The sequence below is a fragment of the Streptomyces sp. NPDC058674 genome (assembly GCF_042716505.1).
In the GTDB taxonomy this organism is placed as follows: domain Bacteria; phylum Actinomycetota; class Actinomycetes; order Streptomycetales; family Streptomycetaceae; genus Streptomyces.
The window spans coordinates 1-55,682 of record NZ_JBHXSC010000049.1; the positions used below are offsets into that span (position 1 = coordinate 1).

A 55,682-nucleotide genomic window follows, 5' to 3' on the forward strand; every position below is an offset into this window, starting at 1 on the left:
CAGCTCGTACGCCGCCTCGTCGAACTGGGCCGCGCCACCCGCGCGGAATCGGGCGTCAAGACCCGCCAGCCCCTGTCACGGGCACTGGTCGCAGCCGCGGGCTTCGACACCCTCTCCCCCGAGCTGCGCTCGCAGATCACCGAAGAGCTCAACGTCTCCTCCCTGGCCTCCCTCTCGGAGGTCGGCGGGTCCCTGGTGGACACCACCGCCAAGGCCAACTTCCGGGCGCTGGGCAAGCGCTTCGGCAAGGGAGTCCAGGACGTCGCGAAGGCCGTGGCCGCAGCCGACGCGGCCGCCCTGTCCCTGGCCCTGCGGTCGGGGACGGCCGAAGTCGAGGTCAACGGTGAACCGGTCACCCTCGGCCCCGAGGAGGTCATCATCACCGAAACCCCCCGCGAGGGCTGGTCGGTGGCCTCCGACTCCGGCGCGACGGTCGCCCTCGACCTGGAGATCACCCCCGAGCTGAAACTCGCCGGCCTGGCCCGCGACGCGATCCGCCTGATCCAGGAAGCCCGCAAGAACTCCGGCTTGGACGTCGCAGACCGCATCGCCCTGCGCTGGTCCGCCACCGACCCCGAAGTCGTCACCGCCCTGACCGACCACGCGGCCCTCATCGCGGACGAAGTCCTGTGCACGGACTTCGCCCCCGGCGAGGCGGACGGAACGTACGGCGACCCCTTCACGGACGAGCCCCTCACCCTGACCTTCCGCCTCCGCAAGGCATAGCCCGAACGAACAGGGCCCGTACCCCCACCTCCGGGGGTACGGGCCCTGTTCGTTCCATCGCCTCCCCGCCGCACACGCCGGCGAGGCTGTTGCCCGCGGCGTCATCGCAGACGGCGAGCGACACGTGGATGTGCCGGGAGGAGAAGCTGACCAGCCGGGGGATGGACGGGCCCAGGGGGAGCTGTCCCACCGTCCAACGGCCGTCCGCCGTGGACCTGGTCAGGGGCCACTGCTCGGGGTGGAAGGAGAGCCCGCTACCCGGGGACATCGCCTTGTAGACCGCTTCGCGCGCGCTGTGAAGCTCCAGGGCCGCGGGGTCGGCCTGGTCGGCGGGTTCTTCCACGTCTATCCCGCAGTGCGCCGCCACATCGGCGGACACGGCGATGGCCACGGCCCAGTGTGCCGAGTGGGAGATGCTGCCCGCCAGGCCCGGTGGCCAGATCGGAACGCCGCGAGGTGTCCTGGCGACCGGGTACCCGCTCAGTCCCAGTCCGGCCAGTGCGTCCGCCGCGGCGGCGCGGCCGGCGAGGTACTCCCGACGGCGGCGCGGTGAGACGCGGAACCCGCGGTCGAGATCCGGCACGTACGGCGGCGGGCCGGTGTCGACGATCCTTCGGACGCCCACACCGGCCCCCGGCAGGCCCGCCTCCCGGGCCAGCGCGAGCAGCCGGGAACGAAGCTCGCGTACGTTCACTAGCTCGACGGCAGGAGCCGGCCCGCGATGACCCTCACCACCGCGTCCACGTTCTGTTCGAGGTAGAAGTGGCCGCCAGGGAAGCGGTGGAACTCGGTCTGCTGTGTCGAGTTCATTCGCCACTGGTCGAGTTGGGAGTCGGAGAAGATGTCCTCGGTCCCGGAGCACACGATGATGCCCGCTTCCGTGACGGTCCGCCTCTGCTTGGAGAGGAACGACTCGGACACCGCGAAGTCGGCCCTCAGGAGGTCAGCGGTCCGCCGGCGGAGCTGGGGGTGCTCCAGGATCTGCGGCGAGAGGCCCCCGCCGGACTTCTCCGTGATGTCGAAGATCTCTTCGTCGGTGGTCAGCAGCGGCGACCCTTCGAAGGGAAGCACAGCCCCCTGGGGCCCCGCGTTCGCCGAAGCGAACAGCGTGGAGCAGCGGCTGCGACCCGTCGTCTCCTCCACCCTGGCGGCCAGGGCCAGTCCGACGTACGCGCCCAGGCTGTGACCGAAGATCGCGAACTCGCCCTCGACGGACGTGACGGCGTCCATCAGCGAGTCGACCGCTTCGTCCGCGGACGTAGCCGGGGCCTCTCGCCATCTGCGGCCGCGTCCCGGCAGCTCGACCGGGATCGGTTCGATCTCCGCGGGCAGTGCCTTGACCAGAGGATCGAAGAACCTGGCCGAACCACCCGCGTGGTGGAGCAGGATGAGTGGATACGCGGTCATGTCTCCCTGCCTTCTGCGTGCGGACCGAGGGTGGCGGGGGCGTCGCCCCCGCCACCGATCCCGTAACGGGCGTGTCAGCCCACCTGGTGGGGGACGAACTCGAAGCCGCGCTGGCTCTCCTTGGCCCTGCGGTTGTGTCCGTACTCGTCCTCACCGGCCACCAGTACGGTGCCGTAGTTGTCGAGGACGATGCCGCCGCCGTACTCGCTGACCTCATCGGTGCCGGGGTAGACCTGCACCTGGGTGGGGACGAAGCGTGCGGCGTAGCCCATCCGGTAGTCCTTCTTGGTACCGGTGTGCGGCAGCGAGGCGTGCATCAGCGTCGACCAGAAGATGACGCACTCACCGGGCTTCATCACGAGGGGGAACGCCTTGGACTCGTCCGGCTTCCAGTTGGGGTCCTTCTGGAGCTGGCGGTAGTCGTAGCCGAAGAACCCGCGCTTGATGCCGTCCTTCTCCGACTCGTTGAAGGCCTCGGCGTTGTAGTCCATGCCCTTCGACTCGTCGTAGTTCATGTACGTGTGAGTGCCGGGCATCAGCTGCAGGCAGCCGTTCTCCTTGGTGGAGTGCGTGAAGGCGGTCCATACCGTGATGGTTCCGCCGAACGCGGGCTGCCCGTCCTCCGAGGGCCAGACGATCTGCGGCGTGCCGCTGGCGTGCGCGAAGTTCGCCGCCTGGTGCCAGTCGGTGCCCTCGTCACCCTGGAACTTCGGGAAGAACTCGCTGCGCCAGCACAGGACGTTCGGGCCCAGGATGGAGGCGACGCGGTCGACGATCTCCTGCTTCATGATGTGCTCGGACAGGAGGTCGATGTCCAGGTGGCGGTCGTAGTTGGAAATGCTGCTCGCCTTGCCGGCGCCCTCGGGGTAGATCGCGTGGGAGCGGTCGCGCAGCTCGCGCTGGATGGTCTTCCAGCGCTCCTCCATCTCCTCCACCTCGTAGATCTTGATGGGGCCGAGGAAACCGTCCCGCTCGAACTGTGCGATCTCGTCCTCGGTCAGGGAGAAGGACGTCTTGTCAGTCGTGGTCATCGTTGTCATCCGATCTTTGCGGAGGCTTCAGCGGCACGTACTACGGAGGCGGCGACATCACCGAGGCTGCGCTCGAAGAGGAGCTGCATATCGGCTTCGACGTGGAAGCGCTCCTTGATGCGATCGTTCAGCTCAAGGGCGAGAGCGGAGTGACCGCCCAGGTCGAGGAAGTTGTCCTCGGCGGTCGCCGGCTCCTCGAGCAGCTCGGCGGACCATTCGAGGATCAGCCGCGAGGCCTCGTCGAGGGCGGTCTCGCTGCGGGTCGTCTCACTCATCTGTCACATCCGTTTCATTCCATGACCGGGCGACAGCGGCCCGGTCCACTTTTCCGTTGACGGTGCTCGGCAGCTCCGTCAGCCGCATGTATCGAGCGGGGTGCATGTAGGACGGCAGCAGATCCTTCATGTGCCTGCGGAGTTCGGCCGTCTCCAGGGGAGTCGCTTGATCCCGTGCCACGTACGCGCAGACGAGCCGCTCGTCGCCGGCCTTGAACCGGCGTGTCTGGACCACCGCGTCGAGCACGTTGTCGTGGCGGCGTACCGCGGCCTCGATGTCGCTCAGTTCGATGCGGTAGCCGCGGAGCTTGACCTGAAGGTCCGCGCGCCCTTCGTACACGAGATTTCCGTCGGGAAGCCGTTTCACCAGGTCCCCGGATCGGTAATACCGCTGCGTTTCGCCCGTGTCCGGGTTCGCGGACACGGGGTATTTGGCATCCGTGAGGTCCGGCCTGTTGAGATAGCCCTCGGTCACCTGGGGGCCGGCGAGCCACAGTTCGCCCGTGTCGCCGTCGGGTGCGTCCCTGCCTTCGTCGTCGACCACGCGCATGGTGAATCCGGGCAACGCGCTGCCGATGATCGAGATGTCCGAGACCAGGTCATTCTCGCCCACCTCGTGGAAGGTGGTGAAAACGGTGGTTTCCGTGATCCCGTAGCCATTCACCAGGCGAGGACTGCTCAGCCCGTACTGCTTGGCCCAGGGGACCAGCGTGGCCGGGGCCAGTTTCTCGCCGCCGAATATGACATAGCGCAGCTCGGGCAGGCCTCGGCCGGTGCGCAGGGAAACATCGGCCAGCGTCGCGAATGCCGTGGGGGTCTGATTCAGGACGGTAATGCCCTGATCGGCGATCACACCCAGGTACTTCTCGGGCGATCGAGCCGCCCAGTGCGGCAGGACCACGAGTTCGGCACCGGTGCTGAAGGCGCCCCAGATTTCCCAGACCGAGAAGTCGAAGGCGATCGAGTGGAAGAGCAGCCAACGGTCTTGGGCATTGAAGTCGAATACGGCCGGCGCGGCCTCGAACAGGGCGACCGCGTGACCGTGGCGCACCGGCACGCCCTTGGGCTTTCCGGTGGTGCCCGACGTGTAGATCACGTAGGCGGTGTCCTGTGCACCGGGCCCGCGTCCCGTGGGCCGCCGTGCGGGGTGGTGGACCAGCTCCTGGATCTCTTCCGTCGTGATCACAGCGGAGAGCGTGCCCTCGGGAATGCCGTCCCCGGGTTCGCCCGCGAGTACGGTCGCCCCGCTGTCGGCGAGGATGAAGTTCTTCCTGGTCGGCGGGTGTCGGACGTCCAGCGGAACGTAGGCGGCCCCGGCCTTCAGGATGCCGAGCATGGAGGCCACGGCCTCGGGTCCGGGGGGCATCCGAAGGGCGACCCGGTCGCCGGGGCGCACGCCGTTCTCTTGGAGCAGCCAACCGATCGTATCCGACCACTCTTCCAACTGGCGGTAGGAGAAACGCTGCTCTTCACAAGAGAGAGCAATACGCTCCGGATCGATGGCGATCGAACTGCGGAATAAATCCAGGAGGCCGTCATCGGTTGGATTGAAGAGTTCCATGCCCGCCACGAAAATACCCCCATCGTTCTGATGCAAGCGCGTCTCAAACTATGGGACGGGATACTGTCCAGCGCCTGTCGCGAATCGTGACATTGGCATAGTTGATCACGCCTTGACAAGGAGGTTGTGATCTAAGCCACTCGAGGTGGACGCGGTATGGGCGGGTGGGGTTGGCTCACATTGGACCATCCGCAAAACCACAGCTCAGGAAGGGAGTTGGCTCGAATGCATCGGCCGACACCTGCTCGGGACGGCACGCGCTGGAAGACGTATACCGCCCTCTTTGCCACCATCCTCTTACCCGTAGGCGTGGTGCTGGCGGCAGCGGCCTGGGTAAGGAATAAGCCATTCCGGGGTGGAGCGGAAGCCACTGGTGAGCCGCTTTTGGACACGGTGGGGCACTTCTTTCTGGGCGTTGCGGTGGTTCTCTGTGTGTCTCACATAATGGGATGGCTGGCGAGCAGACTGGGTCAGCCGAGAGTGACCGGGGAGATCGCGGCCGGAATTCTCTTGGGTCCGACCCTCTTCACCAAGGTTGCCCCTGATGTGGCCGGGTGGGTGTTTCCGGCCGAGATCCTCCCGCTGTTCAACGGCCTGGCCCAACTCGGCCTTGTACTGTTCATGTTCGGGGTGGGTCAAGAGCTCGCGTCCATGCAGCTGCGGGGTGCGGCACGCCGGGCGGTGATGATCAGTCAGGCGTCCCTGCTCGTCCCCTTCGCGGCCGGCGCGCTGGCGGCGCTGCCGCTCATGGACGAGTACATGGCCGACGGCGTACGCCCCCTGGCTTTCGTCCTGTTCATCGGCTGCGCGCTCAGCATCACGGCCTTCCCGGTTCTCGCGCGCATCCTCCACGACCTGCGGCTCTCGCGGACCCGGCCGGGTCAGCTGAGCCTCTTCGCCGCAGCCGTGGGCGACGGCGGCAGCTGGCTGGCCCTGTCGGTGATCCTGGCCCTGGCCCACGGGACGGCTCCCACGGCGGTACTGGGCAGCGCGCTCGCGGCGTTGGCGGTGGCCGCCGTCTTCCTCGGCCCGCTGCGCCGGCTCCTGGCCAAATGGCCCGATCACGCGAGCGAGCGGGGAAACACCCCGACCATCACCTTGTTCTTGGTGGTGCTGATAGGTCTCTCCGCGACCCTCACCGCCTCGCTCGGCATCCACCAGCTCATCGGCGCGCTTCTGGCCGGACTCGCCTGGCCGCACCACCACAAGCGGGCCATGGCCGCGGCCGCCCCGCTCGCCGCCACGGCCAAGAGCGTCCTGCTGCCGTTCTTCTTCCTGGGATTCGGCCTCAGCGTGGACCTGAGCTCCCTCCACCTCGACGGCGGCGCCGGCATAGCCCTGCTCGGCCTGCTGGCCGTCGCGACGGCCGGAAAGATCCTCGGGCCGAGTCTGTGTGCGTGGCTCACCGGGCTGCCCCGGGGAGAGGCGCTCACGCTGGGAGTGCTGCTCAACGCCCGTGGGCTGACGGAACTGGTCGTGCTCCAGATCGGTTACGAGGCGCACATCATCAACGAGGAGATGCTCGGTCTGCTGACCATCGTGGCGCTGGTCACCACGCTCATGACCACGCCCCTGCTGCGCGTCACCGGGGTCCGGCCCGATCCCCGGCTTCCACCGCCCTCCGTGAAGGAGGCCGCCCCTTCGCAGGCCGCATCCGCCGAGACCGTCACCGTCGGCTCCTGACGCCCGTGGGGTGGCGGGGCGACGGGCGCTGCCCGTGCCTCGCCCTGCCCCGCCACTTCACACGTCACAACACGGCGCGCTGGAACGTTCCCGGAGTGACCCCGTACGTGCGTTTGAACCAGCGATTGAAGTGCGCCTGGTCGGAGAACCCCGCGGACAGGGCGGCGTCCGCCGGCGGCATGCCGCCGGTCAGCAAACCCCGTGCCCGGCGGAGCCTCAGCATGCGCTGGTAGTCGCTGGGCGGCATTCCGTACTCCTGCCGGAAGGCGCGGTACACGGCGAAGCGACTACAGCCGGCCGCCTTGGCCAGGTCGTCCGCCGAGATCGGCTCGAGGAACGCCTCGCTCAGCAGGGCGCGTGCGCGGCGGGCGGCCTGTCGCTGTGCCAGCCCCGTCAGCGTCCTGCTGCGGGGAGCCCGGGTCGCCCCCCGCTCCGCCATCGCGAGGACGGCCGCGGTCAGCCGTTCCTCCCGGACCAGGTAGCCGGAGCGGCCGACGAGAGCGGCGTGCAGGCGCGTCAGGGCCCCCGTGAGCACGGGATCGGTCAGGACCGGCTTCATGAAGAGGGGCATGCCGCCGGTGCGCCCGTCCGAGGCGTCGGCGAGGATCTCGGAGACGACCGACGGGCCGATGTGCACGATGCGGTACTGGTAGCCCAACTCGACGGCCGCGCGGCCGTCGTGGACCTCGTCGGGGTTGAATGCCATGACCATGCCGGCGCCGCTCGTGTGGTCTGCTCCGCGACAGCGGAAACTCTGCGCACCGACGTCGGTGACGCCGAAGGAATACGCGTCGTGGCTGTGCAGGGAGTAGACGTGGTCGAAGAAGTGCGCCTGCATGGCTTCGATCGGGCGACTGCCGTCCCGCCAGTACTCGACCCAGCCGTTCGTCGTACCCATAAGCTCATTGTGACCTGCGCACGAGCGTTCAAGTCAGGTGGGGCGGACCCCTGGCAGAGTCCGAGGATGGACACAAAGAAGAGCTTCAACAGTCCTTATCTGTACCTGTTGGTGACCATGGTGCTCTGGGGGAGCGCCTTCTCCAGCAGCAAGGCCGTCGTGGAGCACGTGCCCCACTCCGTGGGCGCCCTCCTGCGCTTCGGCGGCGGCGCCATCGCCCTCCTGTTGGCCATGTGGATGTTCGCCGACCGCAAGAAGCCCGTCCCGGGGCCCGCCAAGTGGCGTGCGGCGGCGGCCGGCGTGGTGGGGGTCTTCGCCTACAACGGCTTCTTCTTCTGGGGCCTGTCCTTGGCCCCGTCCTTGGACGCCGGCATCCTCATCCCGGTCATGAGCCCGGTCCTGACCAGTACCTTCCTGCTCGTGACCGGCAAGGAACAGGCGGCATGGGGCCGGGTGACGGGCCTTGCCCTGGGGCTCACCGGAGCGGTGATCTTCTTCGTGGGCGCCGGCGGCGGTGCCCACGGAGGGTCGTCCCGGCTCTGGGGCGACGCCCTGTTCCTCCTCAGCGCCGTGTGCTGGGCGGCGTACACCCTGCTGGGCAAGCGCGTCCTGTCCGGAGTCGAACCGCTGCGCGCCACCACGTACGCGACGTGCGCGGGCGCCGTGCTGCTGGCCGTGTTCGCCGCTCCCGACCTCGTGGACGTCCAGTGGGGCGCGCTCCCCTCCAGCGTCTGGCTGAACACCGTCTACCTGGCCATCGGCGCCGCGGCCGTCGCCAACCTGCTCTACTACCGCGGGGTCGGCGCCGTCGGGCCCGCGAACGCCTCCTTGATGATGTTCACCGTGCCCGTCGTGAACACCCTGTGCGCAACGCTCCTCCTCGGCGAGTCCTTCGGCTGGCTGCAGGGCACGGGGGCACTGGTCCTCCTCGCCGGCGCCGCTCTCGCCGTCACCCAGGGGAAGCTGGCGGCGCGCAAGGCCGCTGCCGCCGAGGCGCCGACTGCCGCCCAGGGCTCCGATCTCCCGAGTGAGGAGACGAGGTCCATGACAGCGGGGCGCTGATGGTGGCAATCGTCCGAATTTTCGCCATCTTGGATCTTGGCATGCGAGAAGCACACGCGAATTGCTTTGTGCGTGAGAGCGCCGGGATGTTTGATCACTTGGACGGGCGAGATCCGTAGCCCCGACGAGCGGCCGTTCCGGGTGATGGCCCGGGACGCATCCAGGAGGAAACTTGACTACGACCGCTGAGCCCCGCCAGCGCACCGGCATAGGTACCGACGGCATCCGCCACGTCCACACACTCGGCCCGCAGGGGACGAACCTCGAGGCCGCCGCCCATGAATGGCTGCGGCGCCGGGGGACCGGCGGCACGGTCGAACTCCACGCGTCACTCGAGGACGCCCTCGAGGCGGTCCCGCACGACGGGGAGCACGCGCTCGCCGCCTGCGCCGTCTATCCGGCGTTACACACCCTGACCTTCGGGAACCTGCACCGGCTGCACATGGTCGACAGCTTCATCATGCCGACGCACAACATGGTCCTGGCCAGCATGGGAGCGGACGCTCCCCGCACCGTCTCCACGCATCCGGCCCCGGTCGGACTGGTCCCGCCGGAAGCCGAGCCCCGCCTGGTGCTGAGCAATTCCCAGGCCGCCATCGACTGCGCGGCCGACCTGAGCGATGGCTGCATCACCACCATCGTCGCCGCCGAACGGCACGGGATGCGTGTCCTTCGCGATTTCGGCCCGGTGCCCATGGTCTTCACCATCCACCAGGTGCTCGCCGCGGCCGGCCGGCCGGACGGCGCGGGAGCAGCGCTGTGACCGCCACCGCCACCGCCACCGCTACCGCCCCGCTCAGCGCAGCCTTGCGCGCCGAGGCGGGCGAACTCGCCTCATCCCTGATCCCCAAGGTCAATCGCTTCCGCCTGCGGCAGGCCGACAACGGCACGGTGACGGCGCCGCGGACCGCCGATGGGGAACTGCTCGCCGAGATCCGGGACGAGGCCACCGCCTGGTACGTCCGCAACGGACAGCCGGGTCAGGCCGCCGCGCTGGCGGCGGACGTGGACGGCTGGCTCTCCGAGGGCCTGGACAGCGCGCCGGACTTCGCCCGCTCCCGGGACGCGCTCACACCGCCGGCCGACGGCGGGCACGTGTTCTTCCTGGCTCCCGCGCAGACCACCAACAGCGTGCCGCCCGTCGGCAAGCGGCTCGACTGCTTCCTCGCACTGCGCAAGGAACCCGACGCCCTGCCGCAACTGGCCACCTCCTTCCCCCACCCCAAGAACAACTGCCAGTCCCTGGTGCTCGTCGCGGGGAGCCACGGGTTCGCACACGGCAACTGCCTCGTGTTCTTCCCCGAGAACGTCGCCGCGCGCGACAAGGTGGAAGACCAGCCGTACGCGATGTTCTTCTACAACAAGATGCGCAAGATCCACGAGACCTATGCCCTGCCGGGAGCCGAGGCGGTCCTCACCGCGGATTCCGTACCGCGGGCCTCGTCCGGTCTGGCGCCGGAGGTCTGCTACGAGGCCCGTGCGATCTGGGGATACCTGCACGACTCCATGCACTACCAGGGCCGCTGGCCCTTCGACCAGCACATCACGTTGAAGATGAACTGGTTCGTCGGCCTCCTGGAGGAGACCAAGGTCGACGCCAAGACCGTCCTCGCCTGCGCGGACGGCGGAGTTCCGCTGGCGCGGGAGCAGATCGCCATGATCCTGCTGGAGCGCGTCTTCCGCTACCCGCAGGCCGACGACGCGACGCGCAATTTCGATTCGGGCACCGGCGTCTTCCTCTACTCCTGGCTGCGCCGCCACCACGCGCTGACCGAGTCGCCCGAGGCCGACGGCCTGCTCCAGCTGGACTGGGACAAGACCTTCGACGCCTTGCGCGCGTACGTCGCCACCGTCGAACAGCTCGAGGAGCGTGTCCGAAGCGACGACGAGTACCGGGCCGCGGCCAGGGAACTCGTCCGCGCGTACCTGCCCCCCGGTGAAGCGAAGCAGCGGTTCGGCTTCACCGAGGACCAGCGCGTCCTCCTGAGGGCCAAGCGGACGCTGGCCGACCTGCCCCCGCTGCGGTTCGCGGACGCGGAGTGGTGAGCCTGCGTCATGAGAGGTGAGAGTCGGTGGAGCGCCCGCCTCACAACCCCGGCCCTGTCCTGCCTCATGGTGCTGCTCCTGGCCGCGGGATGGGTGGTCTCCGGCGAACTGGTCAGCGACACGCCGGCCTTGGCCGTGGCGGCCGGCCGCACCGCGGCGAGTTTCCTCGTCATCGGCGCGATCTCCGCACTGCGGCCGCGGACGTGGGCGGCGATACGGCTCACCGGCGGCAAGCCCCGGGCCGTCGCGCTGCTCGCGTTCCTGGGCTTCTTCGCGTACTACACGGGAACGCTGCTCGGCGTCGACCGGATCGGCGCCTCCCGGGTCGGCCTCGTGGTGTCCCTCCTGCCCTGCATCACCTTCGTGATCGGCATCGTCGCCTTCCGCGAACAAGCAGGTGCCCGCCGGGTCCTGGGCACCCTGCTCGCCGTGGCGGCGGCCCTGGGCTATGCGCTGGACGACGGCCGGGCGACTGCCGGCGGCGGAACCGGAGTGCTCGTGTCCGGGGTCGTCCTCGCCCTGGCCGGGACGTTCGCGTACGCCCTGTACGGCTACGTCTACCGCACGCACATGGCCGACGTCCCGCCGCTCGCCGCCCTTCCGGCGGTCACCGGCGCGGGCACGGTCATGCTCGGTCTGACCACAGCCGTATGCGTGCCGCTCGGCGCCATCAGCGCCGTCCAGTGGGCCTCAGTCGCGGTGCTCGGAGTGCTGCTCACCGCCCCCGTCTTCGTCATCTCCCATGAACTGATCCTGCGCAAGGGCCCCTTGTTCACCTCCTCCGTCGCACTGGTGGTGCCGTTCCTGGTGCGCCTGGGGGAGTGGGCACGGGGTGCGGCGGACGCGCCCGGGGTCGCCTCCCTCCTCTTCCTCGCACTGTGCTCGGCGGGCGTGTGGATGACGGTCGTACCGGTCCGCGTGCCGGCCACGGAGCACGACCACCCGCCGATCCGGACCAAGCCCGAAAGAAGTACACCGTGACGGAACTGCACCCCCCACGCCCCACCGTCGTCCTGGTATACCAGCGACTCTCACTGCCCTGGATCTTCGAAGGCGCGCACCGGGCCGGCATCGACATCGTGCTCGTCCCGCGCCCCGACGAGTGCGTGTCCGCGGACCGGCTGCCTCCCGCCGTGGTGGAGGTGCTCCCCCTGGACGTGGAGGGCGATCCGGCCAAGGCGCTGGGCATCCTGCGCGAACGCCACGAGAGGGCCCCGTTCGACGGCATCACGACCCCGTACGACCCCGCGGTGCCCTTCGTCGCCGACGCTGCCGAGGCGCTCGGCCTTCCGGGGCTGGGCAGCGAGACGGCAAGGGCCGTGCAGGACAAACGGATCATGCGTCGCCGGCTGGCCGAAGCGGGGCTGAACGTACCGGACTTCGTCGTCCTCGACGACCCGGGCGAGTGGGCCGCCGCCGCCCGCCTCACGTTTCCGGTGGTGGTCAAGCCGGCCAACGGCTTCTCCAGCCTCGGCGTGACCAAGGCCGACAGCCCGCAGCAGCTCCGTGCCGTCGTCGAAGAGGTCTGGCAGGTCTGCCGGGACAGCATGAGCCACGTCGCGGGCCTCGTCGTGGAGGAGTACCTGGACGGCCCGGAATACGCCGTGGAGTCCCTCGCCCATCGCGGTGAGGTGCAGGTGCTGTCCATCGGCTACAAGGGCCAGCCGGTCGGCCCGCACTTCGAAGAGGGCGTCTACCGGGCCCCTGCCCCGCTCCCGCCGCACGTTCAGGAAGACCTGGTGCGCGAGGTCGTCGCCGCCCACGGCGCCCTCGGGGTCACCGACGGTCCGACCCACACCGAACTGCGGCTGCGCGACGGCGGTCGGCCCTACCTGCTGGAACTCGGCGCCCGCGTCGGCGGCTCCGGCGTCTCCCACTACATCGCCGCACACGTCACCGGAGCCGACCTGGCGGCGGACGCGCTGCGCATCGCCGCGGGGCTGGACCCCTGCCCTCTGCCCGGACCGCCGGCGCAACCCGCCCGGGCGATCGGGGCCGCGGCCAACTACATCGTGCCCTGCGGCGGTTCCGGACGGATCGCGGCCATCCACGGCCTCGACGAACTGGCCGAGGACCCCCGGGTGGACCACGTTCTCCAGATGCTGCATCCGGGTGACGTCGTACGGCCCTATCCGGAGTTCACCGGATATCCGGCTTTCATCCTCTCGCACCACCCCTGCGCCGAGGACGCCGAGGAGTTCCACCGCACCATCGAGCAGACCGTCCGCATCGACTACGTACCGGTGGAGGGACAGCAGTGACCGCTCCGGCGCTCGACGACCGTGACGGGCACATCTGGCTCGACGGTCGCTTCGTACCGTGGCGGGACGCCCGCCTGCACGTACTCAGCCACGGGCTCCACTACGGCGGTGGGGTCTTCGAGGGGGAACGGGTCTACGACGGCCACGTCTTCAAGTTGACCGAGCACTCGCAGCGGCTTCACGATTCAGCGCTCGAACTGGGCTTCCGCATTCCCTTCTCCGTCACCGAGCTGGACGGGGCGACGCTCGAACTCGTCGACAGACAGGGCATCCGCGACGGCTACGTCCGGCCGGTGGCGTGGCGCGGCAGCGAGCAGATCAGCGTGTCCGGCGCCGGCGTCTCCGTTCACGTGGCGATCGCCACGTGGGAGTGGCCGCACGTCTTCTCGGCCGATGCCAAGAATGCCGGCATCCGTTTGGGCACCTCTCGCTGGCGGCGCCCCGATCCGGACACCGCGCCCGTCCGGGCCAAAGCGGCCTCCTTGTACAACATCTGCACCATGGCACGGGACGCTGCCGACGCCGCCGGCTTCGACGACGCGCTGCTCCTCGACTACCGCGGCCACGTCGCCGAGGCCACGGGAGCCAACATCTTCTTCGTGGACGGGGAGGAGCTGCACACCCCCCTCGCGGACTGCTTCCTCGCGGGCATCACCCGGGCGACCGTGATCGGGTTGGCGCGCGAGCTCGGGATACGCGTAGTGGAGCGCCACATCCGCCCCGGGGAACTCGGCGATTTCGACGAGTGCTTCCTCACGGGCACCGCCTACGAGGTCCAGCCCGTCCGCGCCATCGACTCGAACGCGTTCACGGTGGGCAGGACGACGACCGCTCTGGCGCAGGCGTACACCAGGCTGGTCCACGCGCCGAACCGGACCACCGCTCTGCGCTGAGCGGCTCCGAGAGGCCCCCGGCGGTCCGAGCCGGGGGCCGGGGAGCGATCAGAAGCCGTGGCGGAAGCCGCCGTCGACCGGGAGCATCAGGCCGGTCAGGTACGAGGCTGCCGGCGAGAGGAGGAAGGCCGCGGCCCGGCCGAACTCCTCGGCGATCCCGTAGCGTCCCAGCGGGATCTGGGCTTCGTTCGCCGCGCGCGCGGCCGCCGCGTCGCCGGTCAACGCGTCCAGCTCCCGCACCCGGTCCGTGTCGATCCGCGCGGGCAGCAGCCCGACGACCCGGATGCCGCGCGGGCCCACCTCCACCGACAGGGACTTCGCGAAGCCCGCCAGCCCGGGGCGCAGGCTGTTGGAGATGGTCAGGCCCGGGATCGGCTCGTGTACCGAGGCCGACAGGACGAAGCCGATGACGCCGCCGTCGCCCAGTTCGGCCGCTGCCGTGCGGGCGAGCCGGATCGCGCCGAGGAACACCGACTCGATGGCCGCCGTCCACTGCTCGTCCGTGCTGTCCGCCGTGGTGCCCGCGGCCGGGCCGCCGACGCTGATGAGGATGCCGTCGAAACGTCCGAAGTGCTTCCGGGCCTCGGCCACCAGGTTCCCGGCCGCCGCCGGGTCGGAGTTGTCGGCCCCCACGCCCACCACCCCCGGGCCCAGCGCGGCCGCCGCCCGCGCGGCGCGGGTCGCGTCCCGACCGGTCACGATCACCTTCGCGCCTTCGGCCGCCAACTCACGTGCGGTGGCGTACCCGAGTCCGCGCGTGGCTCCGGTGACGACGTAGACACGGTCCTTCAGTCCAAGATCCATACGGACACGCTACGTCGTGGCCGGCCCAGGTCGCGCGGTGTCCCCTGATACCCGAAGCCGGGGCCGCCGCCTCCGAGCCGGCCTACCGGATGGAGAGGTGGCGCAGGAACGACTTCACGTTGCGCCGGGTCTCGGTCACGCTGTCCCCGCCGAACTTCTCCGACACCGCGTCCGCCAGGACCAGTGCGACCATCGCCTCGGCCACGATCCCGGCCGCCGGGACGGCGCAGACGTCCGAGCGCTGGGGGTGCGCCCTGGCCGGACCGCCCGTGGTCACGTCGACCGTGGCCAGCGCCCGCGGCACCGTCGCGATCGGTTTCATCGCCGCCCGCACCCGCAGCAGTTCGCCGGTGGTCAGCCCGCCCTCCGTGCCGCCGGAGCGGCCGGAGGAGCGCCGGATGCCGTCCTCGGTGGCGACGATCTCGTCGTGGGCCCGGGAGCCGGGCACCCGCGCCAGGTCGAAGCCGTCGCCGACCTCGACCCCCTTGATCGCCTGGATGCCCATGAGCGCCGCCGCCAGCCGGGCGTCGAGGCGCCGGTCCCAGTGCACGTGCGAGCCGAGGCCCACCGGCACGCCGTACGCCAGCACCTCGACGACGCCGCCGAGCGTGTCACCGTCCCGGTGCGCCCGGTTGATCGCGGCGACCATCTCCTTCGACGCGGCCAGGTCGAGGCAGCGCACCGGGTCGGCGTCGAGCCGCTCCACGTCGGACGGCTCGGGGCACAGGCCCGACGGAGCCTTGGCCGTGGCCAGCTCCACCACGTGCGAGACGATCTCGATCCCGGCCGTCTCCTTCAGGTACGAGCGGGCCACGGCGCCGAGCGCGACGCGCGCCGCGGTCTCCCGGGCGCTGGCCCGTTCCAGGACCGGCCGCGCGTCGTCGAAGCCGTACTTCTGCATGCCGGCCAGGTCCGCGTGGCCGGGCCGGGGCCGGGTGAGCGGCGCGTTGCGGGCCAGCGCGGCCAGCACGTCCGGATCCACCGGGTCGGCCGCCATGGCCTTGTCCCACTTGGGCCACTCGGTGTTCCCGACCATCACCGCGACCGGCGACCCCATGGTCAGGCCGTGCCGTACGCCGCCGAGGAAGGTGACCTCGTCGCGCTCGAAGTTCATCCGCGCGCCCCGGCCGTGGCCGAGCCTGCGCCGGGCGAGGTGGTCGGCCACGTCGTCCGTGGTGATCGGGACCCCGGCGGGCAGCCCCTCCAGCGTCGCGACCAGCGCGGGGCCGTGCGATTCCCCGGCGGTGAGCCAGCGCAATCTCCCCATGGCGGTTACCCCGCCCCGCTGTGCTCGCGGTCGCGGTACATCTCCGCGACCAGGAAGGCCAGGTCCAGCGACTGCCGGCGGTTGAGCCGGGGGTCGCAGGCGGTCTCGTAGCGCTGCTTCAGGTCGGCGTCCAGGATCTCGTCGCCGCCGCCGACGCACTCGGTGACGTTGTCGCCGGTCAGCTCCACGTGGATGCCGCCGGGGTGGGTCCCCAGCCCCTGGTGCACTTCGAAGAAGCCCTTGACCTCGTCCAGCACGTCGTCGAACCTGCGGGTCTTGTAGCCGCTCTCGGAGGAGAAGGTGTTGCCGTGCATCGGGTCGCACTGCCACACCACCCGGGCGCCGGACGCGGTGACCTTCTCCACCAGCCCGGGGAGGCGGTCGCGGACCGTGCCCGCCCCCATCCGGGTGATGAAGGTCAGCCGGCCGGGCTCCCGGTCCGGGTCGAGCCGGTCGATCAGCGCCAGCGCGTCGTCCGGCGTGGTGGCCGGTCCGAGCTTGACGCCGATCGGGTTGCGGATCTTGGAGGCGAACTCCACGTGCGCCCCGTCCAGCTGCCGGGTGCGCTCGCCGATCCACACCATGTGGGCCGAGACGTCGTACAACTGCCCGCTGCGCGAGTCGACCCGGGTCAGCGCGGCCTCGTAGTCGAGCAGCAGGGCCTCGTGGCTGGCGAAGAACTCGGCCGTGCGGAACTCCTCCGGGTCGGTCCCGCAGGCGTGCATGAAGTTGAGCGCGTTGTCGATCTCCGTGGCCAGTCGCTCGTAGCGCTCGCCGGAGGGCGAGAGGGCCACGAAGTCCTGGTTCCAGGCGTGGACCTGGCGCAGGTCGGCGTAGCCGCCGCTGGTGAAGGCGCGCACCAGGTTCAAGGTGGCGGCGGAGGCGTGGTACATCCGCTTCAGCCGCTCAGGGTCCGGGCGGCGGGACTCGGGGGTGAAGGCGCTGCCGTTGACCGAGTCGCCCCGGTAGACGGGCAGTTCGAGGCCGTCGCGGATCTCGGTCGGGTTGGAACGGGGCTTGGAGTACTGCCCGGCGATCCGGCCGACCTTGACGACGGGCACGGCGGCCGCGTAGGTGAGGACGACCGCCATCTGCAGCAGGGTCTTCAGCTTGTTCTGGATCTGTTCGGCGGAGACGCCGTCGAAGGCCTCGGCGCAGTCGCCGCCCTGGAGCAGGAACGCCTCGCCCCGGGCGACGGAGGCGAGCCGCTCGCGCAGCAGGTCGCACTCACCGGCGAACACCAGCGGGGGGTAGGACTCCAGTTCGGTGACGACGCTCCGCAGGGCCTCGGGGTCGGGCCAGGTGGGCTGTTGCGCCGCGGGCAGGGATCGGTACGTGTCGAGCTGGGGCACGGTCACGGTCATGTCCGGCTGGATGGCAGACGGCTGCCACCGCTCCTCTTCTCTGCTCTCTGCGTGGGTGCACGGGTGGGTGCATGGCTGTGGGCGCTGCGGTACGGGATCGCGGGCGGGTGTGGGGCACGCTCACGCCGCGAAGGCATCACCGGTCCGCAGTGCTTCCAGCCAGGCCTCGGGGCTGGCGAATCCGCTCTCCGGGGGGCAGACCGCCGCCCGGGACGCGAGGTCCCCGGCGTGCGGGTAGCTGCCGAGGAAGCAGACGTTGACGCCCCTGCGGTGGAGGGCCATGATCGCCTCCCCCACCTCCCGGTCGTCGATGTGGCCGTTGATGTCGAGGAAGAAGTGGTAGCTGCCCAGACCGGTCCCGGCCGGCCAGGCCTGCACCCAGGTCACGTCGATGCCCGCTTGCGGGAACTCGGCCAGGACGTCCGTCACCGACCGCCCCCCGGCCTCGTCGGCGGGCAGCAGGAAGGAGCTGCGGTCGTGGCCGGTGGGCGCGGGCGCCGGTCCGGCCTTGCGCAGGGCCACGAACCGGGTGACCGCGTCGTCGCGCTCACCGATCCCGGACGCGAGGACCGTCAGGCCGTAGCGCTCGGCGGCCACGGGTGCGGCGATCGCCGCGTCACAGGCCAGGTCCGACTCCGCGACCTCGCGCGCACCGCTCGCCGTGGAGGTGGAGAGCAGCACCTGGGCCTGCGGCAGCACCTCGGACAGCCACCGGCGGCACTGTCCGTGGGCGTGCGGATGGCTCAGTACGCGCTTGACGTCCGACAGGGCGGTGCCGGGCTTGGCCATCAGCGCGAAGCCGACGGGCAGTTCGATCTCGGCGACGATGTGCAGGCTGTTCTTGCTGTTCGTGCTGGTGGCCAGCTCGTCGAGGGTCGCCGGTACGACGCCCCGGACCGAGTTCTCCAGCGGCACCAGGGCGGTCGACGCCCGGCCCTCGCGCACGGCGTCCAAGGCCGAACCCACCGTCTCGAACGGCTCCCACGCGGCGCCCTCGGCCTCGGGCAGCATCCGCAGAGCGGCTTCGGCGAACGTTCCCTGGGGACCCAGATAGGCATAGGTCATCGGGCGCTCACTGCTTGCTGCCGGTGGTGCTGCCCCTGGACAGGCGCAGGAGCAGCATGGCGACGTCGGTGCCGAGGCGGCCGAGCGAGGTGCGGTAGCGGCTGATGATCTGGGCTTCGCGGGAGAGCGCCAGGTGCGGTCCGCCGGTGGACTTGCGGGTGGCCTGGACCTGGGCGGAGAGGGCGATGCGCTGTTCGATCAGCTCGATGATCCGGCCGTCGATCTCGTCGATGCGGCTGCGGTGGCGCACGACGTCCGCGATGGCGTCGTCGGCGTTCGGGGCGTCGGCGGGCACGCCGGTGTGCGGGGCGATGGTGCTGCTGGGCACGGGGATCTCCTGGAAGAAGTTCGGCGGGAGCGGCGGCAGGGAACGTCCGGCAGTCAGCGGCCGGCGGGCGGGCATCGGCCCGCGGGGATCAGCCGGCCAGCGCGGGGACGAGGCCGAGGTCCTGGGCCAGTCGCGCCTTCACGATGTCCAGGTCCTCGCAGTCACCCCCGGCACGCTCGGCGATGTGCACCCGGTACAGCTCCGCCAGCTTCAGGTCGTCGACCTCGACGCCGAGCTGCTCCAGGAGGTGACGCAGTACGGCCCGCCCGGAGTGGCGCCCGATCAGCAGGGAGCGCTCGCGGCCGAAGCGGGAGGGCTCCACGTACTCGTACGTCTCCGGGTTGGCGAGGATGCCCTGCTGGTGGATGCCCGCGGTGGTGCCGAAGGCGTAGGTGCCGAAGATCGCCTTGTTGCGCGGCTGCTCCAGGCGGATGATCCCGCGCAGCGCCGTGTACGCGTCGTACATCGCGGAGATGTCGATGTCGGTGTGGACGCCGAGGTGCTCGCTCTTGTAGGCGAGCAGTCCGGCCAGCTCCTCCAGCGCCGTGTTGCCCGCGCGCTCGCCGATGCCGCCGAGGGTGGCCTGCACCTCGTCGGCCCCGGCCGCGATGCCGGCGAGGGCGTTGGCCAGCGACAGGCCGAAGTCGTCGTGGCAGTGGGTGGAGAGGCGGATCGGAGCCGGTGCCCAGCGGCGGATCTTGCCGATCAGGGTGCCGTACTGGTCCGGGGTGGTGCAGCCGGAGGTGTCGGCGATGATGATGCAGGTGGCACCGGCCTCGACCGCGCTCTCGGTGAGCGCCTGGAGGAAGTCGTCCTCGCTGCGGGTGGCGTCCTCGATGCCGACGGAGATGTGCTCGACGCCGAGCGACCGGGCGAACGCCACCGTGTCGACGACCTCGGCGACGGACTGTGCGCGGGTGATGCCGCGCTTGTACTCCAGGTGCAGATCGCTGCCGGTGGCGACCATCTGGACCTCGTGGTTCACCGTGCCGCCGGCCTCCACCGCCGTTTCCACGTCCCGGCGCACGGTCCGCGAGAAGGTGGCGAAGCGGGCCTTCGACAGCTCCTTGGCGATGAGCTGGGTGGCTTCGAAGTCGCTGGGCGAGGAGGCGGGGAATCCCGCTTCGACGGAGTCCACCCCGAGCGCCTCGATGCGCAGGGCCAGGTCCAGCTTCTGCTCGGGGTTCATCGCGTTGGCGGGAGCCTGCTCCCCGTCGCGAAGCGTGGTGTCGAAAACGGATATTCGTCGAGTGGCACGTCGGTCGGTCATTTTTTCCCCCTGGAAAATGCTGAACTGTTCGAAATCTAGCCGACCGAAAATGGCCGCGGCAACGCCTGGCGGACGACTTAACCCCCGCTTCACAATGTGAAATTCGGAATGCCGGACACCATTTTTCGGCCGAGGAATTCCCGGCGCAGGTCGGCGCAGGTCGGCGCGGGTCGGCGCGGGTCGGCGCCGCGGTGGGGCGCGGCGGGTCGCTACCGGGCGCGCGCCGTGAGCGCCGAGGACAGCCGCCCGAGCGCCTCCTCGATGACACGGTCCGAGGTCGCGAAGGAGAGTCGGACGTGGCCCTCCCCGCCCTGTCCGAAGGCCGATCCCGGGGTCAGCGCCACCCCGGCTTCGCGCAGGGCCCACCCCGCGAAGTCCGCGCTGGTGCCGAAACCGGACCCGCGGATGTCGGCGAAGGCGTAGAAGGCGCCCTGCGGCGAGGAACACCGCACGCCGGGAAGAGAGTTGAGTCCGTCGACGATGAGCTCGCGGCGCGCCGCGTACGCGTCGACCATCTCCTGGACGACGTCCTGCCGGCCGGTCAGCGCGCTCACGCCGCCCCGCTGGACGAACGATCCGGTGCAGCCGACCGTGTGCTCCTGGACCTTGAGCACCTGGTCGATGACCTCGGCGGAGCCCGCGACGTACCCGAGCCGCCAGCCGGTCATGGCGTACCCCTTGGAGAAGCCGTTGACCGTGAGGGTGCGCTCGGCGCAGCCGGGGAAGGACGCCAGGCTGATGTGTTCGCCGCCGTCGTAGAGGATCTTCTCGTAGATTTCGTCGGCGATGACGAAAAGGTCGTGTGCGATGGCGAAATCCGCGACGATCTGCGCTTCCTCGCGATCGAGCACGCGGCCCGTGGGATTGTTGGGCGTATTGATCAGAATGGCTTTGGTGCGAGCCGAGACGCAGTTCTCGAGAACGTCCCGGGTGATCCGGAACCCCTGGTCCGCGCTCAGCTCGGCGGAGACCGGGCGGGCGCCGGCGAGCTGGGCCATCGACTTGTAACTGACCCAGCTGGGCGTCGGGACGATCAGTTCGTCGTCCGGGTCGAGGACCGCCATCAGGGAGATGAACAGGGCGTGCTTGGCGGACGGGGTCACGATGATGTCGGTAGCGGGGTCCGCGTGCAGGCCGTTGTCCTTCAGCAGCTTCTCGCTGATGGCCTCGCGCAGCCCGGGCAGGCCGCGGCTCGACGTGTAGTGGGTGAAGCCTTCGCGCAGTGCGGTGGAAGCCGCGTCCGCGATGTGGTCCGCGGTCGCGAAGTCCGGCTCCCCGCCCCCGAGGTCGAGGACCTTGACGCCTTGGGCCCGCAGGGCCTGGACCTGGTCGAGCAGGGCCACGGTGGCCGATCTCTCGAGGTTCGAGAATCGGGATGCCATACGGCTCTTCACTGGAACGTTCCCCTCTGCGGGCTGAGGGGGGAGAGGCGCCGGCAGGGGTGGCCCCTCTCCCCGTCTCACTCGGATGCGGCGCCCCGGACGCGCGCCTGCCTGCGTGCCCGCGGTGCGGGCGGCCCCGGGGGGCCGCTGCCGCACCGCGGGCCGAAGGCTCAGTAACCGACGGTGAAGCGCTTCTGGATGTGCTTCGCCTGGTCCAGCTCGTCCACGAACGCGACGGCGTAGTCCTCGGCGCTGATGCGGCTGTTGCCGTCCGCACCGATGACCAGGTCGTCCAGGCCCAGGCGGTAGGTGCCCGTGCGCTCGCCCGGCTCGATCTGCGCGGCCGGGGAGAAGTGGGTCCACTTCACGTCGGTGACGGTGCGCAGGTAGTCCAGCGCGGCGCCCTGGCCGTGCATGACCTGGGTGACGAGCTCCGGGAGGCCGGGGGTGTCCCAGACCTTCTTGCCGTCGGGGGTGTTGAGCGAGCCGGCGCCACCGATCGAGATGAAGCGGGGGGCGTCGGCGCCGAGCAGGCGCAGGCCCTCGACGAGGGACTCGGCGGCGTTGCGGACGAAGGCGGCGTGCGCCTTGCCGTCGGTGTAGCCACCGCCGACGGCGGAGACGACGGCGTCCTGGCCCTGGGCGACCTTCGCCACCGACTTGGCGTCCAGCACGTCACCGGTGGTGACGGTCAGGTTCGGGTGCGAGACCTCCAGGTCGGCGGTGTTCACCACGACGGCGGTCACCTGGTAGCCGCGGTTCAGCGCCTCGGTGAGGATGCGCGAGCCGAAGGTACCGCTGGCACCGAAGAAAGCGATCTTCTTGGACATGTGAGTCAATTCCCATCGTTGGTGAACATGAGGTATCGGGCCCGTGAGGGCCCGCGGCGCAGCACGAGCTGCGCCGTGGGGGTGTGGGTACGGGGGGCGGCCGCTACGGCAGTGCGATGGACTGCGAGTGCCGGAACACGTTCTTCGGGTCGTACGTCTTCTTGATCTGCTGAAGACGGGGGTAGTGCTCCTTGTAGTAGAGCGTCGACCACGCGACACCGGACCGGTTCTGCGTCGTGTCCGTGATGTCGACGTCCGGATAGTTGACGTAGCAGCCGTCGGTGGAGGCGTTGGGCACCGGGTAGCCGCCGCTCGTGGAGTAGACCTCGGTGTAGACGTCGCGCAGCCAGGCCGTGTTCTTGGCGTCGTCCGCCGCGGTCGACCACTGGGTGGCGTACAGCGCCTTGAAGACGGAGTCGCGCTGCACGGACGCCGTGGCGGCCGGCGCCACCGTGTTGACCTTCGAGCCGTAGCCGAAGAGCATCACGTTGGCCACGGGGTTGGTGAAGTCGGTGCGGGTCAGCTGGTTGTACAGCGAGCCGGCCTGCGCGACCGTGAACCCCTTGCGGTGGTAGGCCGACTTGTTGGCCGAGCGCAGGGTCGGGTTGGTCAGCGCCGGGTTGTTGGTGCCCAGCAGGCGCACCGAGGTGAGCCAGGGCAGCTTGCGCGGGGTGAAGAACGCGGGCAGCGGACCCTGTTCGCCGACGGCACGCGAGAGCGGTGCGGTGTCGACCCCGGTGGGGGAGGTGATCTCCACCAGGTAGTCCTCGATGAGCTTCGCCGCGTTCGGCACGGAGGCGTCGATCTGGGTGATGATGCCGATGTTGCCGTTGGACTTGTGGTTCATCACCAGCAGGCTGGTCAGTCCGTGGGCCGGCGAGCTCACGGCGCTGTTGCGCTCGTGCCAGTCGCCGTAGTGGCGCACCAGCGCGGTGAACTTCTCCTTGTCGAAGTCCGCCCAGGGCAGCGAGACGGCGCTCAGGTAGACGTCCTTCGGCGGCTTCATGAGCTGGCTGGACGGGGTGGTGCCGGTGGCGTCGGGCGACCGGAAGAAGTACCGGGTGACGACGCCGAAGTTGCCGCCGCCGCCGCCGGTGTGGGCCCACCACAGATCGCGGTGGGGGTCGGTCGCCTCCCGGGTGGACATGACGATCTTGGCCTTGCCCGTGGAGTCCACGGTGACGACCTCGACCGCGTACAGGTGGTCGACGGTGATGCCGAACTGCCGGGAGAGCAGGCCGAAACCGCCGCCGGCGATGTGCCCGCCGACGCCCACCGAGTAGCACAGGCCGGCGGGCAGTGCGACGCCCCAGCCCTTGTAGAGGGCCTGGTACGCGTGGAGCAGTGTGGCGCCCGCCTCCACGACGAAGGCCCTGCGGGCCGAGTCGTAGGAGACCTCGTCCATCTGGGTCATGTCGATGACCGTCTTCACCGCGGGGTTGAAGACGAAGTCGGCGTAGCAGTGCCCGCCGCCGCGCACCGCGATGCGCTTGTTGTTGGTCACCGCCTCCTGGACGGCCTTCACCACCTGGTCGGTGTTGTAGACGACCCGGACGGAGTCGGGAGTCCCCACCCACCGGGTGTTGTGACCGACGGTCAGCTCCTGGTAAGAGGGGTCGGCCGGTGACACGGTGGTGGCGGTGGTGGTGCTGGTGGTGGGAGTCGAGGTGGTGGGCTCTCCCGGCGCCTCGGTCGCCAGCGCCGGGCCGGCCCCGATCGCGGTTGCGCCGACGACCCCCGCCGCGGTTCCTGCAAGAACAGTCCGTCTGTTCAACGTGGCCACGATGTTGTCCTGAATCTCTCCGGGCTGTATCCCCTGAGTGCTCGCGCAGAACTACCGAACGTCTTCCCGTACAGCCACAGGAGAATTCGGTGAGGAGATCGACCTGACAATGGGTCGACAGAAAACAGCGATGAGCCCCCGTTGTCGGCGTCATTGCCGACTCGGTGAACCGTCCCCCTCGGCCACTTCACCGTTGCTCCTCGCCGGCAGCCTTTGCCGCCCTGCGCCATTGGATCAAAGCAATGGGCTCGAAGCCTTGTCAAGGAATGATTCGCAGTTCCACAACCATGTCTACACCCCTCGATGAAGGCCGCCGTCCACCTCCACCTTCGGAGGTGGAGACCTCATCCGAAGGTGGAGGCGGGTGGCCATAATTCATCCCTAGGCCGATGACCCGCCCCGGGGGTCCGGCCGCAGAATGGACTGCATACCCGACCTACCAGCGATTCAAGGAAAGCGAGTCATGCAGCCCTTCTTCGAACTCACCGACCTCCAGCGCGATGAGTTGGCCGCCGCGCTCGCCTCGGTGACCAAGAGCCCTTACGAGGACTACTCCGCCTTCTCCCGCTCGGTGGCCGACCTGGTCGACCGCGGTGACGTGCCGGAGTTCTTCACCACGGCCGTGGCCGGGATCCGCGCCGAGCGCGAGGCCGGCACGTCGGACGCGCACGTCCTGCGGAACTGCCCCATCGACCCCGTCGTCCCGGTCCTGGACCACGACGACCCGCTGGCCGACAAGTACGCGAAGAAGAAGACCTTCGTGGGCGAGGCGCTGCTCGAACTGTTCGCGCAGCTCGCCGGTACCCCGCTGCTCGCCTACGACACCCGCTTCAACGGCGACTTCTTCACCGACGTCGTCGCGATCAACCGGTACAGCGGCAAGCAGACCGGCTTCAGCGACGGCGAGCTGGTCTTCCACAACGACCGCACGGCCCACCCGGTGCGCGCCGACTTCATCTCGCTGGTGGGGATGCGCTGCCCCGACGGGGACTTCATCTACACCGGCTTCGTCGAGGGCCGCAGCCTGCTGACGCACCTGACGGCGGACGAGCAGGAGATCCTGCGCAAGCCCTACTTCATCACCCCGTTCGACGTCTTCTCGCGGGACAACAACACGAAGCTGACGGTCTCCGAGGCCCACCCGATCCTCGAGAACGAGCACAGCATCCGCTACCTGGACACCCACACGACCGTGGCCCCCGACAGTCCGCCGGAGGCCAAGGACGCGTTGATCGCGCTGAAGAACGCCCTGGTGCGGGCGGAGAAGAAGCGCCACCGCATCCTCACCGGTGACCTGTTCTCCTTCGCCAACCAGGACGGTCTGCACAGCCGGGACAAGGTCGAGATCAACGACCCGGTCCGGGCCCGCTCGCGCTGGCTGCTCAAGACCTACGCCTTCCGCAACGAGCGGAACGCGGAGCAGCACGCGGACAAGTGGATCGGCGGTGTGCGCGGCCGGGTGGGCGACTAGGACATCTGGGCGACGGGGACCTGAGCGCCCTGCATGAGCAGGACGGCCTCCAGCCGGTTGCGCACGCCCAGCTTGGTGAGGGTGTGCGAGATGTGGCTCTTGATGGTCGCCGACGAGACCTGGAGGTGGGCGGCCGCCTCCGCGGTGGACAGCCCGTCGGCGAGCAGGGCGAGCACCTCGCGTTCCCGCTCGGTGAGCGAACCGGGCAGCCGCGGGGCGGAGTCCGGTCCGGGTGCGGCGGCGCTGATCGGCGAGGCGATCCGGCGCTCGGCGGGCGAGCGGTACAGGGCGTGGAGTTCGGGTGAGAGCACGGTGTGGCCGGACGCGACGGAGCGGGCCGCCGCTGCCAGGGAGCCGATGCGGGTGTCCTTCATGAGGCAGCCGTTCGCGCCGGCCTGGAAGACGGCGTCGAGCTTCGCCTTGGTCCAGCCGACCCCGATCAGCAGCACCTGGATCCTCCTGGCGGAGAGTTCCCGGACGGTCTCGACCGGATCGCACTGGTGGCCCACCCCGAGCACCGCGACGTCGATCTGGCTGAGCGGCCATTCCGAGAGCGGCTTGCGTACGTCGACACTGGCGACGAGCCGGAGCTGGTCGGCCCGGTGCACCACCCCGCCGAGCACGTGCCGGGAAATCGGGTCCTGGTCGGCGAGCAGAATGCGAGCTTCCGGTTCCGTAACTCGTCCATTGACAAACCAGTCGTCTTCAAGTATATGCGTTTCCACTGAATTCCCCCTTGCTGTGTCTTGAAGCCTACACACCTCCCCCCGGTAACCCCTTGGAGTGTCCGGCCCGCGTCGGGTGGCCGGAAACAATCACCCCGTCCGCCGCAGGCGGCCCGCCACGGCTCCCGCCTCGGCGAATCGATGAACTCCAGGCATGGGGGCCGCGCCCCCCTTTAAGCCAGCCGCAATGAAACCGACCGCAATCATTAACAGGGAGTTGTACGTTCCATGGGCTCCACATTGGCGCAGAAGACGTGGGATGCGCACGTCGTACGCCACAGCAGCGCCGGCGACGATCTGCTGTACATCGACATGCACCTCCTGCACGAGGTGAACACCCCGCAGGCCTTCGACGACCTGCGCGCCGGGGGCCGCACCGTGCGCCGGCCCGACCTCACGGTGGGCACCGAGGACCACAACACGCCCACGGTCGCGATCGACAAGGTCATCCAGGACCCCGCCGGCCGGCGGCAGACCACGCTGATGCGCTCGAACTGCGAGGAGTTCGGCATCCCGCTGCACCGCCTGGGCTCCGCGGGCCAGGGCATCGTGCACGTCATCGGCCCCGAACTCGGCCTGGTGCGCCCGGGCATGACCATCGTCTGCTGCGACTCCCACACCACCACGCTCGGTGCCTTCGGTGCCATCGCCTTCGGCATCGGCACCAAGCAGGTCGAGCACGTCCTGGCCACCCAGACCCTGCCGATGACCCGCCCCAAGGACATGGCCGTCACCGTCACCGGCGACCTGCCGCCCGGTGTCACGGCCAAGGACCTGGTCCTCGCGATCATCGCCGAGATCGGCACGGGCGGCGGCGTCGGCCACGTCATCGAGTACCGGGGCGCGGCCGTCACCGCCCTCTCGATGGAGGCCCGGATGACCCTGTGCAACATGTCGGTCGAGGCCGGTTCGCGCGCGGGGCTCATCTCCCCGGACGAGACCACCTTCGAGTACCTCCGCACCCGGCCCGGCATGCCGCAGGGCGCCGACTGGGACGCCGAGGTCGCCTACTGGACCTCGATGCGCAGCGACGAGGACGCCGTATACGACAAGGAGGTCGTCATCGACGCCTCCACCCTCACCCCGTACGTCTCCTGGGGCAACAACCCGGGCCAGTCCATCCCGCTGCACGGCGTGGTCCCCGCGCCCGCCGACTTCGCCGACCCGCAGGAACTGGTCGCCGCGCAGCGGGCCCTGGCCTACATGGACCTCGAACCCGGCACCCCGATGCGCGACCTCTCCATCGACGCCGTCTTCCTCGGCTCCTGCACCAACGGCCGGATCGAGGACCTGCGCGCCGCCGCCGACGTCCTCAAGGGCCGCAAGGTCGCCGACGGCCTCCACATGATGATCGTGCCCGGCTCGACCCCGGTGCGGCTCCAGGCGGTCGCCGAGGGGCTGGACAAGGTCTTCGCCGATGCCGGAGCCGACTTCCGGCCCGCCGCCGGCTGCTCGATGTGCGCCGCCCTCAACGAGGACCGGCTCCTGCCGGGCCAGCGCGCCGCCTCCACCAGCAACCGCAACTTCGAGGGCAGGCAGGGCAAGGGCTCCCGTACCCACATCGTCTCGCCCGCCGTCGCCGCCGCCACCGCGGTGGCCGGCCGCCTCGCCGCCCCCGCCGATCTGTGAAGACCTCCGCGGCCCCGGCCCGAGGACTGTGAGGAACCACCCATGGACAAGTTCACCGTGCACACCGGTACGGCGATGCCGCTGCGCCGCAGCAACGTCGACACCGACCAGATCATCCCGGCCCGCTACGTGCCGTACTTCAGCTGGAAGGGCCACGCCAACGCCCTCTTCGCGGACTGGCGCGACGACCCGGCCTTCCCGCTCAACCTGCCCCAGTACCAGGGCTCGACGGTCCTGCTCGCCGGCAACGACTTCGCCACCGGCTCCTCCCGCGAGTCCGCCGTCTGGGCCCTGCAGCGCTTCGGCTTCAAGGTGGTGCTCGCGCCCCGCTTCGGCGACATCTTCCGCGGCAACTCCCTCATGCGGGGACTGCTCACGGTCACCGTCCCGGCCGAGGTGGTCGAGCGGCTGTGGGTGACGGTCGAGCAGGACCCCTTCACCGAGATCACGATCGACCTGGAGAAGCTCGAAGTGCGCTGCGCCGACCTGGTCCAACCCTTCCAACTCGACGCGGACGCCCGCGAGCGGCTGCTCGCCGGACGCGACCCGATCGCCACCACGCTCGACTCGTTCGCCGACGACATCGCCGCCTACGAGCAGACCCGCCGCCCGGCCCTCCCGGTCACCTCCTGAATTCCGCCCCAAACAGACAGCTCGTCCGTCACCACGGCTCCCCTCGACGCGAGGGGAGCCGTTCGGCGCATGCGAAGGGATTGCACGGAAGATGAAACTCTCCCAGTACACCGCTTTCGTGGCCATTGCCGATACCGGCAGTTTCACCAAGGCGGCCGAGGCCCTCTCGATCAGCCAGTCGGCGGTGAGCCACGCCATGGCGAGCCTGGAAAAGACGCTGGGTGTCGTCCTCATGCGCAGAAGTCGCAGCGGAGTGGAATTCACGGAAGTCGGCCGGCGCATTCTCGCCCACGCCCGGACCGTCGTCCTCGGCACCGAGCAGATACTCCAGGAGGCCGAGGCGCTGCGCGCCGACCGCTCCGGCACGCTGCACCTCGGCACCAGCCAGAGCTTCGGAGCCCGGCTGCTGCCCCGCCTGCTGACCGAGTTCCGCTCCGCCCTGCCCGACGTGGAGATCGTGCTGAGCGAGGGCACCGACCAGGAGATCGCCGAATGGCTCGGCGGCTACACGATCGACGTCGGCATCGTGGCCCTGCCCAAGGAGAACCTCACCACCGTCCCCCTGCTGGAGGACGAGATGTGCGTCGTCCTGCCGCCCCACCACCCGCTGGCCGACCGGAGCTGCCTGCGCCTGGAGGAGGTCGCGGACGAGGAGTTCATCATGCCGGTCGGCGGCGTCGAGCCGATGCTCCGCTCGTTCTTCCGGGGGATCGGACGCGACCTGCGCGTCGGCTTCCACGTCCACGACGTCAACGGGCTGCTCTCCATGGTCGCCGAGGGCCACGGCATCACCGTCGTGCCGGCCCTCGCGCTGCCCCGCGTACTGCCCCACCCGCAGCTGCGGGTGATCCCCTTCGCCCCGTCCCTGAGCCGGCGCCTCGGCATCGGCATCAGGACGGGCGCCCGCCGCTCACCGGCCGTGGAGGCCTTCGTCTCCATGGCCCGGGCGCTCGCCCGCGACGACACCTGGAGCCGGTCCTTCGACCTGGAGCCGGACCGTGGGGCCCGTGGTGCCGTCGCGGGCGGGGCGGGGGAGCCGGGGGCTCAGATGCCCTGGAGGCAGGGGGACCCGGTCAGGGCGGCCGCCGCGGCCCGCAGCGGCGCCGGCTCGGCGCCGGCCGCGCGGTCCGGCGCGCTCCCGCGGGTCAGCGCGTGCCCGGCGATGGCGTCCGCGTCGTAGACGAAGTCGCTCCAGATCCCCGGCCGGCTGCTGCCCGCCTGCATGAACCAGCGGGTGTGCTCGGTCGGAATCCCGAGGACGTACAGCCCGGTGTCGGCCCGCCCGTCACCGCCGACCGGGTGGTACGGGGACGCGGTCACCGCCACCCCGCCGGTGTCGAACGCCTCCGGGCCCTCGCCGTTGACGTAACTGGTCCAGATGCCCTGCTCCCGCAGCCGCCCGGTCAGCGAGGACGGGTCCCGGTGCACGTCGGGCGAGGGAATCCGGGCGTCCAGCACCGTGTCCACGGCCCGGTGCGAGCCGGCGACCTGGGGCGAGTGCACCAGGAAGCGGCCCCCGGCCGGGTCCGGCGCGAAGCGGGTGCCGGGGCCGACGATGCGCAGCACCCCGGCCGCGATCAGGGCGACGGTCTGCTCCAGCCTGACCCGCGGCGGCCCGGCCGCCAGGAAGGAGCTCCGCGGCACGTACCAGCCGAGGAAGTCCTCGCGGTGGGAGCGGGGGGCGAGCCCGGAGAAGTCCACGAACTGGCGGATCACCCAGCGGGTGTCGCGCAGCACGTCGAGCGCCGCCTTGACGGGGGAGTCGACATTGCCCCGCGCCGCCTGCTCCAGATCCTGGCGCAGCAGGTCGAGGAGCTCGCGCTCGAAGGCGGCGTGGTCCGGATAGCTGCGGCCGGTGAACGGCCTGGCCAGCGCGTCCATGTCCAGGGGTGCCAGGTCGGCCACGCCGTGACGGGCCGCGGCCGCGGCGACGTCGGGCAGCGGGTCGCCGACCGGGACGGCCAGCTCCGCGCCGAAGGCCTGCGCCGCCGCCGCACCCGCACGGTGGCGGATCTCCGTGGCGTAGTACACCAGGTCCATCTCGGCCTGCAGCCAGGGCAGGACGTCGCCCTTGAAGTCCAGGGGCCCGTCCGCGCGCCCGTGCCGCACCCGCTCCGGGGTGAACAGCACCGGGCGGTAGGGGTCGGTGGCCGACTTCTGGTTGCGCCCGCGGGCGGGCAGCGGCATCCCGCTGCGCGAACCCGCCACGAGCAGCGGCTCGTCACCGCTCGGCAGGTAGGTCAGCCGGCCCTCCGCGTCCTCCTTGAACCGGCCGCCGCGGCCGATCGTGAAGGCCGCCATGACGTCGTAGAAGGCGAGGCCGAGGCCCAGGATCCCGACGGTGGAGCCGGCGGGCACCTCGTCCAGCCCCATGTCGGCGGCCGAGTCGCCCCGTACGTAGCGCAGGTGGGGGTGGGCGTCCGCGAAGTCGGCGAGCACCTTCTGCTCGCCCGAGGGCTCGGGCCTGGCGTGCCCGGTGGTGAGCACGACCCGGTCGACCGAGAGCCGGGAGCCGTCCGAGAGCCCCAGCCGGTAGCCGCCGCCCGCCGGAACCAGGTCCTCGACCGAGAGCCGCACCTCGTGCAGCCGCACGTGGTCCGGCAGCCCGGAGCGGACCGCGCTCAGCACGTAGCGCATGTACCGGCCGTAGACGGCGCGCGGCGCGTAGCTGCCGGGCCCCGGGTGGTCGGCGTCGGTGGCCCGCCACCACTGGCCGAAGGAGGGCCCCGAACCGGCCCGCGAGGGCCCGCCGTCCGGGATGCCGGAGAAGGCGGAGATCTCGTCGGCGACGGTGTTCATCATGAACCACTCGGGCTGGTCGCTGCGCCACACCCGGCCGCAGCCCACCTCCACCGGGTCGATCAGATAGATCTCCACCGGCCGGTCGCCGCCGTCCGGCGCCTCGGCCGCCCTGGCCGCCAGCCGCTCGACCACGCTCAATCCGCGCGGCCCGCTGCCGACCACCGCGATGCGGTGCACACCCACGGCGTCCCGCAGTCCCCTCGCCACTGTGGTCCCCACCCAGTCCCCCTTGCCTAGCCGCCCCTGCGCCCGGGCGATTGAAATGCCACGCAGAAGGGAATTCAAATCCCTCGCAATGATCCTAGGCAGGGCACCTGTCCGCGTTCAATGCCGATCAGTACATGCATTGCATGAGTTCTGCTCATGTGTCAGTCCGCCTGCACTGATTGGTGTTTACACCGACGGCGTCTCGGGATACCGTGTCGAATCGACAAGCAGGGTGCGGTGAATGCCGAATCCCTGGAAAAGAAAAGCAGTTGCGGTCCTGGGGGGACTTCGAATGGCGCGCCGTCCGGCACTTCTCGTACTCGACCTGATAAACGAACTCGTCCACCCGGACGGCAAGTACGCCGAGGACGGCTTCTGCCGGGCCGTCGCCGAGCGCGGCGTGCTGGAGCGGGCCGCCACCGCCATCGAGCGGGCCCGCCTGGCCGGCATCCCCGTGATCTACGTGGTGGTCGGATTCTCCCTGGGCTACACCGACTGGCCCGCGAGCTCCGAGCTCTTCGCCTCCGCCCGTGACGGCGACCGCGTCGTCCTGGGCACCTGGGGCACTCAGGTCCACGACGCGCTGAAGCCGGCCGAGGGCGAGCCGATCGTCGAGAAGCGCCGCGTGAGCCCGTTCTACGGCACCCACCTGGACGTGCTGCTGCGCAACCTCGACGTCAACACCCTGCTGCTGACCGGTGTCACCACCGACCTGGTCATCCTCTCCACCGCGCGCGACGGCCACGACCGCGACTACCACGTCGAGGTGCTCGAGGACGCCACCGCGACGGACACCCGCGAAGCACACGAGGCGGCGCTCGCGCTGATCGCCCGCACCGCCACGGTCTCCTCGGTCGACCAGGCCCTGCCCGCCTGAGCCGGCGACCGACGCCCACCCGTTCTGGCACCAAGGGGGACTCCGTCCGATGGGCCTCGACCAGACCGTGCGGTTGCGCATTCCCGCGATGCCCCCGCCCCCTCCGCAGACGGGGCCGGGGCCTGACCCAGCGGCCCCGGACGCGACGGCCGCGGCCGGAGCCGCCCGGCCCGGGCGGCTCTCCGGGAGCCGGGCCTTCTGGCTGGTCGGCGCGATCCTGATCCTGCTCCTGCTGTCCTCGTCCGTGCCGTCCCCGATGTACGCGCTCTACCAGCAGCGGTGGCACTTCTCCGCGACGATGCTCACCGTCGTCTTCGGCATCTACGCCGTCGCCGTGCTGGTCACGCTGCTGCTCTTCGGCTCCCTGTCGGACACGCTGGGCCGCCGGAAGGTGCTGCTCGTCGCGCTGGTCGGCGAGGTGGTCAGCATGGGGCTGTTCATCGGAGCCCGGAACGTCGTCTGGCTGCTCGCCGCGCGAGCCGTCCAGGGCCTGGCCGTCGGCCTGGCCACCGGCGCCACCAGCGCGGCCCTGATCGAACTCTCCCCGCCGCACGCCCCGTCCCGCGGCACGCTGCTCAACAGCTCCGGCCCCACCGGCGGGATCGCGGCCGGTGCGCTGGTCGCCGGACTCCTCGTGCAGTTCGCGCCCGCCCCCACCGTGCTCAGCTACGCCCTGCTGCTGGTCGCGTTCGCCGGGGCCTTCCTCGGCGTGCTGGTGATGCCCGAGACCGCACCGGCCGCCACGGGCGGACTGCGCATCCGCCCCTCGCGGATCTCCGTACCCCCCGCCGCCCGCCGGTCCTTCGCCCTGCTCTCCCTGGCGCTGGTGGCGGTCTGGTCGGTCTGCGGCCTCTACCTCTCGCTGGGCCCCTCGCTCGCCACCCAGATCCTGCACGGCGCCGGCCCGCTGGTCGGCGGCCTGACCGTCGCCCTCTTCGCCGGGATCGCGACGATCGGCCAGATCGCCCTCGGCAAGCTCCCGCCGCCGCGTACGGCCGTGATCGGGGTGACCTCGCTGATGGCGGGGCTGGTCCTGGTCCACGCCGCGCTCACCACCCGCCAGGCCGCGGTCTTCTTCCTCGGCACCGCCGCACTCGGCTTCGGCTGGGGCACCGCCTTCCTCGGCGCCTTCCGGGCGCTGGCGGCGCTCGCGTCCCCGGCCCGGCGCAGTGAACTCCTCGCCGCGGTCTACGTCGTGGCGTACCTGTCCATGAGCGCCCCGGCCGTACTGGCCGGAGTCCTCTCCGGCCGGTGGGGGCTCCAGCGCACCGCGCAGGCGTTCATCGTCGTCGCGCTGGCGCTCTGCGCGGCCGCGCTGCTCGGCCTGGCCTGGATGAAGGCGCTGGCCCGGGTGCGCCGCCGCCACGCCCGCGCCCGCGCCCTCACCCCCGAGGGCAGACACCGCCGCCGCAAGTGACCCCACGCCGGCGGCCCCCGCCTCCTCCGGCGCCACGAAGCCCCTGGGCACCCGGCGGGCCGCCTCGTCCTCAGGGGCGGGTGACCCGGACCTGGTAGCTGCCGTTGCGCAGTTCCCCGACCACCGAGACGCTGATCCCCGCCTTCTCGTCGGTGAAGGTCTCGCCGGGCCGGAAGGGGGCGTCCGACAGCTCCGCGTGCACGTTGGGCCGCCGGGTGCAGCCGCCGCTCGCCGTCGCGCTGTCCGACACCGTCACCGGGCCCCGCCCGGTGTCCACCTCGGAGTCGACCTTGTAGATGAGCACGCCCGGCTTGCAGACCGCCTCGTCGTTGCCCGCGCGCGTGCGCACCTCCACCGCGTAGCCGGCGCTCTCGGACAGCGGGACGAAGGCCAGCTTCGTGCCGCCCTCCACCGCCAGCGGGGACAGGACGTGGTCGCTGGCACCAGGCTTCGACGCGCAGCTGATCTGGGTGCTGTCCAGCCAGCCCAGCTTCCACTTGTGCCAGCCCAGGAGGTCGTTGTTGGCCCCCCAGTCCTCGCTCATGATGTCCCAGTGCCCGACCGCGCCGCCGCCGTCGGGGGTGTACAGGTCGGGCAGCCCGAACACGTGCCCGTTCTCGTGCGGGAGGACCCGGTAGCCGGTCTCCCGGTAGGTGCCCGAGCCGTCGTCCTGGCGGCTGTAGACGAAGGACGTGTTGGCGAGGGGCACCCCGTCGGCGGCCGGGGCCTCGGCGTTGCCCGCGAAGGTCACCGACAGGACGGTGTCCAGGGCGGACGGCCCCGCGTTCGGCGTGACCAGGACGTTGACCAGGTCGTACCGGCTGAAGTCCACCTCGGAGTCGGCGGCCTTGGCGATGTGCTCGACGAGCTGGCGGTAGCCCGGCTCGTACGGGGACCCGCGTCCGATCCCGTACGCGGCGAACGGCATCGGCATCCGCAGCCAGCCGCCTATCGGGGCCTCGGCCCGGTAGCTGAGCCGCCCGTAGGAGCTGGTGCGGAACCACTCGGAGGTCTGGGGGAAGAACTCCGACAGCCGGTCCGCGGCCGCGCCCTCGCCCTTGGCGTCGGGGAAGTCGATCATCAGGTTCAGTGCGCGGACCTCGCCGGTCGAGCGGGAGTACCCGGGCGGTGTCGGCAGGCCCTCGGACATCTGCACGCCCATCGTCCCGGCGATCCGGCAGGGCGCGAGTGCCGATTCCGCGGTCGTGGCCACCGACCCGGCGGCGGACTGACCGTGGCCGGACATGCCCGCGCTCGCGGTCGCCGTGACGCCGAAGGCCAGCGCGGTGAGGCCGACGTACGCGCAGGTGCGGCGGGGTGTGCGTATCCGGTGGCGGGTCTGCGGCATGGAGATCGCCTTCGGCTCCGCGGCAGCCGGCCGGGTCCGGTCTGCCCTCTGTCCGCCCACCCTCCGACGGCTGCGGCGCTCCCGCGCGCCGGGAGCGGCCGAACGTGGAACGGCTTGTGACCCAGGTCACGTGCGGGGGTGAAATAACCGGGGAGCCGATCCCCGTTTGCATGGGAGTCCGCCGAAGCGGGGACCGGCTCCCCGTTTGACGGGCCGTACGCACCACCGTCCAGGGAGGCCCCGGAATGAAGCGCGCCACCACCACCGCCCCGGCGGCCCCGACCGCCCCCGAGGCGTACGTGGACCCGGCGCCGACCGCGGCCCGGGTGTCACCCGCCTCACCGCCCGCGGCCCCCGCCTCGCCGGCTGCTCCCGTTCCGCGCCCGCGGGCCGACGCCGTCCGCAACCGCGAGCGCATCCTGGCGGCGGCCCGCGAGGTCTTCGTCGAGTTCGGCTCCGGCGCCCCCTTCGACGAGGTCGCCCGCCGGGCCGGCATCGGCAACGCCACCCTGTACCGGCACTTCCCCGACCGGGCCACCCTGGTCCACCACGTCGTGCTGTTCGTCATGGACCGCGTGACCACCCGGGCGCGGGCATCGCTCGCGGAGGAGCCCGATGCCTTCGCCGCGCTGTGCCGCTTCACGCACGCGGCCGCGGACGAGCGGATCGGGGCCATGTGCCCGATGCTCGCGGACGACTTCGACCGGGAGCACCCCGAACTCCTCGCCGCGCGCGACGCCTTGGAGGAGGCCATCGAAACCCTCCTGGCCGCGGGCCAGGCCGCCGGGCTGATCCGCACGGACATCGGCGTCGGCGACCTGACGGTCGCCCTCGCCCAGCTCAGCCGCCCGCTGCCGGGCCGCGCATGCCTTGATGCCGACCCCTTCGTCCACCGCCACCTCCAGCTGTTCCTCGACGGGTTGCGAGCCCCGGCCGGCTCTGTGCTGCCCGGCTCGGCGGCCACGCTGCAGGACCTGAGGCGGAGAACCATGTGACGCGCCCCATGCTCCGCAACTAGCCCTTTTCAGTCATTCCGCACAGTGAAGTGGGTACCCCATGTCAAAAACAGCCGCGATACCGCCGCTGGCCGCCGATCCCAGCCGCTGGAAGGCCCTCGTCTTCATCGCCCTGGCGCAGCTGATGGTCGTCCTCGACGCGACCATCGTGAACATCGCCCTGCCCTCCGCCCAGACCGACCTCGGCATCTCGGACGGCAACCGCCAGTGGGTCATCACCGCGTACGCGCTGGCCTTCGGCGGTCTGCTCCTCTTCGGCGGCCGCATCGCCGACAAGTGGGGCCGCAAGAACGCCTTCGTCGTCGGCCTCATCGGCTTCGCCCTGGCCTCCGCGATCGGCGGCGCCGCCAACGGCGAGGCCATGATGCTCGGTGCCCGCGCCCTCCAGGGCGCCTTCGGCGCGCTGCTCGCACCGGCGGCCCTCTCGCTGCTCGCGGTCATGTTCACCGACGCCAAGGAGCGCGCCAAGGCCTTCGGCATCTACGGGGCCATCGCGGGCGGCGGCGGCGCCGTCGGCCTGATCCTCGGCGGCGTCCTCACCGAGTACCTCAACTGGCGCTGGACCTTCTTCGTCAACATCCCCTTCGCGATCGTCGCGGCCACGGGTGCCTGGCTGGTCATCCGCGAGCCCGCCGGCTCCCGCAACCGCGCACCCCTCGACGTCCCGGGCGTGGTCCTGTCCACCCTGGGCCTGGTCTCGCTGGTCTACGGCTTCACCCGCGCCGAGTCCGAGGGCTGGTCGGACCCGCTGACCATCGGGCTCTTCGCGGCCTCCGCGGTGCTCCTGGCCTCCTTCGTCCTCACCGAGTCCAAGGTCAGGTCCCCGCTCCTGCCCCTGCGCGTCCTGCTGGAGCGCAACCGCGGCGGCGTCTACCTCTCGCTCGGCCTGGCCGTCATCTCGATGTTCGGCCTGTTCCTCTTCCTCACCTACTACCTCCAGGTCGTGAAGGGCTACTCTCCCGTCAAGACCGGCTTCGCCTTCCTGCCGATGATCGCGGGCATGATCACGGGCTCCACCCAGATCGGCGCCCGCCTGATGACCCGGGTCCCGCCGCGCCTGCTGATGGGTCCCGGCTTCCTGGTCGCCGCCGCCGGCATGCTGCTGCTGACCCAGCTCGAGGTCGGGTCCTCGTACCCGGCGCTGATCCTGCCCGCGCAGCTGCTGCTCGGCCTCGGCATGGGCACGGCGTTCATGCCGGCCATGTCCCTGGCCACCCACGGGGTGGACCCGGCCGACGCCGGTGTCGCGTCCGCCATGGTCAACACCTCGCAGCAGGTCGGCGGCGCCATCGGCACCGCGCTGCTGAACACCATCGCCGCCTCGGCGACCACCGCGTACCTGGCCGACCACGCGGCCGAGGCCGCGGCGGGCGGTCCGGCCGCGCAGCTGATCCAGGCCCAGGCCATGGTCGAGGGCTACTCCTCCGCCATCTGGTGGGCGGTCGGCATCCTGGCCGCCAGCTCCGTCATCGCCCTCACGCTGATCACCACCGGCCGTCCGGGCGGTCCGGTGGCCTCCGGTTCCGGCTCCGCCGAGGACGCCGGGCTGAAGGTCCCGGTGATCGCCCACTGACGGGGGCCGCCGCCCGGGAATGACTGACGGCCCCGTTTGGTTCAAATTTGAACCAGGCGGGGCCGGTCCGTGTCCCGCGGCCGCGCACGACGGAGGCGAGCCCTGTGACCACGACCGACACGCGCATGCCGGCCCTCTACCTGAGCCACGGCGCCCCGCCCCTGGCCGACGACCCGCTCTGGCCGGGCGAGCTGGCCGCCTGGTCCGCGGGCCTGCCCCGCCCCGCGGCGATCCTCATGGTCTCCGCCCACTGGGAGGAGGCCCCGCTCGCCCTCGGCGCCGTCGAACCGGTACCTCTGGTCCACGACTTCTGGGGCTTCCCCGAGCACTACTACCGGGTCCGCTACAACGCTCCCGGCGCCCCGGAGCTCGCCGCCTCCGTACGGGCCCTGCTGCGCGCCCCGGGCACCCCGGTCCAGGACATGCCCGACCGCGGCCTCGACCACGGCGCGTACGTCCCGCTGGTGGAGATGTTCCCGGCGGCCGACGTGCCGGTGCTCCAGATGTCGATGCCGACGCTGGACCCCCGCCGCCTGATGGACATCGGCCGCACGCTCGCCCCGCTGCGCGACGAGGGGGTCCTCATCGTCGGCAGCGGCTTCTTCACCCACAACCTGGCGGCGCTGCGGCACACCGGTCCGGGCGTCCCCGCCTGGTCGGCGGAGTTCGACGCGTGGGGCCGCGAGGCGCTGGCGGCCGGAGACCTGGACGCCCTGCTCGACTTCGAGGCCAAGTCCCCCTCGGGCCGGCTGGCCCACCCGCGCACGGAACACTTCGCCCCGCTCTTCGTCACCCTCGGCGCCGCGGAGGCGTCCGGCGACCTCGCCGCCCGCCGGGACGCGGTGGAGGGCTTCTGGATGGGCCTGTCGAAGCGCTCCCTCCAGTTCGGCTAGCCGCCGCGCCCGCTGCCGGGCCCGGTGGCCCCCGGGCCGGCCGGCATCCGGTCGTCCGCCCGGGCAACCAGAAGTCCGCGCGGGCCGTCTTCAGAGTGGGAGCGCGGCGCGGTGGGCGCTCCTGCGGAGAGACGCGGGCGGGACGCCTGTGACGGCGGTCTCACGGGCGCGGGGGTCGCACGGCGTCGCGGGCGCTTCGCATCGGCCCCTGTCCGGCGCTTGACCTGCGCCCTCTCCCGATTCCGGTACGGTCCGGCCCCCCTCGCGACGGGGCAGGATACTGCAAGATCTCGGAAAACAGGGGGCAACGTGGGAATTCTGTCCCGATTCCAGTCGTTGTTTCTTTCGGAAGCGGGCACTCGGGAGAGTGTCCGGGGACGCACCCGGCACCTCGGCGGCGTCCAGCAGCCGCACCGCGACCGAACTCATCGCAAGGGAGCACGCATGGCAACCCGCGCCGTCGCCCGTCGTCAGTCCACGAGCAGCCGTGGTGCGGGCGGGGAGATCGCAGACCGCGACCTGGTCGGCATGTACCTGGACGAGATCGCGCGTACTCCGCTGCTCGACGCAGCCAAGGAAGTGGAGCTCTCCCAGATCATCGAGGCGGGCGTGTTCGCCCGCCAAATCCTCGACGGCGCCGTGGAACGCGAGGGGGCCGCGCCCCCGCGCGAGGAGCTGGAGGCGCTGGCCGCCGAGGGCGAGCGCGCCAAGGAAGTCTTCATCCGCTCCAACCTGCGCCTCGTGGTCGCCGTCGCCCGCCGCTACCCGCGCAGCGGCCTGCCGCTCCTCGACCTCATCCAGGAGGGCAACGCCGGCCTGGTCCGCGCCGTCGAGAAGTTCGACTACGCCAAGGGCTTCAAGTTCTCCACGTACGCCACGTGGTGGATCCGCCAGGCCATCACCCGCTCCATCGCGGACCAGTCCCGCACGATCCGCCTCCCCGTCCACCTCGTCGAGGAGCTCGGTCGCATCCGCCGCGTCCAGCGCGAGTTCAACCGCGAGAACGGCCGCGATCCGGAGCACGCGGAGATCGCCGCCGAGCTGGACACGACGGAGAAGCGGGTCGGCGACGTCCTGGACTGGGCGCGCGACCCGGTCAGCCTGAACATGGCGGTCGACGACGACGGCGACACGCAGTTCGGCGACCTCCTGGAGGACACCTCGGCGATTTCGCCCGAGCAGTCCGTCCTGTCGCTGCTGCGCAGCGAGGAGCTGGAGGACCTGCTCGGCAAGCTCGACCAGCGAACCGCGTCGATCATAAGGATGCGTTACGGCATTGAGGACGGTCGAGAGCGTACGCTGACAGAAGTGGGCAAGCAGCACGGCCTGACCCGCGAGCGGATCCGCCAGATCGAGAAGCATGCGCTCCTGGAGCTGAAGCGGATGGCGCACGACACCGGCTTCGACGCCGTGGCCTGACGGCCACAGCGCGGATCCACCCCCAAGAACGAGCTCCGGCGCCTAACCCCCCCCAGGCGCCGGAGCTCCCGCCCCGGCACCTATCCCCCCCAGGTGTCGGGGCCCCCACTTGTCCGGCCCCGCCTCGGCCCGGGACCCCCGCCCGGCGGCCCGCCGGCCGGGGCCCCGGGCCGCTACGCGCGGCCCCCCGCCCCCGCCAGCCGCGCGCCCAGCGCCCGGGCCGCCTCCGCCAGGGACTCCGGGGCGCCCACCGTGAACGGCGTCCCCGCCAGGGCCAGCCGGGCCGCCAGCCACTCGGGCGCGTCCCCGCTCTCGAAGCGGACCCGGGTACCGCCGCCGGCCCCCGGGACGGCCGCTTCCCGCAGCCACTGCGGCAGGGCCTCGGCCGCCGCCGCGAAGGTCACGTCCACCGGGTACGTCTCCCCGCCCCGCAGCCCCCGCCGTACGAACTCCTGCGCCTCCATCGGCAGCTCCCGCGGAGCGAACCGCGCCCCCGTCGCGAACGGCTCCGCCACCCGGTCCACCCGGAAGGTCCGCCAGTCCTCCCGATCCAGGTCGTAGGCGATCAGGTACCACCGGCTCCCCGTGCTCACCAGCCGGTAGGGCTCCACCAACCGCCGCGACCGCGCCCCGTCACCCGCCCGGTAGGCGAACCGCAGCCGCTCCGGCCCCGCCACCGCCGACGCCATCGTGGTCAGCGTCCGGGGGTCCACGCTCGCGCCGTCCCCCCGGGTGACCGCGGTGGTGGCCGACTGCAGCGCGCTCACCCGGCGCCGCAGCCGCGAGGGCAGCACCTGTTCCAGCTTGGCCAGCGCCCGTACGGAAGCCTCCTCGACCCCCTCGATCGCATGTCCGGCGCCCGCCCGCAGCCCCACCGCGATCGCCACCGCCTCCTCGTCGTCGAGGAGCAGCGGCGGCATCGCCGCCCCCGCCACCAGCCGGTAGCCCCCCTCCGCGCCGAGCGTGGCCTCGACCGGATACCCGAGGTCGCGCAGCCGCTCGATGTCGCGGCGGATCGTCCGGGGGCTCACCCGGAGCCGGTCCGCCAGCTCGCTCCCCGGCCATTCGCGCGGGGTCTGGAGGAGGGACAGCAGGGACAGCAGCCGTGCCGGGGTGTCGGTCATGGCATCCAGGCTGCCAGGGAAATAGGACACGGACTGACCTACATGCCGTCTAGGTTTCTCTCCATGAGCACCGAGACGTCCCAGACATCGCCCGAAAGAGAGAACGGGCCCGTACGAGAAGAGCGGACCACGGCCGCGGTACCGGCACCGGGTCCGGTACCGGACCCGGGTGCGGCGCCGGGCGCCGCCCCCCACGACCCCGCCGCGGAGGCCGCGGGCCCGGCCGCCGACGGCCGCCGCTGGCTGGCGCTCGCCATCGTGATGACCGCGGCCTTCATGGACCTGGTCGACGTCACGATCGTCAACATCGCGATACCCAGCATGCGCCAGGACCTCGGCGCTTCCACGAGCGCGATCCAGTGGATCACTGCCGGCTACGCCCTGGCCTTCGCCGCGGGCCTGATCACCGGCGGCCGCCTCGGTGACATCTACGGCCGCAAGCGCCTCTTCCTCGTCGGCATCGCCGGCTTCACCGTCGCCTCGCTGCTCTGCGGCATCGCCGCCGACCCGGCGATGCTGGTCTGTGCCCGTCTGCTCCAGGGCGCGATGGCGGCCATGATGGTCCCGCAGGTCCTGGCGATCATCCACGTCACGTTCCCGCCGCACGAGCGCGGCAAGGTCTTCGGCATGTTCGGTGCCATCGTGGGCCTCGGCGCCGTCTCGGGCCCGATGCTCGGCGCGCTGCTGACCGAGTGGAACCTCTTCGGCCTGGAGTGGCGCCCGATCTTCCTGATCAACCTGCCCGTCGGCATCGCCGGCGTGATCCTGGGCCGCAAGTTCATCACGGAGTCCAAGGCCCCCCGGGCCCTGCGCCTCGACCTGGTCGGCGTGGTCCTGGCCACGCTCGCGCTCGTCATGCTGATCTTCCCGCTCACCCAGGGCCGGGAGAACGACTGGCCGCTGTGGGGCTTCGTCTGCATGGGCCTGGCGCCGTTCGTCTTCGCGGGCTTCATCGCCTACGAGAAGTACAAGATCAAGAAGGACGGCTCGCCGCTCGTCGAGCTCTCCCTCTTCAAGGTCAAGAGCTTCGCCGGAGGCATCGCCGTCCAGCTGACCTTCGGCATCGCGACCGGCATCTTCTTCCTGGTCTGGACGCTGTACATGCAGATGGGCCTCGGCTGGAGCGCCCTGCGCGCCGGCACCACCGGCATTCCGTTCTCCATCGCCGTCTCGGCCGCCGCGGGCATCTCGGTGCAGAAGCTCGTCCCGCGCTTCGGCCGGAAGGTGCTCCAGGCCGGCGCCCTGTCGATGGCCGCGGGCCTGCTCCTCTACATCTGGGAGTCCCAGCACTACGGCATGGCGATCACCTCCTGGCAGATGGCGGCGCCCCTGGTCGTCATGGGCATCGGGATGGGCCTGATCGTGGCGCCGCTCACCGACACCGTGCTGTCCGAGGTGCCGCGCGAGCACGCCGGTTCGGCCTCCGGCCTGATCAACACCACCGGCCAGATGGGCAACGCGCTGGGCCTCGGCCTGACCTCCGTGGTCTTCTTCGGTCTCATCGACGACGACATGGCCTTCGGCGCGCCGTACGTGGAGGCCTTCCGCGGCGCCCTGTGGTGGGTCGTGGCGGTACTCGTCGTGATCTTCGCGGTGATGTTCATGCTGCCGCGCCGGGCGATTGCGGCCGAGGCCCGAGAGGGCGGCGCCGAGCACCCGGCGCCGGACGCGGCCCCGGACGCGGAGCCGCGGCCGGAGAAGGTCCCCGCGGTCTGAGGCCCTTCGGCCCGACTCCCCGGGCATGTCCGCCTTTGTTGGCGGGCATGCCCGTTTTTCTTTGTTCTCGTCGCCAATCGGGCGTACCCTGAGGAGTGAAGCCACAGAGTCGGGCATGGAACGGACGTAAAACCACATGTACGCACCGGAGCGCCAGCAGGAGATCCTCCGCCTCGCCCGCGAGGAGGGGCGGGTGGACGTCCTCTCCCTCGCCGACCGCTTCCAGGTCACGGCCGAGACCGTCCGCCGGGACCTGACCGCCCTCGACCGGGCGGGACTGGTCCGCCGGGTGCACGGCGGGGCCATACCGGCCGGCCGCCTCGACTTCGAGCCGGACCTCACCGAGCGCGAGTCCACCGCCGCCGACGAGAAGGACCGCATCGCGGCCGCCGCACTCGCCGAGCTGCCCGACGGCGGCAGCGTCGTCCTGGACGCGGGGAGCACGCTGGCCCGCTTCGCCGCCGGCATCCCCGTCGACTCCGCACTCACCGTCGTCACCCACGCCCTGCCCGTGGCGGCCCGGCTCGCCGACCACCCCGCCATCGACCTGCACCTCGTCGGAGGCCGCGTCCGCCACCGCACCCGTGCCGCCGTCGACGCGTGGGCACTGCGCGCGTACGCCGAGATCCGCGCCGACGTCCTCTACCTCGCGACGAACGGCTTCAGCGCGGAGGGCGGCCTGACCACACCCGACCTGGCCGAGGCGGCCGTCAAGCGGGCCGCGATCGCCGCCGCCCGCCGCGTCGTCCTCCTCGCCGACTCCGCGAAGGCCGGCCAGGAGCACTTCGCGCGCTTCGGCTCCTTCGCGGACGTCGACCTCCTCATCACGGACACGGGGCTCGCCCCCGCCCAGCAAGCGGCGATCGAGGCCGCCGGTACGGAAGTTGTGCTCGTATGATCCTCACCGTCACCCCCAACCCGGCCCTCGACCGGACCTACGAGGTCCCCTCCCTGGACCGCGGCGAGGTGCTGCGCGCCACCGGCGACCGGGTCGACCCCGGCGGCAAGGGCGTCAACGTCTCGCGCGCGGTGGCGGCCGCGGGCGTCCGCACGACGGCGGTCCTCCCGCTCGGCGGCGCCCCCGGCGCCCTGCTCGCCGAACTCCTCGGGGCCCACCGCGTCGACGTCACCGCCGTCTCGATCGCCGGCCAGACCCGCTCCAACATCTCCGTGGCCGAACCGGACGGCACCCTCACCAAGGTGAACGCCCCCGGCCCCGAGCTGTCCCGGGAGGAGTCCGACCTCCTCCTGGACACCGTCCGCACCTGCTCCGCCGACGCCGCCTGGATCGCCTGCTGCGGCAGCCTCCCGCGCGGACTCTCCCCCCGCTGGTACGCCGAGATCGTCGCCCGCGCCCACGAGGCCGGCGCCCGCATCGCACTCGACACCTCCGGCCCGGCACTGCTCGCGGCCCTCCCGGCCGGCCCCGACGTGGTCAAGCCGAACGCCGTCGAGCTCGCCGAGGCGGTCGGGCGCCCCCTGGACACCCTGGGCGACGTGGTCAAGGCGGCCGAGGAACTGCGCTCGCTGGGCGCGGGCGCCGTCCTCGCCTCCCTCGGCGGCGACGGACAGCTGCTGGTCACCGCGGAGGGCACCTTCTACGGCACGGCCCCCGTCGAGGCGGTCCGCAGCAACGTCGGGGCGGGGGACGCCTCCCTCGCCGGGTTCCTGATCGCGGGAGGCACCGGCCCCGCCGCCCTCGCCTCCGCCCTGGCGCACGGCGCCGCCGCGGTCCAACTCCCCGGCAGCGCCATGCCGACCCCCTCCGACCTGCGCCCCGAGGCGGTCCACATCACCCAGGACCTGCCCCTGGACCTCCCCCTGTCCGAACCCGCCGCGGTCTGACGCGCGCAAAGGAGCCCGCGATGAGCGAGATGATCACCCCCGAACTGGTCGACCTCGACCTGGCCGCCGACTCGAAGGAGGAGGCCGCGCGCGCTCTGGCCCGCCGGATGGCAGCCCTGGGCCGGGTCACCGACCTGGACGGCTTCCTGGCCGACGTGGCCGCCCGCGAGGCCCAGATGCCCACCGGCCTGGAGGGCGGGATAGGCATCCCGCACTGCCGGTCCGCGCACGTCACGGTCCCGACCCTGGCCTTCGGCCGCGCCCCGGCCGGCGTGGACTTCGGAGCCCCGGACGGACCCGCCGACCTGATCTTCCTCATAGCGGCCCCGGCCGGCGCGGACGACGCCCACCTGTCGATCCTGTCCTCCCTGGCCCGCCGTCTGATGGGGCCCGAGTTCGTCGCGGCCCTCCGTGACGCCGCCACCCCGGAGCAGGCCGCGGCCCTGGTCGCCGGCGGCGAACCGGTCCCGGCCCCCGCGCCCGCCGCCGACCCCGTTCCCGCCGCCGACCCCGTTCCCGCCGACCCCGTTCCCGCTCCGGCCGCCGAGGCAGCCGCCACGGCGGAGACGACGGGCGCGGCGGAGGCGACGGCGACGGCGGAGGAGCCGGAAGCGGCGGAAGCGTCGCCGGAGGCCCCCGGCGAACGGCCGCTGCGCATGGTCGCCGTCACCTCCTGCCCCACCGGTATCGCGCACACCTACATGGCGGCCGAGTCCCTCGCCCAGGCCGCCCGGGAGGCCGGCATCGACCTCACCGTGGAGACCCAGGGTTCGGCCGGATTCACCAGGCTCACCCCCGAGGCCATCGCCGCCGCCGACGCCGTCGTCCTCGCCCACGACGTGCCCGTACGCGACCGCGCCCGCTTCGCCGGGAAGCCCACCGTCGACGTCGGCGTCAAGGCCGGCATCAACCGGCCCGCGGAACTCCTCGCCGAGGCCCGCGACAAGGCCGCGCGCGGCGAGACCGGGGCGCACGCGCCGACCCCCGTCGAAGAGGCCGGCGAACCGCAGGACGGCTACGGCGCGAAACTGCGCACCTGGCTCATGTCCGGCGTCAGCTACATGGTCCCCTTCGTCGCCGCCGGCGGACTGCTGATCGCCCTCGCCTTCGCCATCGGCGGGTACACGGTCGACCAGGCCCCCTCCGTCGCCGACCACTTCGTCTGGACCGAGTCCGCCAGCTGGGCGGCCCTCCTCTTCCAGACCGGCGGCCTCGCCTTCGGCTTCCTCGTACCGGTCCTCGCGGGCTACATCGCCTACGGGATGGCCGACCGGCCCGGCCTCGTCCCCGGATTCGTCGGCGGCTCCGTCGCCCTCACCATCAACGCGGGCTTCCTCGGCGGCCTGATCGCCGGCCTCATCGCCGGCGGAACGGTCCTCGCCGTCCAGCGCCTGAAGATCCCCACACCGCTGCGCGGGATCATGCCGGTGGTCGTCCTGCCGCTCATCGGGTCCGCCGTCACCGCGTTCTTGATGTTCCTGGTCGTCGGGAAGCCGATCGCCTCGCTCCAGCAGGCCCTCACCGACTGGCTGTCCGGCCTCTCCGGCGCCAACGCGATCATCCTCGGCGTGGTCCTGGGCCTGATGATGTGCTTCGACCTGGGCGGGCCGCTCAACAAGGTCGCGTACGCCTTCGCCATCGGCGGTCTCGCCACCCCCAACGAGGGGAGCCTCAAGGTCATGGCCGCCGTGATGGCCGCGGGCATGGTCCCGCCGCTCGCGATGGCACTGGCCACCACCCTGCGCGCCCGGCTCTTCTCCCCGACGGAACGGGAGAACGGCAAGGCGGCCTGGTTCCTGGGGGCCTCCTTCATCAGCGAGGGAGCCATCCCCTTCGCCGCCGCCGATCCGCTGCGCGTCATCCCCGCCTCGATGGTGGGCGGGGCGGTCACCGGGGCCCTGTCGATGGCCTTCGAGTGCACCCTGCGAGCGCCCCACGGCGGCGTCTTCGTGATCCCGCTGATCGGCAACCCGCTGCTCTACCTGGTCGCCATCGCCGCCGGTACGGCCACCACGGCCGTGCTGGTCATCCTCCTCAAGGGGCTGCGCCGGACCGCCCCGGCGCAGCCCGGCGAGGCGGCCGTGAGCGCCCCCGCCGAGGTCACGGCGGCGGCGTGACCCGGCCGGCGCCCCGCCCCGGAGTCAGCGCACCCGCGCGCGGAGCTTCATGGCTCCGCGCGCGGCGGCCTCGCTCTCGTACACCTCGCACATGTGCCGGCCGTCCGGCGTCGCCGTGTGCTCGACCTCCCACAGGCTGACCTCCGCCCCGTCCAGCAGGAGGAAGGCGTGCTCGTACAGGCTGAAGCCGGCGCCCCGCCCGTCCGAGAGGCAGTGGCGCGCCCCGAACGCCTGGGTGATCTGGTGCGCGTACGCCGAACGCAGCCGCGCCGCGACCTCCGCCCCGGGGCTGTCGACGTTCTCCGCGCGGCGCAGCACCCGGCGTGCGTGGTCGGCGGACTCCTCCACCGCGTAGTTCCGGTGGCGGCCCACCGGCGCCGAGTCCGTGAGCAGCCGGCTCAGCGCGGCCGCGCCGTCGTCGGGCCGCTCCTCGTCGCCCGGCGGCCGCGCGGGGTCCGGAGCCGCCTCGGCCGGGCCCTCCCCGAACAGCCGGGCCACGGCCAGGCAGCTCTCCGCCTTGCTCGCGAAGACCTCGTGCCGGACGGCGCCGTCACCCTCCTGCCGGTACACCAGCTCCCACAGCGAGGCCGAGGTGCCGTCGGCCAACAGGTAGGCGTGCCGGTGGGTCTCCCGCCAGATCCCGGTTGCCGGGCTGTGGTGGGTGGTGTAGAGCGAAGAGCTGTGGGCGAGCGCCGTGCCGAGCCGCTCGACCAGCCTGTCGGGCACGTCGAACGAGTTGAGGGCGCGGCCCAGGAGTCGGTCGAGGTGGGCCTCGGTTGTCTCGTACGGATCGCTCAAGGTGGGTCTCCAGGCCGTAGCAGCTTGTTACTTCGCGGAAGCTCAACGTAGCCCCTGGCTCTGACATCACGTCCGGGGTTCGGCAAAACGTCCGGGAAGCATCCGGGGTCCCCGCCACACCTTCAGGTCAACTTGCGTACAGATGCGCATGATTGGTGCCGCTCTGGTACGGAGCGGGGGACTATGGGCCGCATGGCAACGAATACAGTGGACGTCCCCCGCCGGCAGGGACGGCCCGGCACGCGACCCGGGGGCGAAGCGGAAGCCGTCCCGCGGGGGTTGGCCTGGCTGCTGGTCCTCACGGGGGCCGCCGGGGTGCTGGCCTCCTGGGTGATCACCCTCGACAAGTTCCTCCTGCTGGAGGACCCGGACTTCAAGCCCGCCTGCAGCCTCAACCCCGTCGTCTCCTGCGGCAGCGTGATGCAGAGCGACCAGGCGGCGGCGTTCGGCTTCCCCAACCCGATGCTGGGCCTCGCGGCGTACGCCGTCGTCGTGTGCGTCGGCGCGGGCCTGCTGGCCGGCGCCCGCTACGGCGGCTGGTTCTGGCTGGGACTGAACGCCGGCACGCTCTTCGGTGTCGGCTTCTGCTCCTGGCTGATGGTCCAGTCGCTGTACGAGATCAACGCGCTCTGCCTGTGGTGCTGCCTGGCCTGGGTGGCGACGCTGCTGATGTTCTGGGCGGTCACGGCGCACAACGTCCGGACGGGGGCGCTCCCGGCCCCGGCCCCGCTGCGGGAGTTCTTCGCCGAGTTCGGCTGGGCCCCGCCCGCGCTGCACATCGGCGTGATCGGCATGCTGGTCCTCACCCGGTGGTGGGACTTCTGGACCTCCTGACCGGGGCGGACGGACGCACGCGAGGGCCCCGGCAGCTGGACGCTGCCGGGGCCCTCGCCACCTCACTCGGCGGGCGCGGCGAACATCAGCTGCCGATGGAGCCGTTGCCCGACAGGACCGGGATGTTGCTGAGGATGTGCGAGAGCGGCTCGTCGCCCTTGGCCTGGGTGGAGTTCTCGGTGCACTGCTGGTTCTGCGGGTTGGACAGGACGTTGATGTCCTGGACGCCGACGTTGACCAGGGCGATCAGCGACTGGACGTTGACCTTGGCCGGCAGGCCGATGCAGGGCTTGTTCAGCGTGCCCTGGACCAGGCTGAGCTGCGGGCTCATGTCGCCGGCGGTCTTCTGGTTGCCGTAGATCTGCTGGGAGCCGTTGCCGTTGACGGTGTTGACCCCGTTGTCGTTGCCGATGGCCATGGCCGGGGCCGCAGCAGCAGCGCCCGCGCCGATGGCAACGGCGGAGACCGCGGCGGCGGTCATGAACTTCTTGAACATCTTGATCCTTCGGTCGCACGAGTGCCCGCAAATGGAGCGCCCTGGTCAACTGCCCTGTCGGGGGGTTGGTTCCGTTGCTTCACTCAAACGGCCTGCGCGCCTCGAACTCTTCCCCGGGCGGGCCGGACGCCTCCGGACGCCTGCGCGAAGCCCCCGTGCGGCCGATGGCGGGCGGCGCTCCTGTTGCACTCCGTACGAGGTGTTCGCACGGTGGGCGAGGGAGCGGATCGTCCGGGTCCGCTTCTGTTCCACCACCCGAAGGAATCCCGTATGCACCGCAAGAAGCCGTCCCGCGTCCGCCTCCTCGTCCCCTCGGCCCTCGCTGTGGCCATACTGTCCGGCGCGGCCGCCCCCGCGGGCGCCGCGGACGGCTCCACCGCCGAGCTCACCGAGCGTGTGGCGGCCGTCCAGCAGAAGATCGAGACGATCGAGGACCGTGCCGCGGCCGGTCCGATCGACGACCTCCTCGCCGGCCTCACCAAGACCCTCCAGGACCTCCTGAAGTCGGTGGGGGCCCTGCTGCCGGCCGGAGTGACGCTGCCGCCGATCGAGCTGCCGAAGCTCCCGGCCCTCCCGGCCGTCCCGGGTCTGCCGGAGCTCTCGCTCCCCGGCGTCACGCTGCCGCAGGTGGAGCTGCCCGCGGCCCCGCCGGCCGGCGGGGTGCCCGCGCTGCCGACGGACCTGGTGCCGGCGCTGCCGGACATCCCCGACGTTCCGTAGGGCGGGAAGAGCGGCCGGACATGCGCACATGCTTACGACTGTTGGGCTGAACAGGTCTGATCGTGTGTCGAACCGTGTCGTCCGGGAAGGCTGGAGCGTTTCGCTCGGTGTGAGCCCCGGCATCGGGGCAGAACATCGAACAGAAGGTGCACTTCCCATGAACTCTGCCAAGAAGGCCGCCCTGGTCATGGCCACCGCTGGTCTCGCCGTGGCCGGTGCCGCCGGTGCCGCCTCCGCCGACTCCTCGGCCGAGGGCGCGGCCGTGGGTTCCCCCGGTGTTGCCTCCGGCAACCTGGCTCAGGTCCCGGTCCACATCCCGGTCAACATCTGCGGCAACTCCGTGAACGTGATCGGCCTGCTGAACCCCGCGTTCGGCAACGTCTGCGTCAACGACTGACGTCAGCGGAACAACCGACTGTGGGCGCCCCGGCCTTGCCGGTGGCGCCCACGGTCATGTCGGCGTGCGTTCAGCCGGGGCGGCTCAGCTGTTGCCTCCGTTGAGGGTCACGCCACCGAGCATCGGGTTGGACTTGGCGGCGCCGTTCGCCAGGCCGAGGACCTCGCCGGGGACGTCGTTGCGGACCTTGTTGACCTTCTGGACCGTGCCCACGACCTTGTTCACGTGGTCGCCCTGCTCGGCCAGTCCGGCGCCCACGGTCTGGGGGAGGGACTCGGACACCGGACCCACGGCGTTCAGGGTCTCGGTCACCCCGCCGGTGAGGCTCATGGGCGGCAGGGAGGCCGGCGCCTCGGCCGCGAAGGCGGGAGCGGAGGCGCCGAGGGCGGCGACGGAACCGACGAGGACGGCGGCGACCTTCGTGAGCTTCATTGTCGAAATCCTTTTCCAGCGGCGACCGGCGCGCCGCTATCGCCCTGGGTAACGATGTCGCGTGGCTGTGGAAACGCGGTCGCGCCGGGACATGGCAGCGGCCGGAGAATCCGACGTGGGATTCTCCGGCCGATATTTCTTCTGATGACCGGTATCGCGGTCAGGCGGTGCGGGACCGCCGGTAGAGAATTGCGCCGCCCAGGATCAGCGCCGACGCGAGGGCCGCCGCGGCGGCCGGCTGCCCGGCGCCGGTCTCCGCCAGCTCCATCCCCGTGGCCCGTGCCGGCGCGGGGGTCTGCACGGGGGCCGGCACCGGAGCGGGGGAGGAGGCGGGCGCCGTGGCCGGCGCGGGAGCCGGGGTCAGGTGGACCGGGGCGTCGCCGGCCGGGGCGGCCGGGGGCTGGTCCGCCGGCGGCCGCACGGCCTCGGGCGCCGGGGCCGGCGCCGGGCGGTCCACGGGCTGGCTCCCGTGGGGCGGGCGGGGCGCGTCCTCCTGCGCGTCGGGCGCGGGAGCCGGGAGCGGCTGGGGCGCTGCCTCGTCCGGGACGGGCTCCGGCGCGGGCGCCGGGGGCGGTACGGACCGGGGGTGGTCGTCGCACTCCTCCTCCGCCTGCTCCGCGCCGTAGCCGCCCTGGTGCGGCGACTCCTGGTGACGCGGCTCCTCGTGGCGGGGGGCCGCGTGGCGCGGGGCCGCATGGCGCGGTCCCTGGCGCGGGGCCTCGTCCCGGGCCACCTCGTGGCGCTGCTCCGGCATCGCGTGCCGTGCCCGGCGCTCGTCGAGGTGGCGTTCGAAGGCCTCGGCGTTCTCCGGACTCAGATGGCGCCGGTAGTCGTGGTCCTGGTGGGCGCCCGGTCCGGTGGCGGTGGCGCAGGTGTTCCCCATCGAGGGGTTGAGCGCCGCACCCCCGTCCACGCTGTTGCCGCACACGTTGGGGGCGAAGGTGATCGGTACCGAGACGCTGTTGCCGGACAGCACGCCCGGCGACCGCGAGACCTCGGCGCTCGCTCCGGGGTGTGCGCTGGCCGCGCCGGTCGCGATCGACAGCAGGCTCGAAGCGGCTGCCGCCGTGAGCATCCCCTTGCCCAGTACCTGTCGGCTCAGTACCTGTCGCATGGGTCCTTCCCTGTCTACCGGCGCTGCTGCCGGTGCTGAATCGAAGGTGGCCCCGGAGTGCACCGCCGTGCACTCCGGGGCCATCTCGAGGAGGTTCGCCCTCGCGGGCGGAAGCGCTTCGTCAGGCGTTGACGCAGGTGTTGCCGAACGCGGGGTTCAGCAGGCCGATCACGTTGACGGTGTTGCCGCAGAGGTTGACCGGGACGTGCACCGGGACCTGGAGCAGGTTGCCGGACAGGACGCCGGGGGAACCCACGGCCTGGCCCGCGGCATCGGCATCGGCCATGGCGGGGGAGGCGGCACCCGCGGCCATCAGAACGCCGGCGGCCAGAACCACTGCCTTCTTGTACGTCATTTGATTTTGATCCTTTCCCGCAGGGGCGTATCCACTGCAGAAATAACAACGAGTGGGACAGGAAAAAGAAACCGCGTGTTCTCGGCGGCGGATCGATAACTCACCCGCTGCCCGGGGCGGAATTCGGGGTGCCCGGAGAGGTCATCGCCGGGTGCGGGGAAAGCGGGAGGGCCCACATGCGGCGAGGCCGCCGCGACCCGGGGGTGCGGCGGCCTCGCTGGCGTGGGTCCGGGTCAGCTGCCCGAGGAGACGTTGCCCGAGAGGACCGGGATGTTGCTGAGGATGTGCGAGAGGGCCTCGTCGCCCTTGGCCTGGGTGGAGTTCTCGGTGCACTGCTGGTTCTGCGGGCTGGACAGGACGGGGATGTCCTGGACGCCGACATTGACCAGGGCCAGCACGGACTGCACGTTGGCCTTCGCGGGGAGGGCGATGCAGGGCTTGTTGAAGGAGCCCTGGATGAGCGCCATCTGCGGGCTCATGTTGCCGTAGGTGGCCTGGTTGCCGTAGATCTGCGCGGCGTTGTTGCCGTTGGCGGTGTTGACGCCGTTGTCGTTCCCGATGGCCATCGCCTGCGGCGCCATGGCGGCACCCATGCCCACGACCGAGGCCGCAACCGCTGCCGTGGCCATCATCTTCTTGATCATTGTCGTCCCTTTTTTGCAGGATTGCCCGGTACCGGAGCACTGGGATCAACGGCCCGGACCCGGCTCGGGTTGCGTGGCTTCACCCGGATGCGACGTTTCGGGCGTCGCGTTGACGTTCAGGCGTCCACACGCGCGGTGCCGGGTCCGCGGCCGCCGCCGCGGCTTTTCCCTTTGCCCGAACGGCGCTGCACGCCATAACGACCCGCCCGGTATGAGGGTGCGTGTTATCGCCCAAAAGGCCGTATGGGCGAGTCCGGCGTGATTTCCAGCCCGATTTCTGACAAAGTTCACTCCTGTTTTGCCCCCTTGATCGAAAATGGAGACAGGGTGATGGGTTCCTCCCGCCGAATCCTCGGCGCGCTCGGCCTGCTGTCCTGCCTCGCCCTTTCCGGATATGTTCCCGCGACCGCGGGCCCCGCTCCCTAGGTGCTGCCCCGATCCGATCCCGCCCACCCGGCGCCACCAGGCCGTACAGCAGGGCGGGCCGGTCAGGGCCTCCCGCTCGGGGGTCGGCGGCGAACGGGTCGGCCTCGGTGGTGCAGGCAATCCTTTCGATGATGTGATGAATTCTGCGGTCACGGAATTCGGGCATCGATCGTTCGTGCGACATCCCGAACACCTGAACAATCCCGGAAATGGCGCGGACGGGTTCGACCTCGGTCCCGCCCCGTCCGGTGGCGCCCGCACTCCGAGCTTCAGGTTCACGGGCGTAAGTCAGGGTCATTTCCTCGGCGTGCTCTTCGTCAAGACAGACGCGCGCCGCTGAACCCAGGGGACCACTCCACGTGCCCACACAGTCATCGGCAGCACCGCCCACGACCGTCCTCCACCTCGTCCAGCCCGTCGACGGCGGGGTCGCCCGGGTCGTCGTCGACCTCGTCCGCGCACAGCGGGCCGCGGGCCTGCGCCCGGTCGTCGGATGCCCCGGCGGCGGACTCCTCTCCGACGCCGCCCGCGAAGCCGGGGCCGAGGTGCACGCCTGGCGCGCCGGGCGGGCTCCGGGCCCCGGGCTCCCCGCCGAGGTGATCGACGCGCGCCGACTGCTCCGCCGCGTCCGCCCGGACCTGCTCCACGCGCACAGCGCCAAGGCCGGGCTGGCCGGGCGGCTCGCGGCGCGCGGGACCCCACCCACCGTCTTCCAGCCCCACGCCTGGTCCTTCGACGCCGTCGGCGGGGCCACCGGCGCGCTCGCCCTGCGCTGGGAGCGGTACGGGGCGCGCTGGGCCGACCGGGTGCTCTGCGTCAGCGAGGCGGAGCGCCGCGCGGGCGAGGCCGGGGGGATCACCGCCCGCTGGGCGGTGGTCCGCAACGGCGTGGACCTGGACCACTTCGGCCCCGGCGGACCCGACCGCGACCTGGACCGGGCCGCCGCGCGCGCCGGACTGCCGCTGCCCGCCGCCCTCCGGGGCAACGGGCCGCTCGCCGTCTGCGTGGGCCGCATCTGCCCCCAGAAGGGCCAGGACGTCCTGCTGCGGGCCTGGCCGGACGTGCTCGCCACCGTCCCCGGGGCCCGGCTCGCCCTCGTCGGCGACGGCCCCGACGCCGAACGGCTGCGCCGCACCGCGCCCCCCGGGGTCCACTTCGCGGGCGCCGCCGCCGACATCCGACCGTGGCTTCGGGCCGCCGATCTCGTTGTACTGCCGTCGCGGTGGGAGGGCATGGCGCTCGCCCCGCTCGAAGCCATGGCATGCGCCCGCCCGGTCCTGGTCTCCGACGTCAGTGGTGCCAGGGAGAGCCTGCCGCCCGGCCAGGGACGGCTGTGCCTGGTGCCGCCGGAGGACCCGACGGCGCTGGCCAAGGCCCTGGGACGGCTCCTCGCCGAACCGCGGCTCCTCGCCGAACTCGGCGAACAGGCCCGGCAGCACGCCCGGACCGACTTCGACGTGCGGCGGACCACGGACGCGGTCACCGGTCTGTACCACGAACTGCTGGGCAGGCCCCGGCCCTCGAACCAGGAGCGCATCAGCCGATGACGATGGACAGCGCACCCGCCCGGCACACCGGGCAGGGCGGCACGGGGCACGGCGGAACAGCCGCCGCAGCCACCGCCGTCCGCCGTTCCCGGGCCGCGATCCACCCCCCGCGCGGACCCAGGGCCGACCGGGCCCGGGCCGCCGTCCGGCCGCAGCGGGTCCGCCGCCGGGACGGGGTGCTCCCGCTGCTCACCGCCGACGCGCTGGCCGCCGTACTCACCGCGGCGGCCCTGCCGGCGGTCGCCCCGCCGGGGACGGCCGCTCTGCCCGGCGCCGCGGCCGTGACCCTCGCGGTACTGCTGGCCGCGCTGCACGCGCAGGCCGGCCTGTACCGGCCTCGCCTGGCGCCCTCCGCCCTCCTCGAACTGCCCGCGCTCGTCGGCCGGTCCGCCGTCCTGTGGAGCGGGACCGCCGCCGCGGTGGCCGCCCTGCACCCGGGCCGGGCGCTGGGCTGGGGCGCACTGCTGACCGCAGTCTGCCTCCAGGCCGTACTGGCCTGCGCGGGCCGGGGGCTCGCCAACCAGCTCCGGCGCCGCGCCGCCGTCCGCAGGCCCGCCTCCGCGCTCGTCGTCGGCCCCGGGGCCGGGGCGGGAGCGGTCGCGGCGGCCCTGCACGGCCGTCCCGAGTACGGGCTGCGCCCGGTCGGCCTGGCCGCCCCCGCCCCCGGGGACGGCGCGGACGCGGGCGCCCTGCCGGTCCTCACCACCCATGAGGACGTCCGCCGCGCGGTCATCCAGAACTCGGTGCGGCACGCGGTGTTCACCCGTCCGCCGGAGGCCGACGAGCGCACCGCCGCACTGGTCCGCCTCTTCCACGACCACGGCTGCCGGCTGTGGCTCGCGGACCCCGCGGGAACGGCCAAGGTCACCGGCATGCGGGTGGCGCAACCCGCCGACCAGCTGTGGGGGTACGCCGTCCAGCCGCTGCTGCCGCGCCCCGCGCGGCCCCTGGAGCGCTGGGCCAAGCGCGGCATCGACGCGGTGCTCGCGCTGGCCGCCCTCGTGGCCGCCGCGCCGGTGATGGCGCTGTGCGCACTGGCCGTGCGGACCTGCGACGGACCGGGGGTGATCTTCCGGCAGGAGCGGGTCGGCCTGTACGGACGGCCCTTCACCCTGCTGAAGTTCCGCACGCTGCGCGCCGACGAGCACGAGTCGGCCACCCGCTGGACGGT

General features: G+C 71.5%; 51 protein-coding genes and 1 pseudogene (1 of these 52 running past the window's edge). 27 read left to right on the forward strand and 25 right to left on the reverse strand.

The annotated features are described in order from the left end of the window. Positions 1–726 (forward strand): DUF5915 domain-containing protein (locus tag ACFWU6_RS23280; protein ID WP_383982855.1); only part of this gene is annotated, 726 nt, incomplete at its 5' end. Here ACFWU6_RS23280 and ACFWU6_RS23285 read toward each other — a convergent pair. The 5 genes from ACFWU6_RS23285 to ACFWU6_RS23305 form a co-directional block, all read right to left on the reverse strand. Next, the gene (locus tag ACFWU6_RS23285; protein WP_383803968.1) at positions 695–1,420 is read right to left on the reverse strand and encodes a hypothetical protein; all 726 of its coding nucleotides are present in this window, start codon (positions 1,418–1,420) and stop codon (positions 695–697) included. The genes ACFWU6_RS23280 and ACFWU6_RS23285 overlap by 32 nt on opposite strands. Continuing rightward, positions 1,420–2,133 carry a thioesterase II family protein gene (locus ACFWU6_RS23290; protein WP_383803970.1) on the reverse strand — a complete coding sequence of 238 codons (714 nt, stop codon included), beginning with the start codon at positions 2,131–2,133 and terminating at the stop codon, positions 1,420–1,422. Before ACFWU6_RS23290 ends, ACFWU6_RS23285 begins: the two co-directional genes overlap by 1 nt. Positions 2,134–2,207: 74 nt before the next feature. Continuing rightward, positions 2,208–3,164, reverse strand: a complete 957-nt coding sequence (locus ACFWU6_RS23295) for a chlorinating enzyme (protein ID WP_383803972.1) — start codon at positions 3,162–3,164, stop codon at positions 2,208–2,210. Between the two features lie 5 nt (positions 3,165–3,169). Next, positions 3,170–3,439, reverse strand: coding sequence for a phosphopantetheine-binding protein (locus tag ACFWU6_RS23300; RefSeq protein ID WP_383803974.1), 270 nt, complete (start codon positions 3,437–3,439; stop codon positions 3,170–3,172). Next, the gene (locus ACFWU6_RS23305; protein ID WP_383803976.1) at positions 3,432–5,000 is read right to left on the reverse strand and encodes an amino acid adenylation domain-containing protein; all 1,569 of its coding nucleotides are present in this window, start codon (positions 4,998–5,000) and stop codon (positions 3,432–3,434) included. Before ACFWU6_RS23305 ends, ACFWU6_RS23300 begins: the two co-directional genes overlap by 8 nt. Before the next feature lie 444 nt (positions 5,001–5,444). Between ACFWU6_RS23305 and ACFWU6_RS23310 the strand changes: the two genes are divergently transcribed. Then, complete coding sequence (locus tag ACFWU6_RS23310) at positions 5,445–6,683, forward strand: cation:proton antiporter (RefSeq protein WP_383804064.1); 1,239 nt, start codon at positions 5,445–5,447, stop codon at positions 6,681–6,683. 64 nt (positions 6,684–6,747) lie between these two features. Here the strand turns inward: ACFWU6_RS23310 and ACFWU6_RS23315 are convergent, their stop codons facing one another. Next, entirely contained in the window at positions 6,748–7,581 is an 834-nt protein-coding gene (locus tag ACFWU6_RS23315; protein WP_383803978.1) for an AraC family transcriptional regulator, read from the reverse strand. Between the two features lie 66 nt (positions 7,582–7,647). Between ACFWU6_RS23315 and ACFWU6_RS23320 the strand changes: the two genes are divergently transcribed. From ACFWU6_RS23320 to ACFWU6_RS23345, 6 genes are all read left to right on the forward strand, one after another. Beyond that, complete coding sequence (locus ACFWU6_RS23320) at positions 7,648–8,643, forward strand: DMT family transporter (protein ID WP_383803979.1); 996 nt, start codon at positions 7,648–7,650, stop codon at positions 8,641–8,643. Between the two features lie 172 nt (positions 8,644–8,815). Further along, positions 8,816–9,406: a bacilysin biosynthesis protein BacA gene (locus ACFWU6_RS23325; RefSeq protein WP_383982857.1), complete on the forward strand. Its 591-nt coding sequence runs from the start codon at positions 8,816–8,818 to the stop codon at positions 9,404–9,406. Then, the gene (locus ACFWU6_RS23330; RefSeq protein WP_383982859.1) at positions 9,403–10,689 is read left to right on the forward strand and encodes a DUF6421 family protein; all 1,287 of its coding nucleotides are present in this window, start codon (positions 9,403–9,405) and stop codon (positions 10,687–10,689) included. Before ACFWU6_RS23325 ends, ACFWU6_RS23330 begins: the two co-directional genes overlap by 4 nt. A 9-nt stretch (positions 10,690–10,698) precedes the next feature. After that, positions 10,699–11,670, forward strand: coding sequence for a DMT family transporter (locus tag ACFWU6_RS23335; protein WP_383982861.1), 972 nt, complete (start codon positions 10,699–10,701; stop codon positions 11,668–11,670). Further along, positions 11,667–12,950, forward strand: a complete 1,284-nt coding sequence (locus ACFWU6_RS23340) for an ATP-grasp domain-containing protein (RefSeq protein WP_383982863.1) — start codon at positions 11,667–11,669, stop codon at positions 12,948–12,950. Before ACFWU6_RS23335 ends, ACFWU6_RS23340 begins: the two co-directional genes overlap by 4 nt. Next, positions 12,947–13,843 carry a branched-chain amino acid aminotransferase gene (locus tag ACFWU6_RS23345; RefSeq protein ID WP_383982865.1) on the forward strand — a complete coding sequence of 299 codons (897 nt, stop codon included), beginning with the start codon at positions 12,947–12,949 and terminating at the stop codon, positions 13,841–13,843. Before ACFWU6_RS23340 ends, ACFWU6_RS23345 begins: the two co-directional genes overlap by 4 nt. A 48-nt stretch (positions 13,844–13,891) precedes the next feature. On the opposite strand, the gene ACFWU6_RS23350 is transcribed toward ACFWU6_RS23345, so the two are convergent. From ACFWU6_RS23350 to ACFWU6_RS23390, 9 genes are all read right to left on the reverse strand, one after another. Then, on the reverse strand, positions 13,892–14,647 hold the full coding sequence (locus ACFWU6_RS23350) for an SDR family oxidoreductase (protein ID WP_383982867.1): 756 nt from the start codon (positions 14,645–14,647) through the stop codon (positions 13,892–13,894). Positions 14,648–14,729: 82 nt separating this feature from the next. Continuing rightward, a complete protein-coding gene (gene aroC, locus ACFWU6_RS23355; protein WP_383803993.1) occupies positions 14,730–15,914 on the reverse strand; it encodes a chorismate synthase in 1,185 nt (394 codons plus the stop codon). A 5-nt stretch (positions 15,915–15,919) separates the two neighbouring features. Then, complete coding sequence (locus tag ACFWU6_RS23360) at positions 15,920–17,278, reverse strand: class II 3-deoxy-7-phosphoheptulonate synthase (RefSeq protein ID WP_383982868.1); 1,359 nt, start codon at positions 17,276–17,278, stop codon at positions 15,920–15,922. Between the two features lie 120 nt (positions 17,279–17,398). Then, positions 17,399–18,343 carry a prephenate dehydratase gene (gene pheA, locus ACFWU6_RS23365; RefSeq protein ID WP_383803997.1) on the reverse strand — a complete coding sequence of 315 codons (945 nt, stop codon included), beginning with the start codon at positions 18,341–18,343 and terminating at the stop codon, positions 17,399–17,401. A 7-nt stretch (positions 18,344–18,350) separates the two neighbouring features. Beyond that, a complete protein-coding gene (locus tag ACFWU6_RS23370; protein ID WP_383803999.1) occupies positions 18,351–18,671 on the reverse strand; it encodes a chorismate mutase in 321 nt (106 codons plus the stop codon). Between the two features lie 88 nt (positions 18,672–18,759). Then, entirely contained in the window at positions 18,760–19,941 is a 1,182-nt protein-coding gene (locus ACFWU6_RS23375; protein WP_383804000.1) for a LeuA family protein, read from the reverse strand. Between the two features lie 209 nt (positions 19,942–20,150). After that, the gene (locus tag ACFWU6_RS23380) at positions 20,151–21,323 is read right to left on the reverse strand and encodes a pyridoxal phosphate-dependent aminotransferase (protein WP_383804002.1); all 1,173 of its coding nucleotides are present in this window, start codon (positions 21,321–21,323) and stop codon (positions 20,151–20,153) included. A gap of 170 nt (positions 21,324–21,493) precedes the next feature. Continuing rightward, positions 21,494–22,153, reverse strand: coding sequence for an NAD(P)-dependent oxidoreductase (locus ACFWU6_RS23385; RefSeq protein WP_383804004.1), 660 nt, complete (start codon positions 22,151–22,153; stop codon positions 21,494–21,496). Between the two features lie 103 nt (positions 22,154–22,256). Continuing rightward, positions 22,257–23,936: an FAD-binding oxidoreductase gene (locus ACFWU6_RS23390; RefSeq protein ID WP_383982870.1), complete on the reverse strand. Its 1,680-nt coding sequence runs from the start codon at positions 23,934–23,936 to the stop codon at positions 22,257–22,259. A gap of 463 nt (positions 23,937–24,399) precedes the next feature. Here ACFWU6_RS23390 and ACFWU6_RS23395 point away from each other — a divergent pair, with 463 nt between their 5' ends. Beyond that, complete coding sequence (locus ACFWU6_RS23395) at positions 24,400–25,407, forward strand: taurine catabolism dioxygenase TauD (RefSeq protein ID WP_383804008.1); 1,008 nt, start codon at positions 24,400–24,402, stop codon at positions 25,405–25,407. On the opposite strand, the gene ACFWU6_RS23400 is transcribed toward ACFWU6_RS23395, so the two are convergent. Further along, positions 25,404–26,030 carry a LuxR C-terminal-related transcriptional regulator gene (locus ACFWU6_RS23400; RefSeq protein ID WP_383804010.1) on the reverse strand — a complete coding sequence of 209 codons (627 nt, stop codon included), beginning with the start codon at positions 26,028–26,030 and terminating at the stop codon, positions 25,404–25,406. The two genes, ACFWU6_RS23395 and ACFWU6_RS23400, sit on opposite strands and share 4 nt — an antisense overlap. 330 nt (positions 26,031–26,360) lie before the next feature. Here ACFWU6_RS23400 and leuC point away from each other — a divergent pair, with 330 nt between their 5' ends. The 3 genes and pseudogenes from leuC to ACFWU6_RS23415 form a co-directional block, all read left to right on the forward strand. Next, on the forward strand, positions 26,361–27,761 hold the full coding sequence (gene leuC, locus ACFWU6_RS23405) for a 3-isopropylmalate dehydratase large subunit (protein WP_383804012.1): 1,401 nt from the start codon (positions 26,361–26,363) through the stop codon (positions 27,759–27,761). A gap of 42 nt (positions 27,762–27,803) precedes the next feature. Beyond that, entirely contained in the window at positions 27,804–28,394 is a 591-nt protein-coding gene (gene leuD / locus ACFWU6_RS23410) for a 3-isopropylmalate dehydratase small subunit (RefSeq protein WP_383982872.1), read from the forward strand. Between the two features lie 91 nt (positions 28,395–28,485). After that, positions 28,486–29,331, forward strand: a pseudogene (locus ACFWU6_RS23415) (LysR family transcriptional regulator); the annotation flags it as partial. A gap of 107 nt (positions 29,332–29,438) precedes the next feature. On the opposite strand, the gene ACFWU6_RS23420 reads toward ACFWU6_RS23415, so the two are convergent. Further along, positions 29,439–31,415 (reverse strand): FAD/NAD(P)-binding protein, encoded by a 1,977-nt coding sequence (locus ACFWU6_RS23420; RefSeq protein ID WP_383982874.1) that lies wholly within the window; start codon positions 31,413–31,415, stop codon positions 29,439–29,441. Positions 31,416–31,695: 280 nt separating this feature from the next. Here ACFWU6_RS23420 and ACFWU6_RS23425 point away from each other — a divergent pair, with 280 nt between their 5' ends. Continuing rightward, positions 31,696–32,280 (forward strand): isochorismatase family cysteine hydrolase, encoded by a 585-nt coding sequence (locus ACFWU6_RS23425; RefSeq protein WP_383982876.1) that lies wholly within the window; start codon positions 31,696–31,698, stop codon positions 32,278–32,280. 49 nt (positions 32,281–32,329) lie between these two features. Then, positions 32,330–33,697 (forward strand): MFS transporter, encoded by a 1,368-nt coding sequence (locus ACFWU6_RS23430; RefSeq protein ID WP_383982878.1) that lies wholly within the window; start codon positions 32,330–32,332, stop codon positions 33,695–33,697. 70 nt (positions 33,698–33,767) lie between these two features. Here the strand turns inward: ACFWU6_RS23430 and ACFWU6_RS23435 are convergent, their stop codons facing one another. Continuing rightward, the gene (locus ACFWU6_RS23435) at positions 33,768–35,045 is read right to left on the reverse strand and encodes a M6 family metalloprotease domain-containing protein (protein ID WP_383804022.1); all 1,278 of its coding nucleotides are present in this window, start codon (positions 35,043–35,045) and stop codon (positions 33,768–33,770) included. Between the two features lie 245 nt (positions 35,046–35,290). Here ACFWU6_RS23435 and ACFWU6_RS23440 point away from each other — a divergent pair, with 245 nt between their 5' ends. The 4 genes from ACFWU6_RS23440 to ACFWU6_RS23455 all read left to right on the forward strand — a co-directional run bounded on the left by ACFWU6_RS23440 (position 35,291) and on the right by ACFWU6_RS23455 (position 39,946). Next, a complete protein-coding gene (locus ACFWU6_RS23440; protein WP_383804024.1) occupies positions 35,291–36,040 on the forward strand; it encodes a TetR/AcrR family transcriptional regulator in 750 nt (249 codons plus the stop codon). Positions 36,041–36,101: 61 nt separating this feature from the next. Then, a complete protein-coding gene (locus ACFWU6_RS23445) occupies positions 36,102–37,634 on the forward strand; it encodes an MFS transporter (RefSeq protein ID WP_383982879.1) in 1,533 nt (510 codons plus the stop codon). Between the two features lie 125 nt (positions 37,635–37,759). Then, the gene (locus ACFWU6_RS23450; RefSeq protein WP_383982892.1) at positions 37,760–38,527 is read left to right on the forward strand and encodes a dioxygenase; all 768 of its coding nucleotides are present in this window, start codon (positions 37,760–37,762) and stop codon (positions 38,525–38,527) included. Between the two features lie 444 nt (positions 38,528–38,971). Further along, on the forward strand, positions 38,972–39,946 hold the full coding sequence (locus ACFWU6_RS23455; RefSeq protein ID WP_383804028.1) for an RNA polymerase sigma factor RpoD/SigA: 975 nt from the start codon (positions 38,972–38,974) through the stop codon (positions 39,944–39,946). A 173-nt stretch (positions 39,947–40,119) separates the two neighbouring features. Here ACFWU6_RS23455 and ACFWU6_RS23460 read toward each other — a convergent pair whose 3' ends face one another. Continuing rightward, complete coding sequence (locus tag ACFWU6_RS23460) at positions 40,120–41,070, reverse strand: helix-turn-helix transcriptional regulator (protein ID WP_383804030.1); 951 nt, start codon at positions 41,068–41,070, stop codon at positions 40,120–40,122. Positions 41,071–41,133: 63 nt separating this feature from the next. Between ACFWU6_RS23460 and ACFWU6_RS23465 the strand changes: the two genes are divergently transcribed. The 4 genes from ACFWU6_RS23465 to ACFWU6_RS23480 all read left to right on the forward strand — a co-directional run bounded on the left by ACFWU6_RS23465 (position 41,134) and on the right by ACFWU6_RS23480 (position 46,748). Continuing rightward, entirely contained in the window at positions 41,134–42,786 is a 1,653-nt protein-coding gene (locus ACFWU6_RS23465; RefSeq protein ID WP_383804032.1) for an MFS transporter, read from the forward strand. 136 nt (positions 42,787–42,922) lie between these two features. Next, positions 42,923–43,684 carry a DeoR/GlpR family DNA-binding transcription regulator gene (locus ACFWU6_RS23470; protein WP_383804034.1) on the forward strand — a complete coding sequence of 254 codons (762 nt, stop codon included), beginning with the start codon at positions 42,923–42,925 and terminating at the stop codon, positions 43,682–43,684. Then, positions 43,681–44,631, forward strand: coding sequence for a 1-phosphofructokinase (gene pfkB, locus ACFWU6_RS23475; RefSeq protein WP_383804036.1), 951 nt, complete (start codon positions 43,681–43,683; stop codon positions 44,629–44,631). The genes ACFWU6_RS23470 and pfkB overlap by 4 nt, the downstream gene beginning before the upstream one ends. Positions 44,632–44,651: 20 nt before the next feature. After that, entirely contained in the window at positions 44,652–46,748 is a 2,097-nt protein-coding gene (locus ACFWU6_RS23480; RefSeq protein ID WP_383982881.1) for a fructose-specific PTS transporter subunit EIIC, read from the forward strand. Between the two features lie 24 nt (positions 46,749–46,772). On the opposite strand, the gene ACFWU6_RS23485 is transcribed toward ACFWU6_RS23480, so the two are convergent. Next, entirely contained in the window at positions 46,773–47,546 is a 774-nt protein-coding gene (locus ACFWU6_RS23485) for a DUF6227 family protein (RefSeq protein WP_383804040.1), read from the reverse strand. A 192-nt stretch (positions 47,547–47,738) separates the two neighbouring features. On the opposite strand from ACFWU6_RS23485, the gene ACFWU6_RS23490 reads away from it, so the two are divergent. Further along, positions 47,739–48,380, forward strand: coding sequence for a vitamin K epoxide reductase family protein (locus ACFWU6_RS23490; protein ID WP_383982883.1), 642 nt, complete (start codon positions 47,739–47,741; stop codon positions 48,378–48,380). An 85-nt stretch (positions 48,381–48,465) separates the two neighbouring features. On the opposite strand, the gene ACFWU6_RS23495 is transcribed toward ACFWU6_RS23490, so the two are convergent. Continuing rightward, a complete protein-coding gene (locus ACFWU6_RS23495; RefSeq protein WP_383982885.1) occupies positions 48,466–48,876 on the reverse strand; it encodes a rodlin in 411 nt (136 codons plus the stop codon). 270 nt (positions 48,877–49,146) lie between these two features. Here ACFWU6_RS23495 and ACFWU6_RS23500 point away from each other — a divergent pair, with 270 nt between their 5' ends. Continuing rightward, on the forward strand, positions 49,147–49,596 hold the full coding sequence (locus ACFWU6_RS23500) for a hypothetical protein (protein WP_383982886.1): 450 nt from the start codon (positions 49,147–49,149) through the stop codon (positions 49,594–49,596). 157 nt (positions 49,597–49,753) lie between these two features. Continuing rightward, positions 49,754–49,993 (forward strand): chaplin, encoded by a 240-nt coding sequence (locus ACFWU6_RS23505; protein WP_383804047.1) that lies wholly within the window; start codon positions 49,754–49,756, stop codon positions 49,991–49,993. Between the two features lie 84 nt (positions 49,994–50,077). On the opposite strand, the gene ACFWU6_RS23510 is transcribed toward ACFWU6_RS23505, so the two are convergent. The 4 genes from ACFWU6_RS23510 to ACFWU6_RS23525 form a co-directional block, all read right to left on the reverse strand. Next, positions 50,078–50,425: a hypothetical protein gene (locus ACFWU6_RS23510; protein ID WP_383982888.1), complete on the reverse strand. Its 348-nt coding sequence runs from the start codon at positions 50,423–50,425 to the stop codon at positions 50,078–50,080. 160 nt (positions 50,426–50,585) lie between these two features. Then, positions 50,586–51,539, reverse strand: coding sequence for a chaplin (locus ACFWU6_RS23515; RefSeq protein ID WP_383982890.1), 954 nt, complete (start codon positions 51,537–51,539; stop codon positions 50,586–50,588). A gap of 121 nt (positions 51,540–51,660) precedes the next feature. Then, positions 51,661–51,894, reverse strand: a complete 234-nt coding sequence (locus ACFWU6_RS23520) for a chaplin (protein WP_383804053.1) — start codon at positions 51,892–51,894, stop codon at positions 51,661–51,663. A gap of 233 nt (positions 51,895–52,127) precedes the next feature. Next, positions 52,128–52,538 carry a rodlin gene (locus ACFWU6_RS23525; protein WP_383804055.1) on the reverse strand — a complete coding sequence of 137 codons (411 nt, stop codon included), beginning with the start codon at positions 52,536–52,538 and terminating at the stop codon, positions 52,128–52,130. 785 nt (positions 52,539–53,323) lie between these two features. On the opposite strand from ACFWU6_RS23525, the gene ACFWU6_RS23530 reads away from it, so the two are divergent. After that, a complete protein-coding gene (locus ACFWU6_RS23530; protein WP_383804059.1) occupies positions 53,324–54,511 on the forward strand; it encodes a glycosyltransferase in 1,188 nt (395 codons plus the stop codon). Further along, on the forward strand, positions 54,508–55,682 hold the 5' portion of the coding sequence (locus ACFWU6_RS23535) for an exopolysaccharide biosynthesis polyprenyl glycosylphosphotransferase (protein WP_383804061.1). Its footprint extends 358 nt past the window's final position; 1,175 of the gene's 1,533 nt are visible here — the first part of the coding sequence; the start codon lies at positions 54,508–54,510; the stop codon falls past the right edge of the window. The genes ACFWU6_RS23530 and ACFWU6_RS23535 overlap by 4 nt, the downstream gene beginning before the upstream one ends.

Excerpts from the sequence above, each read along its gene's own strand:
- ACFWU6_RS23290 (WP_383803970.1), bottom strand. The coding sequence starts at position 2,133 with ATGACCGCGTATCCACTCATCCTGCTCCACCACGCGGGTGGTTCGGCC.
- ACFWU6_RS23295 (WP_383803972.1), bottom strand. The coding sequence starts at position 3,164 with ATGACCACGACTGACAAGACGTCCTTCTCCCTGACCGAGGACGAGATC.
- ACFWU6_RS23300 (WP_383803974.1), bottom strand. The coding sequence starts at position 3,439 with ATGAGTGAGACGACCCGCAGCGAGACCGCCCTCGACGAGGCCTCGCGG.
- ACFWU6_RS23305 (WP_383803976.1), bottom strand. The coding sequence starts at position 5,000 with ATGGAACTCTTCAATCCAACCGATGACGGCCTCCTGGATTTATTCCGC.
- ACFWU6_RS23310 (WP_383804064.1), top strand. The coding sequence starts at position 5,445 with ATGGGATGGCTGGCGAGCAGACTGGGTCAGCCGAGAGTGACCGGGGAG.
- ACFWU6_RS23315 (WP_383803978.1), bottom strand. The coding sequence starts at position 7,581 with ATGGGTACGACGAACGGCTGGGTCGAGTACTGGCGGGACGGCAGTCGC.
- ACFWU6_RS23320 (WP_383803979.1), top strand. The coding sequence starts at position 7,648 with ATGGACACAAAGAAGAGCTTCAACAGTCCTTATCTGTACCTGTTGGTG.
- ACFWU6_RS23335 (WP_383982861.1), top strand. The coding sequence starts at position 10,699 with ATGAGAGGTGAGAGTCGGTGGAGCGCCCGCCTCACAACCCCGGCCCTG.
- ACFWU6_RS23350 (WP_383982867.1), bottom strand. The coding sequence starts at position 14,647 with ATGGATCTTGGACTGAAGGACCGTGTCTACGTCGTCACCGGAGCCACG.
- aroC (WP_383803993.1), bottom strand. The coding sequence starts at position 15,914 with ATGGGGAGATTGCGCTGGCTCACCGCCGGGGAATCGCACGGCCCCGCG.
- ACFWU6_RS23360 (WP_383982868.1), bottom strand. The coding sequence starts at position 17,278 with ATGACCGTGACCGTGCCCCAGCTCGACACGTACCGATCCCTGCCCGCG.
- pheA (WP_383803997.1), bottom strand. The coding sequence starts at position 18,343 with ATGACCTATGCCTATCTGGGTCCCCAGGGAACGTTCGCCGAAGCCGCT.
- ACFWU6_RS23375 (WP_383804000.1), bottom strand. The coding sequence starts at position 19,941 with ATGACCGACCGACGTGCCACTCGACGAATATCCGTTTTCGACACCACG.
- ACFWU6_RS23380 (WP_383804002.1), bottom strand. The coding sequence starts at position 21,323 with ATGGCATCCCGATTCTCGAACCTCGAGAGATCGGCCACCGTGGCCCTG.
- ACFWU6_RS23385 (WP_383804004.1), bottom strand. The coding sequence starts at position 22,153 with ATGTCCAAGAAGATCGCTTTCTTCGGTGCCAGCGGTACCTTCGGCTCG.
- ACFWU6_RS23395 (WP_383804008.1), top strand. The coding sequence starts at position 24,400 with ATGCAGCCCTTCTTCGAACTCACCGACCTCCAGCGCGATGAGTTGGCC.
- leuC (WP_383804012.1), top strand. The coding sequence starts at position 26,361 with ATGGGCTCCACATTGGCGCAGAAGACGTGGGATGCGCACGTCGTACGC.
- leuD (WP_383982872.1), top strand. The coding sequence starts at position 27,804 with ATGGACAAGTTCACCGTGCACACCGGTACGGCGATGCCGCTGCGCCGC.
- ACFWU6_RS23425 (WP_383982876.1), top strand. The coding sequence starts at position 31,696 with ATGGCGCGCCGTCCGGCACTTCTCGTACTCGACCTGATAAACGAACTC.
- ACFWU6_RS23430 (WP_383982878.1), top strand. The coding sequence starts at position 32,330 with ATGGGCCTCGACCAGACCGTGCGGTTGCGCATTCCCGCGATGCCCCCG.
- ACFWU6_RS23435 (WP_383804022.1), bottom strand. The coding sequence starts at position 35,045 with ATGCCGCAGACCCGCCACCGGATACGCACACCCCGCCGCACCTGCGCG.
- ACFWU6_RS23440 (WP_383804024.1), top strand. The coding sequence starts at position 35,291 with ATGAAGCGCGCCACCACCACCGCCCCGGCGGCCCCGACCGCCCCCGAG.
- ACFWU6_RS23445 (WP_383982879.1), top strand. The coding sequence starts at position 36,102 with ATGTCAAAAACAGCCGCGATACCGCCGCTGGCCGCCGATCCCAGCCGC.
- ACFWU6_RS23450 (WP_383982892.1), top strand. The coding sequence starts at position 37,760 with ATGCCGGCCCTCTACCTGAGCCACGGCGCCCCGCCCCTGGCCGACGAC.
- ACFWU6_RS23455 (WP_383804028.1), top strand. The coding sequence starts at position 38,972 with ATGGCAACCCGCGCCGTCGCCCGTCGTCAGTCCACGAGCAGCCGTGGT.
- ACFWU6_RS23460 (WP_383804030.1), bottom strand. The coding sequence starts at position 41,070 with ATGACCGACACCCCGGCACGGCTGCTGTCCCTGCTGTCCCTCCTCCAG.
- ACFWU6_RS23465 (WP_383804032.1), top strand. The coding sequence starts at position 41,134 with ATGAGCACCGAGACGTCCCAGACATCGCCCGAAAGAGAGAACGGGCCC.
- ACFWU6_RS23470 (WP_383804034.1), top strand. The coding sequence starts at position 42,923 with ATGTACGCACCGGAGCGCCAGCAGGAGATCCTCCGCCTCGCCCGCGAG.
- pfkB (WP_383804036.1), top strand. The coding sequence starts at position 43,681 with ATGATCCTCACCGTCACCCCCAACCCGGCCCTCGACCGGACCTACGAG.
- ACFWU6_RS23480 (WP_383982881.1), top strand. The coding sequence starts at position 44,652 with ATGAGCGAGATGATCACCCCCGAACTGGTCGACCTCGACCTGGCCGCC.
- ACFWU6_RS23490 (WP_383982883.1), top strand. The coding sequence starts at position 47,739 with ATGGCAACGAATACAGTGGACGTCCCCCGCCGGCAGGGACGGCCCGGC.
- ACFWU6_RS23495 (WP_383982885.1), bottom strand. The coding sequence starts at position 48,876 with ATGTTCAAGAAGTTCATGACCGCCGCCGCGGTCTCCGCCGTTGCCATC.
- ACFWU6_RS23500 (WP_383982886.1), top strand. The coding sequence starts at position 49,147 with ATGCACCGCAAGAAGCCGTCCCGCGTCCGCCTCCTCGTCCCCTCGGCC.
- ACFWU6_RS23505 (WP_383804047.1), top strand. The coding sequence starts at position 49,754 with ATGAACTCTGCCAAGAAGGCCGCCCTGGTCATGGCCACCGCTGGTCTC.
- ACFWU6_RS23510 (WP_383982888.1), bottom strand. The coding sequence starts at position 50,425 with ATGAAGCTCACGAAGGTCGCCGCCGTCCTCGTCGGTTCCGTCGCCGCC.
- ACFWU6_RS23515 (WP_383982890.1), bottom strand. The coding sequence starts at position 51,539 with ATGCGACAGGTACTGAGCCGACAGGTACTGGGCAAGGGGATGCTCACG.
- ACFWU6_RS23520 (WP_383804053.1), bottom strand. The coding sequence starts at position 51,894 with ATGACGTACAAGAAGGCAGTGGTTCTGGCCGCCGGCGTTCTGATGGCC.
- ACFWU6_RS23525 (WP_383804055.1), bottom strand. The coding sequence starts at position 52,538 with ATGATCAAGAAGATGATGGCCACGGCAGCGGTTGCGGCCTCGGTCGTG.